The sequence below is a fragment of the Mycobacterium sp. 3519A genome, assembly GCF_900240945.1.
Lineage (GTDB): Bacteria > Actinomycetota > Actinomycetes > Mycobacteriales > Mycobacteriaceae > Mycobacterium.
Map to the genome: position 1 here is coordinate 1,083,908 of NZ_OESG01000012.1, position 57,671 is coordinate 1,141,578.

The 57,671-nt window shown below is 67.4% G+C and carries 53 protein-coding genes and 3 pseudogenes (2 of these 56 running past the window's edge); 28 read left to right on the forward strand and 28 right to left on the reverse strand.

The window, feature by feature from the left end:
* The 4 genes in view from C1A30_RS07395 to C1A30_RS07410 are tightly spaced (at most 2 nt apart) and all read left to right on the forward strand, a layout consistent with a single transcriptional unit that may run on beyond the window.
* Positions 1-1,124: the 3' portion of an amino acid permease gene (locus C1A30_RS07395; protein ID WP_101947719.1), read on the forward strand. The gene continues 379 nt to the left of window position 1, outside the view; the window shows 1,124 of its 1,503 coding nt (coding positions 380-1,503); its start codon lies beyond the left edge, outside the window; the stop codon is at positions 1,122-1,124.
* A gap of 2 nt (positions 1,125-1,126) precedes the next feature.
* Positions 1,127-2,566, forward strand: a complete 1,440-nt coding sequence (locus tag C1A30_RS07400; protein ID WP_101947507.1) for an FGGY family carbohydrate kinase — start codon at positions 1,127-1,129, stop codon at positions 2,564-2,566.
* The gene (locus tag C1A30_RS07405) at positions 2,563-3,951 is read left to right on the forward strand and encodes an NAD(P)/FAD-dependent oxidoreductase (RefSeq protein ID WP_101947508.1); all 1,389 of its coding nucleotides are present in this window, start codon (positions 2,563-2,565) and stop codon (positions 3,949-3,951) included. Before C1A30_RS07400 ends, C1A30_RS07405 begins: the two co-directional genes overlap by 4 nt.
* A complete protein-coding gene (locus tag C1A30_RS07410; protein ID WP_101947509.1) occupies positions 3,948-5,183 on the forward strand; it encodes an NAD(P)/FAD-dependent oxidoreductase in 1,236 nt (411 codons plus the stop codon). Before C1A30_RS07405 ends, C1A30_RS07410 begins: the two co-directional genes overlap by 4 nt.
* A 79-nt stretch (positions 5,184-5,262) precedes the next feature.
* Here C1A30_RS07410 and C1A30_RS07415 read toward each other — a convergent pair whose 3' ends face one another.
* From C1A30_RS07415 to C1A30_RS07425, 3 genes are read right to left on the reverse strand one after another with little or no spacing between them, the layout of a single operon-like run.
* Complete coding sequence (locus C1A30_RS07415; RefSeq protein WP_101947510.1) at positions 5,263-6,705, reverse strand: VWA domain-containing protein; 1,443 nt, start codon at positions 6,703-6,705, stop codon at positions 5,263-5,265.
* Complete coding sequence (locus C1A30_RS07420; protein WP_067806256.1) at positions 6,705-7,604, reverse strand: MoxR family ATPase; 900 nt, start codon at positions 7,602-7,604, stop codon at positions 6,705-6,707. Before C1A30_RS07420 ends, C1A30_RS07415 begins: the two co-directional genes overlap by 1 nt.
* A 9-nt stretch (positions 7,605-7,613) precedes the next feature.
* Complete coding sequence (locus C1A30_RS07425) at positions 7,614-8,861, reverse strand: glutamate-5-semialdehyde dehydrogenase (protein ID WP_101947511.1); 1,248 nt, start codon at positions 8,859-8,861, stop codon at positions 7,614-7,616.
* Positions 8,862-8,936: 75 nt separating this feature from the next.
* Between C1A30_RS07425 and C1A30_RS07430 the strand changes: the two genes are divergently transcribed.
* From C1A30_RS07430 to C1A30_RS35755, 7 genes and pseudogenes are all read left to right on the forward strand, one after another.
* Positions 8,937-9,809 (forward strand): ribokinase, encoded by an 873-nt coding sequence (locus tag C1A30_RS07430; RefSeq protein WP_101947512.1) that lies wholly within the window; start codon positions 8,937-8,939, stop codon positions 9,807-9,809.
* Positions 9,806-10,627, forward strand: a complete 822-nt coding sequence (locus tag C1A30_RS07435; RefSeq protein ID WP_101947513.1) for an enoyl-CoA hydratase/isomerase family protein — start codon at positions 9,806-9,808, stop codon at positions 10,625-10,627. Before C1A30_RS07430 ends, C1A30_RS07435 begins: the two co-directional genes overlap by 4 nt.
* Before the next feature lie 93 nt (positions 10,628-10,720).
* On the forward strand, positions 10,721-11,026 hold the full coding sequence (locus C1A30_RS07440) for a helix-turn-helix transcriptional regulator (protein ID WP_101947514.1): 306 nt from the start codon (positions 10,721-10,723) through the stop codon (positions 11,024-11,026).
* Entirely contained in the window at positions 11,023-11,628 is a 606-nt protein-coding gene (locus C1A30_RS07445; RefSeq protein WP_101947515.1) for a cation transporter, read from the forward strand. The genes C1A30_RS07440 and C1A30_RS07445 overlap by 4 nt, the downstream gene beginning before the upstream one ends.
* Before the next feature lie 102 nt (positions 11,629-11,730).
* A pseudogene (locus C1A30_RS36010) lies at positions 11,731-11,899 on the forward strand (isoprenylcysteine carboxylmethyltransferase family protein); the annotation flags it as partial.
* Between the two features lie 10 nt (positions 11,900-11,909).
* On the forward strand, positions 11,910-12,449 hold the full coding sequence (locus C1A30_RS07455; protein WP_101947516.1) for a YbhB/YbcL family Raf kinase inhibitor-like protein: 540 nt from the start codon (positions 11,910-11,912) through the stop codon (positions 12,447-12,449).
* Positions 12,450-12,475: 26 nt separating this feature from the next.
* Complete coding sequence (locus tag C1A30_RS35755) at positions 12,476-12,652, forward strand: hypothetical protein (RefSeq protein WP_200828181.1); 177 nt, start codon at positions 12,476-12,478, stop codon at positions 12,650-12,652.
* Here the strand turns inward: C1A30_RS35755 and C1A30_RS07460 are convergent.
* A complete protein-coding gene (locus C1A30_RS07460) occupies positions 12,649-14,691 on the reverse strand; it encodes an NAD(+) synthase (RefSeq protein ID WP_101947517.1) in 2,043 nt (680 codons plus the stop codon). The two genes, C1A30_RS35755 and C1A30_RS07460, sit on opposite strands and share 4 nt — an antisense overlap.
* Positions 14,692-14,734: 43 nt before the next feature.
* On the opposite strand from C1A30_RS07460, the gene C1A30_RS07465 reads away from it, so the two are divergent.
* From C1A30_RS07465 to C1A30_RS07490, 6 genes and pseudogenes are all read left to right on the forward strand, one after another.
* Positions 14,735-15,274, forward strand: a complete 540-nt coding sequence (locus tag C1A30_RS07465) for a cysteine hydrolase family protein (protein WP_101947518.1) — start codon at positions 14,735-14,737, stop codon at positions 15,272-15,274.
* Between the two features lie 34 nt (positions 15,275-15,308).
* Positions 15,309-17,729 (forward strand): molybdopterin oxidoreductase family protein, encoded by a 2,421-nt coding sequence (locus C1A30_RS07470; RefSeq protein WP_101947519.1) that lies wholly within the window; start codon positions 15,309-15,311, stop codon positions 17,727-17,729.
* Between the two features lies 1 nt (position 17,730).
* Positions 17,731-18,210 carry a hypothetical protein gene (locus tag C1A30_RS07475; RefSeq protein ID WP_101947520.1) on the forward strand — a complete coding sequence of 160 codons (480 nt, stop codon included), beginning with the start codon at positions 17,731-17,733 and terminating at the stop codon, positions 18,208-18,210.
* Between the two features lie 100 nt (positions 18,211-18,310).
* Positions 18,311-18,718 (forward strand): annotated as a pseudogene (locus tag C1A30_RS07480) (Hsp20/alpha crystallin family protein); the annotation flags it as partial.
* Between the two features lie 102 nt (positions 18,719-18,820).
* Positions 18,821-19,657 carry an NAD-dependent protein deacetylase gene (locus C1A30_RS07485; protein WP_101947522.1) on the forward strand — a complete coding sequence of 279 codons (837 nt, stop codon included), beginning with the start codon at positions 18,821-18,823 and terminating at the stop codon, positions 19,655-19,657.
* Positions 19,658-20,320 (forward strand): hypothetical protein, encoded by a 663-nt coding sequence (locus C1A30_RS07490; protein WP_101947523.1) that lies wholly within the window; start codon positions 19,658-19,660, stop codon positions 20,318-20,320.
* On the opposite strand, the gene proB is transcribed toward C1A30_RS07490, so the two are convergent.
* From proB to C1A30_RS07545, 11 genes are all read right to left on the reverse strand, one after another.
* Positions 20,317-21,417 (reverse strand): glutamate 5-kinase, encoded by a 1,101-nt coding sequence (gene proB, locus C1A30_RS07495; protein WP_101947524.1) that lies wholly within the window; start codon positions 21,415-21,417, stop codon positions 20,317-20,319. The two genes, C1A30_RS07490 and proB, sit on opposite strands and share 4 nt — an antisense overlap.
* A complete protein-coding gene (gene obgE, locus C1A30_RS07500; RefSeq protein WP_101947525.1) occupies positions 21,414-22,859 on the reverse strand; it encodes a GTPase ObgE in 1,446 nt (481 codons plus the stop codon). The genes proB and obgE overlap by 4 nt, the downstream gene beginning before the upstream one ends.
* Before the next feature lie 83 nt (positions 22,860-22,942).
* A complete protein-coding gene (rpmA, locus tag C1A30_RS07505; protein WP_067806211.1) occupies positions 22,943-23,209 on the reverse strand; it encodes a 50S ribosomal protein L27 in 267 nt (88 codons plus the stop codon).
* 48 nt (positions 23,210-23,257) lie between these two features.
* Positions 23,258-23,569, reverse strand: coding sequence for a 50S ribosomal protein L21 (gene rplU / locus C1A30_RS07510; protein ID WP_101947526.1), 312 nt, complete (start codon positions 23,567-23,569; stop codon positions 23,258-23,260).
* Between the two features lie 151 nt (positions 23,570-23,720).
* Entirely contained in the window at positions 23,721-26,417 is a 2,697-nt protein-coding gene (locus tag C1A30_RS07515) for an Rne/Rng family ribonuclease (protein ID WP_101947527.1), read from the reverse strand.
* Positions 26,418-26,711: 294 nt separating this feature from the next.
* Positions 26,712-27,122 carry a nucleoside-diphosphate kinase gene (ndk, locus tag C1A30_RS07520; protein WP_101947528.1) on the reverse strand — a complete coding sequence of 137 codons (411 nt, stop codon included), beginning with the start codon at positions 27,120-27,122 and terminating at the stop codon, positions 26,712-26,714.
* 10 nt (positions 27,123-27,132) lie between these two features.
* Positions 27,133-27,516 carry a DUF4233 domain-containing protein gene (locus tag C1A30_RS07525; protein ID WP_101947529.1) on the reverse strand — a complete coding sequence of 128 codons (384 nt, stop codon included), beginning with the start codon at positions 27,514-27,516 and terminating at the stop codon, positions 27,133-27,135.
* The gene (locus C1A30_RS07530; protein ID WP_101947530.1) at positions 27,513-28,919 is read right to left on the reverse strand and encodes a folylpolyglutamate synthase/dihydrofolate synthase family protein; all 1,407 of its coding nucleotides are present in this window, start codon (positions 28,917-28,919) and stop codon (positions 27,513-27,515) included. Before C1A30_RS07530 ends, C1A30_RS07525 begins: the two co-directional genes overlap by 4 nt.
* A complete protein-coding gene (locus C1A30_RS07535; RefSeq protein WP_101947531.1) occupies positions 28,916-31,567 on the reverse strand; it encodes a valine--tRNA ligase in 2,652 nt (883 codons plus the stop codon). The genes C1A30_RS07530 and C1A30_RS07535 overlap by 4 nt, the downstream gene beginning before the upstream one ends.
* Positions 31,568-31,659: 92 nt before the next feature.
* Positions 31,660-32,271 (reverse strand): DUF937 domain-containing protein, encoded by a 612-nt coding sequence (locus C1A30_RS07540; RefSeq protein WP_101947532.1) that lies wholly within the window; start codon positions 32,269-32,271, stop codon positions 31,660-31,662.
* Positions 32,272-32,355: 84 nt separating this feature from the next.
* Positions 32,356-33,642, reverse strand: coding sequence for a trans-acting enoyl reductase family protein (locus C1A30_RS07545; protein ID WP_101947533.1), 1,287 nt, complete (start codon positions 33,640-33,642; stop codon positions 32,356-32,358).
* A gap of 41 nt (positions 33,643-33,683) precedes the next feature.
* On the opposite strand from C1A30_RS07545, the gene C1A30_RS07550 reads away from it, so the two are divergent.
* Entirely contained in the window at positions 33,684-34,532 is an 849-nt protein-coding gene (locus C1A30_RS07550) for a DUF4396 domain-containing protein (RefSeq protein ID WP_101947534.1), read from the forward strand.
* Here C1A30_RS07550 and C1A30_RS07555 read toward each other — a convergent pair whose 3' ends face one another.
* Positions 34,533-36,500, reverse strand: coding sequence for a prolyl oligopeptidase family serine peptidase (locus C1A30_RS07555; RefSeq protein ID WP_369974101.1), 1,968 nt, complete (start codon positions 36,498-36,500; stop codon positions 34,533-34,535). It lies immediately after the preceding gene.
* A 65-nt stretch (positions 36,501-36,565) separates the two neighbouring features.
* Here C1A30_RS07555 and C1A30_RS07560 point away from each other — a divergent pair, with 65 nt between their 5' ends.
* The 4 genes from C1A30_RS07560 to C1A30_RS07575 are packed head-to-tail and all read left to right on the forward strand — an operon-like array spanning position 36,566 to position 39,014.
* Entirely contained in the window at positions 36,566-36,955 is a 390-nt protein-coding gene (locus C1A30_RS07560) for a helix-turn-helix domain-containing protein (protein WP_101947536.1), read from the forward strand.
* Positions 36,952-37,482 carry a PaaI family thioesterase gene (locus C1A30_RS07565; protein WP_101947537.1) on the forward strand — a complete coding sequence of 177 codons (531 nt, stop codon included), beginning with the start codon at positions 36,952-36,954 and terminating at the stop codon, positions 37,480-37,482. The genes C1A30_RS07560 and C1A30_RS07565 overlap by 4 nt, the downstream gene beginning before the upstream one ends.
* Before the next feature lie 18 nt (positions 37,483-37,500).
* Complete coding sequence (locus tag C1A30_RS07570) at positions 37,501-38,673, forward strand: FAD-dependent oxidoreductase (protein ID WP_101947538.1); 1,173 nt, start codon at positions 37,501-37,503, stop codon at positions 38,671-38,673.
* Complete coding sequence (locus C1A30_RS07575; protein WP_101947539.1) at positions 38,670-39,014, forward strand: hypothetical protein; 345 nt, start codon at positions 38,670-38,672, stop codon at positions 39,012-39,014. The genes C1A30_RS07570 and C1A30_RS07575 overlap by 4 nt, the downstream gene beginning before the upstream one ends.
* Here the strand turns inward: C1A30_RS07575 and C1A30_RS07580 are convergent.
* From C1A30_RS07580 to C1A30_RS07595, 4 genes are read right to left on the reverse strand one after another with little or no spacing between them, the layout of a single operon-like run.
* Complete coding sequence (locus C1A30_RS07580) at positions 39,007-39,441, reverse strand: cupin domain-containing protein (RefSeq protein WP_235009680.1); 435 nt, start codon at positions 39,439-39,441, stop codon at positions 39,007-39,009. The two genes, C1A30_RS07575 and C1A30_RS07580, sit on opposite strands and share 8 nt — an antisense overlap.
* Before the next feature lie 22 nt (positions 39,442-39,463).
* Positions 39,464-40,381, reverse strand: coding sequence for an alpha/beta hydrolase (locus tag C1A30_RS07585; RefSeq protein ID WP_101947540.1), 918 nt, complete (start codon positions 40,379-40,381; stop codon positions 39,464-39,466).
* 18 nt (positions 40,382-40,399) lie between these two features.
* Complete coding sequence (locus C1A30_RS07590) at positions 40,400-41,908, reverse strand: GMC family oxidoreductase (RefSeq protein WP_101947541.1); 1,509 nt, start codon at positions 41,906-41,908, stop codon at positions 40,400-40,402.
* On the reverse strand, positions 41,905-42,513 hold the full coding sequence (locus C1A30_RS07595; RefSeq protein WP_101947721.1) for an isochorismatase family protein: 609 nt from the start codon (positions 42,511-42,513) through the stop codon (positions 41,905-41,907). Before C1A30_RS07595 ends, C1A30_RS07590 begins: the two co-directional genes overlap by 4 nt.
* A gap of 126 nt (positions 42,514-42,639) precedes the next feature.
* Here C1A30_RS07595 and C1A30_RS07600 point away from each other — a divergent pair, with 126 nt between their 5' ends.
* A complete protein-coding gene (locus tag C1A30_RS07600; protein ID WP_101947542.1) occupies positions 42,640-43,779 on the forward strand; it encodes a GAF domain-containing sensor histidine kinase in 1,140 nt (379 codons plus the stop codon).
* A 12-nt stretch (positions 43,780-43,791) separates the two neighbouring features.
* On the opposite strand, the gene C1A30_RS07605 is transcribed toward C1A30_RS07600, so the two are convergent.
* The gene (locus C1A30_RS07605; protein ID WP_200828182.1) at positions 43,792-44,259 is read right to left on the reverse strand and encodes a MarR family winged helix-turn-helix transcriptional regulator; all 468 of its coding nucleotides are present in this window, start codon (positions 44,257-44,259) and stop codon (positions 43,792-43,794) included.
* 139 nt (positions 44,260-44,398) lie between these two features.
* Positions 44,399-45,766, reverse strand: coding sequence for an FAD-binding oxidoreductase (locus C1A30_RS07610; RefSeq protein WP_160112705.1), 1,368 nt, complete (start codon positions 45,764-45,766; stop codon positions 44,399-44,401).
* 290 nt (positions 45,767-46,056) lie between these two features.
* On the opposite strand from C1A30_RS07610, the gene C1A30_RS07615 reads away from it, so the two are divergent.
* Positions 46,057-47,019 (forward strand): alpha/beta hydrolase, encoded by a 963-nt coding sequence (locus C1A30_RS07615; protein ID WP_101947544.1) that lies wholly within the window; start codon positions 46,057-46,059, stop codon positions 47,017-47,019.
* Positions 47,020-47,033: 14 nt separating this feature from the next.
* Here C1A30_RS07615 and C1A30_RS07620 read toward each other — a convergent pair whose 3' ends face one another.
* The 6 genes and pseudogenes from C1A30_RS07620 to C1A30_RS07645 form a co-directional block, all read right to left on the reverse strand.
* On the reverse strand, positions 47,034-47,519 hold the full coding sequence (locus C1A30_RS07620; protein WP_101947545.1) for a transglycosylase family protein: 486 nt from the start codon (positions 47,517-47,519) through the stop codon (positions 47,034-47,036).
* Positions 47,520-47,726: 207 nt separating this feature from the next.
* Positions 47,727-47,951 (reverse strand): annotated as a pseudogene (locus C1A30_RS07625) (transglycosylase family protein); the annotation flags it as partial.
* Between the two features lie 1,088 nt (positions 47,952-49,039).
* Positions 49,040-49,630 carry a molybdenum cofactor guanylyltransferase gene (gene mobA, locus C1A30_RS07630; RefSeq protein WP_101947547.1) on the reverse strand — a complete coding sequence of 197 codons (591 nt, stop codon included), beginning with the start codon at positions 49,628-49,630 and terminating at the stop codon, positions 49,040-49,042.
* 95 nt (positions 49,631-49,725) lie between these two features.
* Complete coding sequence (locus C1A30_RS07635) at positions 49,726-50,802, reverse strand: 2-oxoacid:ferredoxin oxidoreductase subunit beta (protein WP_101947548.1); 1,077 nt, start codon at positions 50,800-50,802, stop codon at positions 49,726-49,728.
* Entirely contained in the window at positions 50,799-52,736 is a 1,938-nt protein-coding gene (locus C1A30_RS07640) for a 2-oxoacid:acceptor oxidoreductase subunit alpha (protein ID WP_101947549.1), read from the reverse strand. The genes C1A30_RS07635 and C1A30_RS07640 overlap by 4 nt, the downstream gene beginning before the upstream one ends.
* A gap of 279 nt (positions 52,737-53,015) precedes the next feature.
* On the reverse strand, positions 53,016-54,020 hold the full coding sequence (locus C1A30_RS07645; RefSeq protein ID WP_101947550.1) for a LacI family DNA-binding transcriptional regulator: 1,005 nt from the start codon (positions 54,018-54,020) through the stop codon (positions 53,016-53,018).
* Between the two features lie 286 nt (positions 54,021-54,306).
* Between C1A30_RS07645 and C1A30_RS36330 the strand changes: the two genes are divergently transcribed.
* From C1A30_RS36330 to C1A30_RS07660, 4 genes are all read left to right on the forward strand, one after another.
* A complete protein-coding gene (locus C1A30_RS36330) occupies positions 54,307-54,429 on the forward strand; it encodes a hypothetical protein (protein WP_255413202.1) in 123 nt (40 codons plus the stop codon).
* A 101-nt stretch (positions 54,430-54,530) separates the two neighbouring features.
* Positions 54,531-56,069, forward strand: a complete 1,539-nt coding sequence (locus C1A30_RS36430; protein ID WP_304442184.1) for a PGRS repeat-containing protein — start codon at positions 54,531-54,533, stop codon at positions 56,067-56,069.
* A 130-nt stretch (positions 56,070-56,199) separates the two neighbouring features.
* Positions 56,200-57,363, forward strand: coding sequence for a phytanoyl-CoA dioxygenase family protein (locus C1A30_RS07655; protein WP_101947552.1), 1,164 nt, complete (start codon positions 56,200-56,202; stop codon positions 57,361-57,363).
* Positions 57,360-57,671 carry the 5' portion of a Gfo/Idh/MocA family oxidoreductase gene (locus C1A30_RS07660; RefSeq protein WP_101947553.1) on the forward strand. The gene runs 696 nt beyond the window's last position, so only the first 312 of its 1,008 coding nucleotides appear in the window; it begins with the start codon at positions 57,360-57,362; its stop codon lies beyond the right edge, outside the window. The genes C1A30_RS07655 and C1A30_RS07660 overlap by 4 nt, the downstream gene beginning before the upstream one ends.

The window sequence follows — 57,671 nt, forward strand, 5'->3', positions numbered from 1 at the left end:
CCATCGCGTCGACGATCCTGCCGGTGCTGCTGAGCTATCAGGGCACCCCGACGATCGCGTGGCTGGTGACCGCACTCGTGCTGTTGATTCAGGCGTCTCTGGTGGCGCTGTCGACGCCCTGGGCGGAGCGCGTGAACAACACGTTCGTCTCCCTCGAACTTATCGGGATGGTGGCGCTGACGGTGCTGCTCCTCGTCGTCGCGGCGGTGCGCGGCGATATGGACTTCTCGAATCTGTCCAGCAAGGGCGCCGTGCCTGCCGAGGGCTACTGGAGCTTCGGCGGTCTGACCACCGCGGGCCCGTGGATGCTCGGCTTCTTGCTCGGCGCCTTCACGATCGTGGGTTTCGAGTCCGCGGCGAATCTGGCCGAGGAGACCAACGATCCGGAACGCGTTGTGCCGCGGGCGATGTGGCAGGCCGTGCTGGCGTCGGGTGTGCTTGGCTTCTTCTTCATCCTGGCCGTCACGCTGGCCGCGGGTGATCCCGTCGAATTGGCGAAGTCGGGCACGCCGATCGCCGACGTCATCGAGAAGACGTTGGGATCGGCCGTCTCGACGCTGTTACTACTGATGGTGGTGTTGGCCATTTTCGCGTGCGGGCTGGTCATCATGATCACCGGCGTGCGGCTCACCTGGGCGATGTCGCGAGACCAACGCTTCCCCGGCTGGCAGCAGTGGAACCAGATCTCGTCGAAGTTCCGCACGCCGCTGAAGGCCACTCTGCTGTATGTCGTTCTGGCCGAATTGATCCTGGCGGTCTTCTCGCAGTCGGAGACGGCGTTGTTCACCTTGTTCGGCGCGGCCACGCTGCTGCCCGCCGTGATGTACGCATCGACGGTGGCGCTGTATTTGATCAAGCGCAAGTCGCTGCCGGTCAGCGATAAGTTCAATCTCGGCGCCTGGGAGATCCCGGTGCTCGTGGTGGCGGTCGTGTGGCTGGTGTTCGAACTCGCGCTGTTCCGGGACGCGAGTTTCAAGCAGGCGTGGGCGTACGTCATCGTGATGGTGGTCATCGGCGCGATCTATCTCGGGTATCTGTTGGTCAGCCGAGGCAGGAAGGGGCTGTCGATGCCGGATATGCATTCGATCGACGCCGAACTCGAGGCGCAGGCCGCAAAGGATTGACCATGCCGCACTTCCTGGCGATCGACCAGGGCACCTCGGGCACGAAGGCCATCGTGGTCGACGACGCCGGGCGGATCGTGTCGATCGCCGAAGTCGCGGTGCGACCGGAATATCTGGCGGGCGGCGGAGTCGAGCAGGATCCGGAAGCGTTGTTCGACTCCGTCGTCACCGCTGGGCGAAAAGCGCTGGGAGAGGCAGGCGTACCGGTTGCCGCGGTGGCGCTCGCGAACCAGGGCGAGACGGTTTTGGCCTGGGATCGCGCCACCGGCCGTCCGCTCACCCCGGCCGTGGTGTGGCAGGACCGGCGCGCCGAGTCGGTCTGCACGCCGTTGGCCGCATCGGCGGATATCGTCGCGCAGCGCACCGGACTGGTGCTCGACCCGTATTTCTCCGCGCCCAAGATGGCGTGGATCCGGGCCAACATGACCACCGACGGCGTGGTCACCACCACCGACACCTGGCTGGTACACCGACTGTGCGGCGCGTTCGTCACCGATGCGTCGACGGCCAGTCGGTCGCTGTTGACGGCGCTGGACACCGCCCGGTGGGATGACGACCTCCTCGGCGTGTTCGGGCTGACCGGCGAGGCGCTGCCCGAAATCGTGGGCTGCGATCAAATCGTCGGCAGCACAGATGTTTTCGGTCCTACGATTCCGGTCGCCGGACTGATCGTGGACCAGCAGGCGGCGCTGCTGGCGGAGAGTTGTTTGGACCCCGGCCAGGCCAAGTGCACGTTCGGGACGGGCGCCTTCTTGCTGGCCCAACTCGGCGGGAAGCCTGCCCGGTCGGCGTCGGGGTTGACCACCTCGGTGGCCTGGCGGCTACGCGACCTCACGTCGTATTGCGTCGACGGTCAGGTGTACACGGCGGCGTCGGCGGTGCGCTGGGCCGTCGACCTCGGCCTGCTTGCCGCTGCCGACGAAATCGATTCCACGGCAGCCGATTCCAGTGACGGAGTGATGTGTGTGCCCGCGCTGGCCGGCCTGGCCGCACCGTGGTGGGACTCGGCGGCCACCGCATCGTTCACCGGGATGACTCTGAGCAGCAAGCGCGGGCAACTGGTCCGCGCGCTGATGGAGGGCATCGCGGCGCAGGTGGCCGCGTTGGTCAACCTGGTTGCCACCGACCTCGGACAGCCACTGACGCGGCTTCGGGTCGACGGTGGGCTGACCCAGTCCGCGGTGCTGATGCAGGCGCAGGCCGACCTGGCGCGGATTCCCGTCGACGTCTACCCGTCGCTGCACGCCACCGCACTGGGCGCCGCCGCGTGCGCGCGGTTGGCCCTCGAGCCGAGCCTGGACGCGGCGGACGCCGTCGGGGCGTGGACGCCACAGCACACCTACGAACCCGAGTGGTCGCCCGACCGCGCCGCCGAATTTCTGGCGCACTGGACGCGGGCAGCCGAATCGGTTCTGACGCAGAAGGAAACAACGACCCTATGAGCACTCCCGACGTCTCCGACGTGGTTGTGGTTGGCGGCGGAATCGTGGGCTGCGCGATTGCCCGCGCCGTGGCAGGCACAAACCTGTCGGTGGCGCTGCTGGAAGCGCGCGCCGATGTCGGCGACGGCACCAGCAAGGCCAATACCGCGTTGCTGCACACCGGCTTCGATGCGACGCCGGGAACACTCGAATCGCGTTTGGTGGCACGCGGATACGACTTGCTGGGCGGCTACGCGGAGCAGACCGGTATCCCGGTCGAGCGCACCGGCGCGGTGCTGGTGGCGTGGACCGACGAGGAACGCGATGCGCTGCCCGCGTTGAAGGACAAGGCCGAACGCAACGGCTACCGCGACTGCGAGATCGTCACCGCCGACGAGGTGTACCGGCGGGTGCCCGACCTCGGCCCCGGTGTGTTGGCAGGGCTGACCGTCCCCGGCGAGTCGATCATCTGCACCTGGACCACGAACCTCGCCCTGGCCACCGACGCCGTGCAACGCGGCGCGCACCTGTTGCGCAACGCACGGGTGACGGGTGTGGTCGCCGCGGAGGGGTTTACGACGCTGCAGACGACCCGCGGTGACGTCCACGGTCGATGGGTGATCAACGCGGCGGGACTCGGCGCCGACCATCTCGACGCAGAGTTCGGGCATCACCGCTTCACTGTGACGCCGCGGCGCGGCGAACTGCTGGTGTTCGACAAACTGACCAGGCCGATGGTGCCCCTGATCGTGTTGGCGGTGCCGTCGTCCCGGGGCAAGGGCGTCCTGGTCAGCCCGACCATCTACGGCAACGTGATGGTGGGGCCGACGTCGGAGAACCTCGACGACCGAACTGCCACAGGCACTTCCGAAGAAGGCTTCGACTTCCTGCTCAGCAAGGGGCGGGCGCTGATGCCGTCGCTGTTCGACGAGGAGACCACGGCGACGTATGCCGGGCTGCGGGCGGCCATCGACCGCGACGACTACCTGATCGACGTCGACGCCGCGGCGCGTTACGTCCTGGTCGGCGGCATTCGCTCCACCGGCCTCACGTCGGGGATGGCGATCGCCGAGCATGTGCTCGGCCTGCTCGGTGACGCCGGGCTAGACGTCGCCGAGCGTGCGGATCTGCCTGCGCCGCCGCGGATGCCGAACATCGGCGAGGTCGGGGCGCGTCCGTATCAGGATTCCGCGCGCATCGCCGACGACCCCGAATACGGCCGCATCGTCTGCTTCTGCGAACGCGTCAGCGCGGGCGAGATCCGCGACGCGTTCCAATCCCCCATTCCGCCAGCCGATCTCGACGGGCTGCGGCGCCGCACCCGGGTGATGAACGGCCGCTGCCAGGGCTTCTATTGCGGCGCGCGGACAACCGAACTGCTGGCCGCGGGCGGTGGCGCCCGATGAGCGACGTGGCGGTCGCGATCGTCGGCGGCGGGCCGTCAGGGCTGACGGCCGCGGCGGCGCTGGCGCCGCAGGTCGACGGCGAGGTCCTTGTCATCGAACGCGAAGCCGAAACCGGTGGAATACCGCGTCACAGCGACCATCCCGGCTATGGGATGCGCGATCTGCGGCGCTTCATCTCAGGCCCGGCCTACGCGCGCAGGCTGACCGGGACGGCCAAGGATGTCGGCGCAGTGCTCGAGACCGAGGCGATGGTCACCGGATGGGCGGGCGAGCGCACGCTGCAGATCACCTCGCCGCGCGGCGTGCGGACCGTCACGGCTGACGCGGTGATCCTTGCCACCGGCGCGCGGGAGCGACCGCGGCCCGCGCGACTGATCCCCGGCGACCGGCCCGACGGGGTGTACACCACCGGTCAGTTGCAGAATCTTGTGCATCTGCACCACGCGAAGGTGGGCACCCGGGCGCTGATCGTCGGTGCGGAACTGGTGAGTTGGTCGGCGGTGCTGACGCTGCGCGACGCCGGCTGCGCCACCGTCGCGATGGTGAGCGCGTATCCGAAGGCCGAGGCCTACACGGCTTTTCGGCTGCCGGGCCGGTTGCTGATGGCCGGGCCGGTGTTCACCTCCAGTCGGCTGGTCGGCATTCACGGTAAGGACCGGGTGCACAGCGCGGTCGTCGAGGACGTCGTCACCGGTGAGCGGACCACGGTCGACTGCGACACCGTCGTCTTCACCGGAGACTGGATCCCCGATCACGAACTGGCCCGCACCGGCGGGCTCGCGATGGATGCTCAGACACGCGGCCCACTCGTGGATGCCGGCCTGCGCACGAGCCACCCGGGGGTGTTCGCGGTCGGCAACCTGCTACACCCGGTCGATACCGCAGACGGCGCGGCCCTGGATGGTCGCCACGTCGCGACAGCGGTGCGGCAGTGGCTGCGGGATCGTGACGAGCCCGCCAAGGCTGTTCGGGTGCGCGTCGAGTCGCCGTTCAGATGGGTTGCGCCACAACTTGTTTCACCTGACGGCGGCGTCGCGGCGCGTGGCGACCTGTTGTTCTGGGTCGACGAGTACCGCAGGCTGCCCAAGCTGGTCGCGGTGCAGGACGGCCGGGTGATCGGGAGCAAACGCACGCCGTGGCCCGCCGCGCCAGGGCGGGTCTACCGGGCGCCGTGGTCGCTGGTGGCCGGTGCCGACCCGGACGGCGGCGACGTCACGGTGTCGCTGGCGTGACGTCCTTCTTGCGCCGAACGTGGGTTACCGTCACGCTCCGGCGGCCTCAAGCGTGCGGGTAACCCACGTTCGGCGGGGCTCAGACCGGCAGTAGCGCGTCGATCACCGAGGCCAACTGCTTGGCCGACCGGCATTCGTGCATGGTGATGACGTCCTGATACCGCGGCACCGCCGAATCGCCGCTGCCCCACAGATGTCTGGGCTCGGGGTTGAGCCAGTGCGCGTGCCTGCTGGCGTTGACCATGTGGGCCAGCAGATCGGTCTCCGGGTTGCGGTAGTTGTTGCGGCCGTCGCCGAGCACCAACAACGAACTGCGCGGCGACAGCACGTTCGGCCACTTCTCCATGAACGATACGAACGCGTGGCCGTAGTCGGAGTGCCCGTCGCGGGTGTACACCCCCGCCTCGCGGGTGATGCGCTGCACCGCAACCGCCAGATCGGCGTCCGGGCCGAACAACTCGGTGACCTCGTCGGTGGTGTCGATGAACGCGAACACCCGCACCCGCGAGAACTGCTGGCGAAGCGCGTGCACCAGCATCAGCGTGAAATGGCTGAAGCCGGCCACCGATCCCGACACATCGCACAACACCACCAGTTCGGGGCGGGCGGGGTGCGGCTTCTTGAGCACGACGTCGATGGGCACACCGCCCGTCGACATCGACTTGCGCAGCGTCTTGCGCATGTCGATCTCCCCCGCGCGGGCCCGACGCCGCCGCGCGGCCAGCCGGGTCGCCAGGGTGCGCGCCAGCGGCTGCACCACCCGACGCATGTTGCGCAGCTGTTCGCCTGAGGCACGCAGGAATTCGACGTTCTCGGCCAGCTGCGGCACGCCGTACATCTGCACATGGTCGCGGCCCAACTGCTCGGCGGTGCGGCGCTTGGTCTCCGCCTCGACCATCTTGCGCAACTGCGCAATACGTTGCGCGGCAAGCGCTTTGGCGATCTGCTCCTGCGACGGCGTGGGCTCGTCGCCGTAGGGCGCCAGTAGACCCGCGAGCAGCCTGCCCTCGAGGTCGTCCAGGCTCATCGCCTTGAGCGCCTGATACGACGAGTACGACGGGCCCCGGCTGGACTGGTAGCGTCCGTAGGCCTCGACGATCTGCGCGATCATCGCCGCCAACCGCTCGTCCATGTTGGCCAGATCGGCGTTCTCGCTGAGCATGTCGACCAGCGCGGCGCGCAGCGCCTCGATGTCCTCCGGCGGCAGGCCCTGGCCGTCGTCGGTGTCCTCGTCGTCCTCGAGCACCGTCTTGGCGCCCAACGCCGCAGGGAAGAACAGGTCGAACAGCGCGTCGTAGGTGTCACGGTGGTCGGAGCGCCGCAGCACCGCGCACGCGAAGCCCTCGCGCAACGCCTCCCGGTCACCGAGGCCCAACACGGACAGCACCCGTCCCGCGTCGACGGTCTCCGACGGCCCGACCGAAATGCCTTGTTTGCGTAGCGCTTCCACGAACTCGACCAGGTGACCGGGAATTCCGTGGGGCGCCAGCGGCTGGGGCGGGCGGACGCGGCGGGCGGCCATCAGTTCAGCCTCAGCTCCCCGGCCGCCTTCACCTGGTCGGACTGGTGCTTGAGCACCACGCCCAGCGTCGCCGCGATCACCTCGTCGTCGATGGTGTCCATGCCAAGGGCCAGCACCGTGCGGCCCCAGTCGATGGTTTCGGCCACCGACGGCAACTTCTTGAGTTGCATGCCGCGCAGTACGCCGATGATCTTGACGAGTTCGGCGGCCAGATGCTCCGGCAACTCGGGCACCCGCGACAGCAGGATGCGGCGCTCGAGGTCGGGATCGGGGAAATCGATGTGCAGGAACAGGCATCGGCGCTTGAGCGCTTCGGACAGTTCCCGGGTGGCGTTGGAGGTCAGCACCACCAGAGGTGCGCGCTCGGCGGTGATGGTGCCGAGTTCCGGCACGGTGACCGCGAAATCGGAGAGCACCTCCAACAGCAGGCCCTCGATCTCGATGTCGGCCTTGTCGGTCTCGTCGATCAGCAGCACGGTGGGCTCGGTGCGCCGGATGGCGGTGAGCAGCGGGCGTGACAGCAGGAATTCCTCGCTGAAGACGTCCATCTTGGTCTGGTCCCAGTCACCGCCGGCCGAGCCGGCAGTCGAACTCTGCCCTGCCTGGATGCGCAGGATCTGCTTGGCGTGGTTCCACTCGTAGAGTGCACGCGCCTCGTCGACACCCTCGTAGCACTGCAGTCGGACCAGCCCGGATCCGGTGGCCTGTGCGACGGCGCGCGCCAACTCGGTCTTACCGACACCCGCGGGCCCTTCCACCAGCAGCGGCTTGCCCAGCCGGTCAGCGAGGAAAACCGCTGTGGCGGTGGCGGTGTCGGGCAGATAGCCGGTTTCGGCCAGCCGCCGCGCGACATCGTCGATGTCGGCGAACAGCGGCGCCGGGCGCGCAGGGACGCTCACATGTGCTCCTTAAGCCGGGCGGGTGTGGCCGTCTCCCCACACAATCCACTTGGTTGACGTCAATTCGGGCAGACCCATCGGTCCGCGGGCATGCAGTTTCTGGGTCGAGATGCCGATCTCGGCGCCGAACCCGAACTGCTCACCGTCGGTGAACGCCGTCGACGCGTTCACCATCACGGCGGCGGCGTCGACCCGCTCGCTGAACCGTTGCGCCGCAGCAAGATTGGTCGCGACGATGGCTTCCGTGTGGCCGGTGCCGTATTCGTTGATGTGGTCGATCGCGGCGTCGACACCGTCGACCACCGCCAGCGCGATGTCCATCGACAGGAACTCGGCGCGCAGTTCCTCCTCCGACGGATCGGTGTGCACGGTGACACCGGCGTCCTGCAGCGCCTTGGTCAGCCGCGGCACCGCGTGGTCGGCGATGGCCTTGTCGATCAGTAGCGACTCGGCGGCGTTGCAGACGCTCACCCGACGGGTCTTGGCGTTCAGCAGAATACGCTCGGCCACGTCGAGGTCTGCCGATTCGTGAACGTACACATGGCAATTGCCGACGCCGGTCTCGATGGTCGGCACCATCGCGTCGCGCACCACCGCGTCGATCAGGCCGGCGCCCCCGCGCGGGATCACCACGTCGACCAGGCCCCGCGCCTGGATCAGATGCGTCACGCTGGCGCGGTCTTCACTCGGCAGCAACTGCACCACATCGGGATTGCGGTTCTCCAACTCCAGCCCATCGCGAAGCGCCTTCACCAGTGCGGCATTCGAGCGGGCCGCCGACGAACTACCGCGCAGCAGCACCGCGTTACCGGACTTCAGCGTCAACCCGAACGCGTCGACGGTCACGTTCGGCCTGCCCTCGTAGACGATGCCGACCACACCCAGCGGCACGCGCTGCTGACGCAACTGCAGACCGTTGGGCAGGGTGCGGCCGCGCAGCACCTCACCGATCGGGTCGGGTAGGCCCGCCACCTGACGCAGGCCCGAGGCGATGCCGTCGATGCGGTTCGGGTTCAACGCGAGCCGATCGAGCATCGCGTCCGGGGTGCCTGCCGACTTTGCCGTCGCCAGATCTTCGGCATTGGCGTCCAGGATGGCGCCCGCGTCGCGCAGCAGATTGTCGGCCGCGGCGTGCAGCGCGGAATTCTTCGTCTCGGTACTCAGCGTGGCCAACTCACGGGCGGCGACGCGGGCCCGACGCGCCGCGGCGTGCACCTGCTCACGCAGGTCGGAGACCGCTGGTGCCTGCACACTCATCGACCCAGCGTATCGGACATGCCCGAACCGCTCGACGGGTGTCAGGTCGACCGGGCTGGGCTAGCGTTGAGGCTTATGGTGACGCGGGTCTGTGTGGTGGGCAGTGTCAACGCCGATCTCACGTTCACCGTGGATACGTTGCCCCGCCCGGGGCAGACCGTGCTTGCGTCGTCGCTGGCGTCGGCGCCAGGCGGTAAGGGCGGTAACCAGGCGGTCGCGGCGGCCCGAGCGGGCGCGTCCGTGCAGCTTGTGGCGGCGCTCGGCGCGGACGCCGCGGCCGAGCAGTTGCGCGCCCACCTCCGCGACAACGAGGTGGGCCTGGACGGCGTGGTCACCGTGCCGGGGCCGAGCGGGTCGGCGGCGATCGTCGTCGACTCGGCGGCCGAGAACATGATCGTGGTGGCGCCCGGCGCCAACGCGCATCTGACGGTGACCTCCCCCGACATTCGCGCGGTCATCGCCGACAGCGACGTGGTGCTGCTGCAACTCGAGATCCCGATCGCGACGGCGATTGCGGCCGCAGGCGTCGCGCGGGCCGCCGACGCGGTGGTGATGCTCAACGCATCGCCGGCGGGTGCCCGGCCCCACCAGCTGCTGGCGCTGTCCGAGCTCGCCGACGTGGTCGTGGTCAACGAGGCCGAGGCGCGGGAATGGCATTGGCCGGTACCGCATTTGGTGATCACTCGCGGTGCGCGCGGGGCCAGCTACCTGGGTGACGACGAGCGTTTCGACGTGCCGGCGCCTGCCGTCGAGGCCGTCGACACCACCGGAGCAGGCGATGTGTTCGCCGGCGTGCTGGCCGCCGGATGGCTGGACGGCCACGAGGATGCGCTGCGCCGAGCCTGCGCGGCAGGCGCATTGTCGACGCTGGTGCCGGGCGCGGGTGATTGCGCGCCCTACGCGGAGGCCATCGACGACGCAGTAGCCGACAGAGAAAGGCAGTTATGACGTCAAGCACGCCGCGTCCACCGGAGGGCGACTGGCTCGGCACGCCGTATCTGCGCTTCACCCGCGAGGGGCCGTTCGGGGTGTGCACGCTGGACCGCCCGCAGGCCCGCAACGCGATGACGCCCGCGATGTACTTCGGCATCCGGTACGCCGTCCGGCATGTCGACGCCGACCCCGACCTGGCGGGGCTGCTGATCACCGGTACCGGCGACGTTTTCGCGCCGGGCGGCGACATGGGCGGCGGCGACGGTTCGGACAACTGGCTGACGTTCGGGTCGGCGCTCGGCATGGACGCCACGCCGTTCGAGACGCTGCGGCAGTCCGTGAAGCCGGTGGTGTCCGCCGTCAACGGACTGTGCCAGGGCGGCGGACTGCAGATCGCGCTGTGCAGCGACATGGCCGTGGTCAGCGACCGCGCGACGTTCCGCATCCCCGAACTGTTCCGCGGTATCGCCGACACCTACTACAGCCAGATGCTGGCCCGACTGATCGGGCCGGTGCGGACCCGCGACCTGATGTTCACCGGTAGGACGCTGACCGCCGCCGAGGCGCAGGAGTGGGGCATGGTCGCGCGGGTGGTGCCGCACGACTCGCTGCTCGACGAGGCCCGCGACGTGCTCGGCCAGTGCTGCCGGACGGCGCCTGCGGCACGCAGCGTGGTGAAGTCCAGCCTGGACAACTACATGGGGTTGTTCGACCGCATCGGCATGCAGGCCAGCTACTCGTCGCCGGAGGCGTTGGAAGGCTTCCGCGCGTTCAAGGAGCGCCGTTCGCCCGACTGGGTGCACCCGGACCTGCGCACCGACGGCCGCCTCTAGCGCGATTTCGGTGTGTCTGGTCGCGCGCGGCGCTACTAATCACACCGAAATCGCAAAAGGGGATAGTACAGATTCTGCTGTACTATCGCGTCCGTGCAGGTTGCCACACGCATCGACGCCCTCGCCCGGTTCGGCTACGCGCTGTCCGACGCGACTCGAACCAAAATCCTGCTGACGCTGCGCGACGGCCCTGGCTATCCGTCGGAGTTGGCCACCCAGATCGGGGTGTCGCGGCAGATCCTGTCCAACCACCTGACCTGCCTGCGTGGCTGTGGGCTGGTGGTGGCCCAGCCGGAGGGCCGCCGCACCCGCTACGAGTTGGCCGATCCGCGGATCGCGCACGCGCTCGACGACCTGGTCGGCCTGGTGCTCGCCGTCGACCCGAACTGCTGCTCATGACGGTCGACGTGCGGCGCGCGACGCTGCGGCGGCGGATCCGGCTGCTGGTCGCCGCCACCATCGCCTACAACGTGCTTGAAGCGGTGATCGCAGTGTCCGAGGGCGCGCGCGTGTCCTCGTCGGCGTTGATCGGCTTCGGCCTGGACTCGGTCGTCGAGGTGTCGTCGGCGGCGGCGGTCGCCTGGCAGTTCTCGGCAAAGGATCCCGAGACCCGGGAGCAGGCCGCGTTGCGGTTCATCGCATACTCGTTTTTCGCGCTCGCTGCCTACGTCGCCGTCGACGCGGTGCTGACGCTGTGCGGTGTCCGCGAGCCTCGGCCGTCGCTGGTCGGCATCGTGCTCGCGGCGGCGAGCCTGGTCGTCATGCCGGTGCTGTCATTGGCGCAACGCCGCGCCGGCCAGGAGTTCGGATCGGTGTCGGCAGTTGCGGATTCGAAGCAGACGCTGCTGTGCACCTACCTGTCCGCGATCCTGCTTGCGGGTCTGCTGTGCAACAGCCTGTTCGGCTGGTCGTGGGCCGATCCTGTCGCTGCACTCGGCATCGCCGCGATCGCGGTGCGCGAAGGCATCAACGCGAAACGCGGTGACCCATGCTGCCGTTGATCTCACTGACACTGTTCCCGGCGTTCGGATTCGGTTGGCGCAGTTGGGAACGGAATGGTTCGCCGGTGTCGGCTTCGTCGTCGCGGTGATCGGACATGGGCGGTGCGCAATCCGATCTTCACCGCGATGATCGTGTTCGGCTTCGGATTCGCTTTGATTACACCGAATCCGGTGGCGATCGCCGGGTTCGGGGTGATGGCGGCGACGATCGAGTTGCCGCGACTATCTGGCAAATGTCGGCCGCTTCGTTCCCGGGGTGGGCCGCGTCTAGACTGCCGGGCATGCCGTTGCTAGGAAAGCTGCTCCGCCGGTTGCGCGCGAGTGAGGCCCGCAGTCCGCTGTCCAGTCCGGAGTATTCCGGTGCCGCCGCGCTCGATGTCACCAGCCCGGCGTTCACCGACGGCGCCGCGATCCCGCAGAAGCACGCGGGAAAAGGCGTCGGCGACAACGTATCCCCCGCGCTGCACTGGACCGGCGTGCCCGCTGACGCCAAGCAGTTGGTGCTGATCATGGACGATCTGGATGTGCCGATGCCCAAACCGCTGATGCACACCATCGCGCTGCTCGAACCGGATCGGGAAGGACTCGGCGAAGGCGAACTGACACCGGGCACCGCCGGGGTGCGGCTGGTCAAGGCGTTCGGGGACACCTATGTCGGCCCGCGTCCGATTCCCGGTCACGGGCCGCACCACTACCGGTTCTCGGTGCTCGCACTCGACCAGCGGATCGGCGACGACGTCGCCGACCACAACGCATTGCTCTCGGCGATGGCGGGTCACGTCGTCGCGCGCGGCGCTCTGACGGGCACCTACGAACGCTGATCGGATAGCGCGCTAGCGTGGGTTAGGTGGCACGCAAGCAGACGAACAGCAAGCAGGAAGCAAGCTGGCTCTGGACGCCGTTGATCATCGGCCTGGTCATCGGAGTCGCCGTGGCAGCATCCACCGGGCAGTGGTGGTGGTCGACAGTCGGAGTGCTCGCGGGTTCGGCTTTGGGCTGGGTCGGCTACGCCAGATCGCGTTAGTCCTCGGGCACCTCGCGCTCGATCTCGTCCAGCCAGACTCGGGCCGACATGTCCGACGGCGCCCGCCAGTCACCGCGAGGCGACAACGATCCGCCGTGCGAGACCTTCGGCCCGTTCGGCAGCGCCGAGCGCTTGAATTGGGAGAACGAGTAGAAGCGCTGTGCGAACACCTGCAGCCAGTGCCGAATCTCCTTCAGCGAGTAGGCCGGTCGCTTCTGGTCGGGGAAACCGACGGGCCAGTCGCCGCGTTCGGCGTCGCTCCACGCATGCCACGCCAGGAACGCGACCTTCGACGGGCGGAACCCGAACCGCAGCACCTGGAACAGTGAAAAGTCCTGCAGCACATACGGGCCGACCTTGGATTCGCTGCTCTGGATCTCCTCGTCCTCGCCTGCCGGGACCAATTCCGGGCTGATCTCAGTGTCGAGGACCGACTCCAGCACGTCGTTGACGGTGTCGTCGAACTGCTTCGACGAGATCACCCAGCGGATCAAGTGCTGGATCAGTGTCTTGGGCACGCCGCCGTTGACGTTGTAATGCGACATCTGGTCGCCCACACCGTAAGTGGACCAGCCAAGGGCGAGTTCCGATAGGTCGCCGGTGCCGAGCACGATGCCGCCACGCTGGTTGGCGAGCCGGAACAGGTAGTCGGTGCGCAGACCCGCCTGCACGTTCTCGAACGTGACGTCGTAGACCTTCTCACCGCGCGCGAACGGATGATCCATCTCCTTGAGCATCAGTTCCGCGGTGGCCTTGATGTCGATGGTCTCGAACGTCACACCGAGCGCCTCGGCGAGTCGCGTCGCGTTGCTCTTGGTGCGTTCCCCCGTGGCGAAGCCCGGCAGCGTGAACGCGAGAATGTCGCTGCGCGGCCTGCCTTCCCGGTCCATCGCACGGGCGGCGACGATTAACGCGTGGGTGGAGTCCAACCCACCGGACAATCCGAGCACCACCTTCGGATAATCCAGCGCCCGCAGCCGTTGCTCGAGACCGGCGACCTGGATGTTGTAGGCCTCGTAGCAATCCTGTTCCAGGCGTTGCGGATCCGCGGGCACGAACGGGAACCGCTCGATCTCGCGGCGCAATCCGATGTCGCCGCTGGGCGGGTCGAGCTGAAATTCGATGCGGCGGAACGATTCCGCGGTGATGCCGTGGTGCAGGCGGTTGTCGTCGAAGGTGCCCATCCGAAGCCGCTCCGCGCGCAGCAACTCCAGATCGACATCGGCGACCGAACGCTGGTCGCCCAGCGCGAACCGCTCCGACTGGACCAGGCACACGCCGTTTTCCCACACCATCGTCTGACCATCCCACGCCAGGTCGGTGGTCGATTCGCCCTCGCCCGCCGCGGCGTAGACGTAGGCGGCCAGGCACCGCGACGACGCCGACCGCGCCAACAGGCAGCGGTCTTCGGCGCGGCCGATGGTGATGGGGCTGCCGGACAGGTTGGCCAACACCGTCGCACCCGCCAGTGCCGCCTGCGCGCTGGGCGGGATCGGCACGAACATGTCCTCGCAGATCTCGACGTGCAGCACGAAGCCGGGTAGGTCTGTTGCGGTGAACAACAGGTCGGGCCCGAACGGCACGTCGGCCTCCCCGATCCTGATCGCGCCGCGCATCGCGTCGCCTGCCGCCATCTGGCGTCGCTCGTAGAACTCCCGGTACGTCGGCAGGTACGACTTCGGCACCACGCCGAGGATCCGGCCGCGGTGGATCACCACGGCGGTGTTGTAGATCCGGTGCTGATATCGCAGCGGCGCACCGATCACCAGCACCGGCATCAGTTCGGCCGATGCGACGACGACGTCGAGCAGCGCGTCCTCGACCGCGTCCAGCAGCGCGTCCTGCAGCAGGATGTCCTCGATCGAGTAGCCGGACAGCGTCAGCTCGGGAAACACCGCCAGCGCGACGCTGTCGTCATGGCAGGCCCTGGCCACCCGCACGACCGACTCGGCGTTGGCCGCGGGATCGGCGATGCTCGTGTGGTGGGTGCACGCCGCCACTCGCACGAACCCGTGGCGATAAGCCGAATAGAAATCCATGCCTCAATGTTGCCCGAAAACGGATCGGGGTATGCAAAAGCCCATGAGTGACGTCGCTGTGCTGGTCATAGACATGTTGAACACGTATGCGCACGAGGACGCCGAGGTGCTGGCAGACAATGTGGCCAAGATCGTCGATCCGCTGGCCGGGCTCATTTCGCAGGCCCGAGACCGCGACGACGTGGATGTGATCTACGTCAACGACAACTTCGGCGACTTCACCGCCGATTTCGACGACATCGCCGAGGCGGCGTGCACCGGAGAGCGCCCCGAGTTGGTGACACCGATCGCGCCCGACGAGGCCAGCAAGCGCCTGCTCAAGGTGCGGCACAGCGCGTTCTACGCCAGCTCACTGGACTATCTGCTCGGCCGGCTGGAGGCCAAGCGGCTGATCCTGACCGGCCAGGTCACCGAACAGTGCATTCTCTACACCGCGCTCGACGCCTACGTGCGCCATTTCGAGGTCATCGTGGCGCCCGACGCCGTCGCGCACATCGATCCCGAACTCAGCGATGCCGCGCTGACGATGATGAACAAGAACATGCACGCCGAGATCGTGCCCGCTGGGAAGTGCCTGAAGTAGGTTTCACGCCACTGCGCGCGGGTAGGCGTTACCCGTGGTCACACGCGACCGGATCGCCGAACCCTGGGGCGGCCGAACGCCGTACGGACGAGGCGAACGGTGGCCGACCCGCGTCGACACCTACCTGACCGACGACGCCGTCGACCATTGGGCGCAGTCGGCCTCCGTATTGCATTCCAACGGTGACGGCATGGACATCGCGGTGAAAGACGGCCGCATCGTCGGTGTACGCGGACGCGCCGACGACCGGGTCAACCACGGCAGGCTCGATCCGAAGGATCTCTACGGCTGGCAGGCCAACGCCGCACCCGACCGCCTCACCGCCCCGATGGTCCGGCGCCACGGCGAACTCGTCGAAACCGATTGGGACACCGCGATGGACGAGATCGTCGAGCGCAGCAAGGCGTTGCTCGACGGGTTCGGACCCGGGTCGTTCGGCTTCTACACCTCCGGTCAGTTGTTCCTCGAGGAGTACTACACGTTGGGCGTCATCGCTCACGGCGCGATCGGCACCAACCACGTCGACGGCAACACCCGCCTGTGCACCGCCACCGCCGCGGAGGCGCTGAAGGAGTCATTCGGCTGCGACGGGCAACCGGGCTCCTACACCGACATCGACCACGCCGACGTGATCGCGCTGTACGGCCACAACGTCGCCGAAACCCAGACCGTGCTGTGGATGCGGATGCTGGACCGGTTGGCGGGGGAGAATCCGCCTGCCCTGGTGTGCGTCGACCCGCGGCAAACGCCGGTCGCCTGGCACGCCACCGTCCACCTGGCGCCGCTGCCGGGAACCAATGTGGCGTTGATGAACTCGCTGCTGCACGAGATCGTCCGCAACGACTGGGTCGACGACGAATATGTCGCCGCGCACGCCGTCGGTTTCGACGAACTACGCAAGCGGGTCGACGAATTTCCACCCCAGCGGGCCGAGGATATCTGCGGCGTGCCTGCGGGTGATATCCGCGAGGCCGCGCGACTCATCGGCACGGCGACCGCGTTGACGTCGACTGTGCTGCAGGGCTTCTACCAATCGAACCAGGCCACCGCGGCGGCGGTGCAGGTCAACAACATTCACATCCTGCGCGGCATGCTTGGCCGGCCAGGATGTGGGGTGCTGCAGATGAACGGTCAGCCCACCGCCGAGAACACGCGAGAATGCGGCGCAGACGGGGACCTCGCTGGTTTTCGCAACTGGTCCAACGACAGCCACATCGCCGAACTCGCCGAACTGTGGAACATCGAGCCCATGCAGATACCGCACTACGCGCCGCCGACCCATGCGATGCAGATGTTCCGTTACGCCGAGCAGGGCACGCTGCGACTGCTGTGGGTCAGTGCCACCAACCCGGCGGTGTCGCTGCCCGAATTGGCCCGCGTGCGAAGCATTCTCGCGCAGGAGCGATTGTTCCTGGTGGTGCAGGACATCTTCCTGACGGAGACCGCCGAACTCGCCGACGTGGTGCTGCCCGCCGCGGCGTGGGGCGAGAAGACCGGCACGTTCACCAACGCCGACCGCACAGTTCACTTGTCGGAGAAGGCGGTCGACCCGCCAGGGCAGGCCAGGCCCGATCTGGACATCTTCCTCGATTTCGCGCATCGGATGGATTTCCGGGACAAGGACGGGGCTCCCCTGCCGAATTGGAAGGATGCCGAGTCGGCGTTCGAGGCGTGGAAGCGATGCAGCGCGGGACGGCCGTGTGACTACACCGGGCTCAGCTACGCCAAGCTGCGGGGTTCGGGTGGAATCCAGTGGCCCTGCAACGACGAGAATCCTGACGGGACCGAACGGTTGTACGCCGACGGCACGTTCCTGGCGCAACCCGACTACTGCGAGGCCTACGGCAAGGACCTGATCACCGGCGCGCCACTGGAACCCACCGAGTACCGGGCGATGAACCCCGACGGCAAGGCCATCATCAAAGCCGCCGAGTACCTGCCACCGCACGAACTTCCGAGGAGCGACCGCCCGTTCGTGTTGATCACCGGGCGCACGGTGTACCAGTTCCACACACGCACCAAGACCGGGCGCGCGCCGCAACTGCGCGACGCCGCGCCGGAAGTGTGGGTCGAGGTGTCGGAGTCTGACGCATCCCGGTTGCAGATCCACGAAGGCGATGTGACCGAGGTGTGCACCGCACGCGGCACGGTGTCAGCCAAGGCGCGAATCAGCGGGATACGCGAAGGCGTGCTATTTCTGCCATTCCACTACGGCTACTGGGACAGCCGCGACGGTATGAACCGTGACCGGGCGGCCAACGAGCTGACCATCACCGACTGGGACCCCTGCTCGAAGCAACCGATCTTCAAAACCGCTGCTGCACAACTACGCCGGGTCGCCGACGGGGCCGGCCCCGCACCCGCGCCGACGACCGCGGCGGCCAAACCGGTGACCGGCGACGTGCCGGACACCGTCGGCGGTCCGGACGCCGAAGTGACCGAGTCGGAGGGTTGACATGAAACTCGCGCTCGCGCTGCGGGAGTTGCACCGGTCGGAGGCAGGCCTGGCCCGGTCGTTGGACGCGATCGCCGCACGGCACCACAACGACCACGGAATCCATCACGTGGCCCGCGACCTGGCCGTGTGGTCCCGCGAGCACGTCGAGTTGATATCCGACATCGGCAGACGGTACGGAGTGCGGTTACGTGCGAACCCGCGGACGACGACCCTCGCGGAGCCGGTCCAGGAGTGGATCAGCGATCGCCTCGGCCGCAGGCCGGAACCGGCCCTGCTGTTGCTGGCCGACCTGCGCAGGCTGCACCGGCTTGCCGCGGGCGTATCTGTGGACTGGGAGCTGTTGGCGCAGGGCGCGCAGGCGGCCAAGGACGACGAACTGCTGGCGCTCACGCAGCGCTGTCATCCGCAGGCGCTGCGCCAGATGCGTTGGGCGAACGCGATGCTGAAGGAGTTGTCGCCGCAGGCCCTCGCGAACTGACGACGTCGGCTGCTGTTGGTCTGTGGTTCGCCTGCGCGCACCGCGCATTTTGATCGGATCGCGCATCGTGAGACCACACCACCCAACTCCGGAGGTCATCATGAACAAGCCTGCTGCTCAACGTCGTTCACGTTCCTTGCTGCCTGAACTGTCCGGTCTGCTCAGCACCCTTCCTTCGTTCGCCGATCTGCGTCCGCTGTTGGACGGCCGTGTGTTGCGGATCGAGGACGAGCACAAGGACGGCCGCTATGAGGTGCGCGCCGAACTTCCCGGCGTCGACCCGGTCGAGGACATCGAGATCACGGTCCACGACGGCCGGCTGACCATCAGGGCCGAGCGCAGACCGGCCGGTGAATCCGCCGGTCGCTCCTTCACCCGGACGGTCGCGCTACCTGCGGGCGCCTCAGAAGACGAGATCACCGCCAGCTACGACCGGGGCATCCTGACCGTGTCCGTCTCGCTCACCCAGGACAGCCCAGCCCAGAAGCCGGTCGAGGTCATGGAGACGATCTCCGCCGACGACGTGCAGCCGGCGCTGGAGGCCGGCGAACACCAGGAGCACACCGAGCAGCACCAACCCGCCTGAGCCGGATCGCCTAGCCTGGGAGACGTGGAGGCACCGGAACTCGTCGCGCTGCTGCGTGGGCGGCGTGTTGCGGTGCTCACCGGCGCGGGAATGTCCACCGACTCCGGCATCCCCGACTACCGGGGCCCGGACTCACCGCCGAGCAATCCGATGACGATCCGCCAGTTCACCTCGGACCGTGCGTTTCGGCAGCGGTACTGGGCGCGCAATCACGTCGGCTGGCGGCACATGGACCAGACGCTGCCCAACGCAGGCCACCGCGCGCTGGCCGCGCTGGAACGTGCGGGAGTCGTCGCGGGCGTCATCACCCAGAACGTCGACCTGCTGCACACCAAGGCAGGCAGTCGCATCGTGATCAATCTGCACGGCACCTACGCGCAGGTGGTCTGCCTCGATTGCGGGCACGGTATGACGCGCGCCGCGCTCGGCGAGATGCTCGATGCCGCCAACCCCGGCTTCATCGAACGCGCCGAGAAGGTCGGCGGCATCGCCGTCGCACCCGACGCCGACGCGGTGGTGGACGACACCGCGTCCTTCGTGATCGTCGACTGCCCGGTGTGCGGCGGCATGCTCAAGCCCGACATCGTCTACTTCGGCGAGAACGTCCCGAAAGACCGTGTGGACGTGGCGTATTCGCTTGTCGACGGCGCCGACGCGCTGCTGGTCGCCGGCTCGTCGCTGACGGTCTACTCCGGATACCGGTTCGTCCGGCACGCCACGGCGCTCGGCATGCCGGTCGCGATCATCAACCGCGGCCCCACCCGCGGCGACGCGCATGCGACGGTGAAGATCGACAGCGGCTGCTCGGAAATGCTGGCGCTGCTGGCCGACGAACTGCCCACGGTTGCGAGTTCGGCGTAGATGACCGACGACGACGCCAACTGGTTGCAGTCGCTGCTGGAGCGCAAGCGACCCGATCCTGGACCGGTCGCCGGGCGGTGGGCGCTTGGCGTCGGCGACATGGTGGCGGATCACCCGCTGACACCGGACAGACTGCACTGGCTGGCCCGCAAGCTGAACCACTTCGGCGGGGTGGCGATCAGCGAGGACGGAGTGGAATTCGATGGCGACCACGTCAAGTGGTCCGATGTCACCGAGATCCGCACCCGCAGCCTGATCGAGTATCTGTTCACCGGCGGCGTGGACAAGCAGGTAGACAAGCTGCCGCTGCCGTGGTTTCCATTCCGCGGCAAGGTGATCCAGGCGATCTCGCGAGCAGCCTTGACGCTGTTGCTCGCCGCGGCCAAGCAGCAACTCGAGGGCGGCGCGCTGGAAATCCGGATCCCCGCCGAGGTTCACCACCGCGGCTTGCTCGGCACCCGTGAGCTGGCGCCGGGGATGCTCGCCGCCGTGGTGCTGGCGGATCCGGTGGTGCGTCAGTGTTTTGAGGCGACGGCCGAAGCCCATGGCGTCACGGTGTGCCCCGCCGAGGACGATGTGATGGCCGACGCCGACCGCCGCGCCGAGCAGATCAAGTCGCTGCTGGCCACGGTGCAGGCCAAGATCGACAGGCTGACGCCCTAGACGGCGACCAGATCGTCGGCGTGCACGGCGGGGCGGCGCATGTCCGCGGGCAGATCCGAGGTCGACCGGCCCAGCATGGTGGCCAACTCGTTGTGGTCGTAGGCCACCACCCCGCGGGCCACCATGGTCGCGTCCTGTGAGCGCAACTCGACGACGTCGCCGCCGTAGAACCGCCCGGACACCGCGGTGATGCCGGCGGGTAACAGCGAACGGCGTTGCCGCACAACCGCTCGCACCGCGCCGTCGTCCAACGTCAGCGCGCCTGCCGATTCGGCCGCGTAGCGCACCCAGAACCTGCGCGCTGACATGCGTTCGGCCCGCGGTGCGAACACCGTGCCCACCGACGCGTCGGCCAGCGCGGTCGCCGCGTCCGCCGCGGCGGCCAACAACACCGGCACGCCTGCGTCGGAGGCCAACAGCGCCGACGACAACTTCGACGCCATCCCGCCGGTGCCCAGATGGCTGCCGCGGCCGGCCACCACACCGTCGAGATCGGCGGGGCCGTCGACCTCAGGGATGAAGCGCGCGTTGCCTTTTCGCGGATCCGAGTCGTAGAGGCCGTCGATGTCGGACAGCAGCACCAGCGCGTCGGCGCCCACCAGGTGCGCGACCAACGCCGACAGCCGGTCGTTGTCGCCGAACCGGATCTCGTTGGTGGCCACCGTGTCGTTCTCGTTGACGATCGCGACCGCATGCAATGCCCGCAACCGGTCCAGCGTGCGCTGCGCGTTGGTGTGCTGCACCCGCATCGAGATGTCGTGGGCGGTCAGCAGCACCTGACCGACGGTGCGTTCATACCGGGCGAACGCCGCGCTCCACGCGTTCACCAGCGCCACCTGCCCGACGCTGGCCGCGGCCTGCTTGGTGGCCAGATCGGTGGGCCGCTTGGACAGCCGCAGCGGTTCGATACCCGCCGCGATCGCGCCGGATGACACGATCACCACGTCGGAGCCCGCCTTCATGCGGCCCTCGATCGCGTCGGCCAGCACGGCCAGCCTGCTCGCGTCGAACACACCTGCCGGGGTGGTCAGCGCGGTGGTGCCGATCTTGATGACGACGCTGCGCGCGGTGCGGATGGCATCCCGATGCTGGCTCACGAGTCACCGCCAGGGCGTCGCCGCTCGCGCCGCGCGGCCTTGCGCTCGGCGGCGCCGACACGGTCCGTCTGCTCCAACCGCGCGTCTGTGCCACGGCCGGACAGCGTGACATCCACCCCCGCCGGGGTCTGCGGCTCCCAGTCGAACGTCACGTCGCCGATCGTCACCGCGCAACCCGGCTTGGCGCCGAGGCGCAGCAGTTCGTCCTCGACACCGAGGCGGGCCAACCGGTCGCCCAGATATCCGACGGCCTCGTCATTGTCGAAATCGGTTTGGTTGACCCAGCGTTCGGGCCGGACGCCGCGCACCACGAAGCCGCCCTGGCCGTCGGGTTCGACGGTGAACCCGCTCTCGTCCACCGGGACCGGCCGGATCACCGGCCGCCGCGGCACCACGGGCGGCTGCGCCGCGCGGTACGCCTCGACCATGTCCCACAGCGCGAAGGTCAACGGCCGCAAGCCCTCTCGGGACACGGTCGACACCTCGTACACCGGCCAGCCGAAGCGCCGGGCGATCTCGTCGCGGACGAAATCAGCCAACTCACGCGCGTCGGGCACGTCGATCTTGTTGAGCACCACCGCGCGTGGGCGTTCGGCGAGATCACCGAGCGTAAGGTCGCCCTGCAGCGTCGGGGTGTAGGCGGCCAATTCCGCTTCCAGCGCCTCGATGTCGGACACCGGGTCGCGGCCGGGTTCCATCGTCGCGCAGTCGACCACGTGCACCAGCACCGCGCAACGCTCGATGTGCCGCAGGAAATCCAGACCGAGGCCGCGGCCTTCGGATGCGCCGGGAATCAGGCCGGGAACGTCGGCGACGGTGAAGGTGTGCTCCCCCGCGGACACCACACCGAGGTTGGGCGTCAGCGTGGTGAACGGATAGTCGGCGATCTTCGGTTTGGCCGCGGAGATCGACGACACCAGCGACGACTTGCCCGCCGACGGGAAGCCGACAAGACCGACGTCGGCGACCGTCTTGAGTTCCAACGTGAGGTCGCGGACCTGGCCCTTCTCGCCGAGCAACGCGAAGCCCGGCGCCTTGCGCGCCCGCGACGCCAGCGCGGCGTTGCCAAGGCCGCCGCGGCCACCCGCGGCCGCTTCGAACCGGGTGCCCGCCCCGACCAGGTCGGCGAGCAGCCTGCCGTTCTCGTCGAGCACGACGGTGCCGTCGGGCACCTTCACCTCGAGGTCGGCGCCTGCGGCGCCGTCGCGGTTGCTGCCCGCGCCCTGCTTACCGGAGGGCGCGACGATGTGCGGGTGGAAATGGAAGTCGAGCAGGGTGTGCACCTGCGGGTCGACGACCAGGATGACGCTGCCGCCGCGGCCGCCGTTACCGCCGTCGGGTCCGCCGAGCGGCTTGAACTTCTCGCGGTGCACTGACGCGCACCCGTTACCCCCGTTACCGGCCCGCGCGTGGATCACGACGCGGTCTACGAACCGGGGCATTGGGCTTCCTTTCCATGTCGAAATCTACGTTTTGCAGAGAAAGTGCGAGAGGCCAGCTGCAAAACGTCGATCCCGACGCGGAACTAGGCCTCCTGAGGCTGCGGTCGCACCACGCTGACGATCTTGCGGCCGCGCTTGCTGCCGAAGGTGACCGCACCGGGGGCGGTCGCGAACAGCGTGTCGTCGCCCCCGCGGCCGACGTTCACGCCGGGGTGGAAGTGCGTGCCGCGCTGACGGACGATGATCTCGCCGGCCTTGACGATCTGGCCGCCGAATCGCTTGACGCCGAGCCGCTGGGCGGCTGAGTCGCGACCGTTGCGTGAGCTGGAAGCGCCCTTCTTGTGTGCCATTGGTGGACCCCTACGCTAGTTCTTGTCGGTTCTTCGCCTGACGGCTCATCACTTGATGCCGGTGACCTTGAGGACCGTCAGCTGCTGGCGGTGACCCTGCCGCTTGTGATAGCCGGTCTTGTTCTTGAACTTGTGGATGCGGATCTTGGGACCCTTGGTGTGCTCGAGCACCTCGCCGGTGACGGCGACCTTCTCCAGGTCCTTGGCGGCACTGGTGACCTTCGCGCCATCCACCACGAGCGCCACGGGCAGCGAGACGGATGCGCCGGCCTCGGCGTCGAGCTTCTCGACCTTGACCACGTCACCGACGGCGACCTTGTACTGCTTGCCGCCTGTCTTCACGATTGCGTATGTCGCCATCGTTCCTCTTCGTCTCTGGGCGCGCGGCACCTGCGGTGCGCTCGCGATGCTTGGGTGCGGAACCACGTCGGGCCCGCTGTCGTCGGCGTCAGCCGTAAGACAACTGGTCCAGGGTACGTGAGGCCCGCCTACAGGGTCAAATCACCGCAGGTCAGCCGTCATGGCTGGGCGGACCGGCCGGGCGCGCGGCGGCGCGACGCCGATGGCGGCCGCCGGTCACCACCGCGGCAGGCTGGGCGCGGACCTCGGCGTCGTCGCCGGAGTCGTCCTCGTCGTCGGAATCCTCGTCGTCGGAGTCGTCATCCGAATCCTGGTCGTCGGAATCCTCGTCTGAGTCCTCGTCGTACTCGTCGGAGTCGCCGTTGATGACCTCGATGTCGTCGTCGATGTCCTCGTCCTCATCGTCGGCGTCCAGGTCGATCTCGTCGGACTCGTCCTCGTCCTCGTCGTCCGCCGAGTCGTCCTCCTCGTCGTCGAAGTCCTCGTCGTCGAGCTCCTCCTCGTCCTCCGACTCGACGAACGCGCCGATGGTGTCGGGTTCGAGTTCGGTGACGTCCTCGGTGGTCGTCGTGTCGTCGGCCTCGACGTCGGTGTCCTCGTCGTGCTCGTGCTTGCCGTTGGCCGCGGCCATCGCCTTGAACATCGGGTGCTCGCCCGCGGGATGCGGCGGCACCTTCGCGACCGCGACGTCGTCGGCCTTGGCGCCCTTCTTGCCGCGCTTACCGCGCCGACCGCCGGTGTCGGACTTGCGACCGGTCGCCGACACGGAGTCGACCGGATCACCGTGCAGCAGGATTCCGCGGCCCGCGCAGTGCGTGCACTGCGTGGAGAACGCTTCAATCAGCCCGGTGCCCAACCGCTTTCGGGTCAGCTGCACCAGCCCCAGCGACGTCACCTCGGACACCTGGTGGCGGGTGCGGTCACGGGCCAGTGCCTCGGTGAGCCTGCGCAGCACCAGATCTCGGTTCGATTCCAGCACCATGTCGATGAAGTCGATGACCACGATGCCGCCGATGTCGCGCAGCCGCAGTTGGCGCACGATCTCCTCGGCCGCTTCGAGGTTGTTGCGGGTGACCGTCTGCTCCAGGTTGCCGCCGGAACCGGTGAACTTGCCGGTGTTGACGTCGACGACCGTCATCGCCTCGGTGCGGTCGATGACCAGCGTGCCGCCCGAGGGCAGCCACACCTTGCGGTCCATCGCCTTGGTCAGTTGCTCGTCGATGCGGTGCACCGCGAACACGTCTGGACCGTCGGGAGCAGGATCGTACTTCGTCAACCGCGGAACCAGCTCGGGCGCAACCGAATTCACATAGTCGTTGATCGTGGTCCAGGCGTCGTCGCCGGACACGATGAGCCCGGAGAAGTCCTCGTTGAACAGGTCGCGGATCACCTTGACCAGCACGTCGGGCTCTTCGTAGAGCGCGATGGCGGCGCCGGCCTTCTTCTCGGTGGTCTCGGCCGCCTTGGCTTCGATCTCGGCCCACCGCTTCTGCAGGCGCTCGACGTCGGTGCGGATGTCCTCTTCTTTGACGCCTTCGGACGCGGTGCGGATGATCACGCCCGCGTCGGCGGGCACCACCTCCCGCAGGATCTCCTTGAGCCGCTGCCGTTCGGTGTCGGGCAGCTTGCGGCTGATGCCGGTCGAGGAGGCGCCGGGTACGTAGACCAGGTAGCGGCCTGCCAGCGACACCTGCGTGGTCAGCCGGGCGCCCTTGTGTCCGACCGGGTCCTTGCTGACCTGCACCACGACGTAGTCGCCGGGCTTGAGCGCCTGTTCGATCTTGCGGTTCTGCCCGCCGAGGCCGGCGGCCTCCCAGTTCACCTCGCCTGCGTAGAGCACGCCGTTGCGGCCGCGGCCGATGTCGACGAAGGCGGCCTCCATCGACGGCAGCACGTTCTGCACGATGCCGAGGTAGATGTTGCCGACCAGGCTGGCCGACGCGGCGGAGGTGACGAAATGCTCGACGACGACGCCGTCTTCGAGCACCGCGATCTGGGTGTAGCGCGCGCCTTCGTGCGGCGGTTCGGTGCGGACCTTGTCGCGCACGACCATCGTCCGCTCGACGGCTTCGCGGCGGGCCAGGAATTCGGCCTCGCTCAGGATCGGCGGACGGCGCCGTCCGGCGTCACGTCCGTCGCGGCGGCGTTGCCGCTTGGCCTCCAGCCGGGTGGACCCGCTGATGCCCTGGATCTCGCCGTTGTCCTTGTCGGATTTGTCCTTGCCGGTCCGCGGCGCACGCTCGTGGACGACGGTGTTGGGCGGATCGTCGGGTGAACCGGCGTCGTCGTTGTCGTCACCGGAGCCCGACTTGCGGCGGCGGCGACGCCTGCGACGGCGGGTCGCACCCTCGGTGCCGGTGTCGTCGTCGCCGGTGTCCTCGTCGGACTCGTCGCCGGACTCGTCGTCCTTGGCGTCGGCCTGGGTGTCGCCGGAATCGCTGTCGTCGTCATCGCCGCCCTGCTCGCCGCGACCACGCCCGCGGCCTCGGCGGCCACGGCGGCGGCGCCTGCCCGCGGGCCGCTCCCCCTGATCGTCGTCGGCGTCGGGGCCGCCGTCGTCGTCCTCGTCGTCGTCCTCGTCGGCGTCCGAGTCGTAGTCCCGTTCGACGGGCTGCGGCGCCATGAACAGCGGCAGATAGTCGGCGCGCTCAGGCTCGGGTGCGTTGTCGAGAATGAGCCGCGACTCGGGCTCTTCTTCGGCGACCTCGGCCGGTGACTCCGCGTCGTCGGCCGTGTCATCGGCAGGTTCGGCGGGCGCGTCGATCAGCGTTACTTGCTGATCCTCGCCGGGCTGAATCTCGTCTGAAAGCTCTTCGGTATGGGCTGAAACATTCTCACTGTCGGCCACGTATTCTCCTCAAGCCCCCGGGCGCGTCGTGTGTGACGCGGCCACGCGAGGGCTCTCGCTCTTGTCCCCGGGCTACTGCTCCCGAGCTTGTTATGGTCTCGCCCCGAGGGGTCCCTGTGGGAACCGTCTCGGTGCCGGTCTGAATGATGGCTGGACGGTCGGCGCCGCACCGCGGTCGCGATGGTCGCGCACGTCGAAGTCTTCATTCGGGCATCCACCCCGCTTAACAGGACGGCTACCCGAGGCCAGTATCCCACATCACGCGGGCCAGACCGACCAGGCTGGACCAGCGGGCTATTTGCCAGGGAACCAGAGTTCGATCTCGCGGGCCGCCGACTCCGCCGAATCGGAGCCGTGCACCAGGTTGTCCTGGGTGATAAGTGCCAGGTCACCGCGGATTGTGCCGGGGGCGGCCTTCTCCACCGGGTCGGTGCCGCCCGCAAGCTGACGGAACGCGGCGATCGCTCGCGGACCCTCCACGATCGCGGCCACCACCGGCCCCGAGGTGATGAACTCCAGCAGCGACCCGAAGAACGGCTTGTCCTCGTGCTCGGCGTAATGCTTGCGGGCGAGGTCGTCCTCGACGTTCTTGAGTTCCAGCGCCGCGATGCCCAGGCCCTTGCCTTCGATCCGGCTGAGGATCTCTCCGATGAGGCCACGCTGCACGCCGTCGGGCTTGATCAAAACGAGGGTCCGCTCAGTCACGGCCGACAGCCTAGTCGGACGGTGGCTGTTGGCCCGGCAGCAGGCCACGCTTCTGGCGGCGCAGCACCTCGGCGCGCAGGTATGCGATGAACAGCCACACCGCGGCGAAGATCAACCCGATGAAGCCGACCGCGCCGTGCAGCAGCCACCCCGCGATCAGCACCACCTGGACACCGACGTTGACCCAGATGGCCCATGGCCTGCGCTGCACCCCGCACAGCAGCACCAGCACCACTGCGAAGCCGATCAGGTAGCCGGCGCTGCGCGGGGTGAGCCCCTGATCCGCGGCGGCCACCACCGGCAGCGCCAGCAGCACCACGATGGCCTCGAGGATCAGGGTGCCCGCCATGACGCCGCGGAAGCTCTTCCACGGGTCCGGTTGTTCGGAACTCATTGCGGGTCCTTCCCGAACAGGGTGCGGGCCGCCCCCGCGGTGACGACCGATCCGGTGATCACCACACCCGCGCCGCTGAACCCCTCGCCCTCGTTGCCGGACTCCTCGACCAGCGCGGTGGCGGTTTCGATCGCGTCGGGCAGCGTGGCTGCCGTGATGACGCGCTCGGGCCCGAACCGTTCCTCGGCCCGCAGCGCCAGCCCTTCGACGTCGAGCGCGCGCGGGGATCCGTTGTGCGTCACCACGATCTGGTCGAAGGCAGGCTCCAGGGCGGCCAGGATGCCGTCGACGTCCTTGTCGGCCATCACCGACACCACGCCGACCAGGTAGCGGAAGTCGAACTCCTCCTGCAGGGCCTGCGCGAGAGCGGCGGCACCGGCGGGGTTGTGTGCCGCGTCGATGAAAACCGTTGGCGCCGTGCGCATCCGCTCCAGTCGGCCGGGGCTGCTGGTGGCCGCGAAACCCGCACGCACTGTGTCGATGTCGAGCTGACGGTCGGCCCCCGCACCGAAGAACGCCTCGACCGCCGCCAGCGCCACCACCGCGTTGTGGGCCTGGTGTTCACCGTGCAGCGGGATGAAGATGTCCGAATAGCGACCGCCGAGACCCTGCAACTCGAGCAGTTGACCGCCGACGGCGACCTGCCTGCCGAGCACGGCGAATTCCGAGTCTTCCCGTGCCACCGCGGCGTCGGCTCGAACCGCCTGCGCCAGAAGCACTTCCATCGCCTCAGGCAGCTGCCTGCCGATGACGGCGACGGTGTCGGTGGGCACCAGGTCGTCGGCCTGCTTGGTGATGATGCCGGCCTTCTCACCCGCGATCTGGGCGATGGTGTCGCCGAGATAGTCGGCGTGGTCGACGCCGATGGGGGTGATCACCGCGACCGGGGCGTTGACGACGTTGGTGGCGTCCCAGCGCCCACCGAGGCCGACCTCGATCACGGCGACGTCGACAGGCGCGTCGGCGAACGCGGCGAACGCCATCGCGGTGACGACCTCGAACTTGCTCATCGCGGGTCCGCCCGCGGCTTCGGACTGCTGGTCGACCAGGTGGACGAACGGCTCGATCTCCTGGTAGGTCGCGACGTAGGAGGCCGGGCTGATCGGCCTGCCGTCGATCGATATCCGCTCGACGGCGGACTGCAGGTGCGGGCTGGTGGTGCGGCCGGTGCGGCGACTGAACGCGGTGAGCAGCGAGTCGACCATCCGCGCCACCGACGTCTTACCGTTGGTGCCCGCGATGTGGATCGAGGGATAGCCGCGCTGCGGCGAGCCGAGCAGTTCCATCAACGCGGAGATCCGGGTGGTGCTCGGTTCGATTTTCGTTTCCGGCCAACGCTGATCGAGCAGATGCTCGACCTGCAGCAGGGAGGCGATTTCGTCCGGCGTCGGGACGTCGGTCATTTGAGGGAAGCCAGCCTCGCCGTGATGCGGTCCACTTCTTCGCGGGCCACCTGCTGGCGGGCGCGGATCTTCTCGACGACGTCGGCAGGCGCCTTGGCAAGGAACGCGTCGTTGCCGAGTTTGCCTGTGGTGCCCTTGAGTTCCTTCTCGGCGGCGGCCAGATCCTTCTCGAGGCGGCGCCGTTCGGCGGCGACGTCGACGGTGCCGGAGGTGTCCACCTCGACGACGACCGTGGCCTGTGACAGTCGCACCTCCACCTGCGCCGACGGGCTGAACGAGTCGTCGCTCTCGGTGAGCCACGCCAGCGACCGCACTGCGGGGACCTGCGCGGTGAGGTCGGCGGATTCGATGCCCGACAGCCGGGCCGGGACCCGCTGCCTGTCGTTGAGACCCTGGTCGCTGCGGAACCGGCGGACCTCGGTTATCAGTTTCTGCATATCGGCAACACGTTGCGCGGCAACGGGATCCAGCGTGAAGCCGGACGGCTGCGGCCAGTCGGCAATCACGATCGATTCCTCGCCGGTCAGCGTCTTCCACAACACCTCGGTGACGAACGGCATCACCGGATGCAGCAACTTGAGCAGCGTGTCGAGCACGGCCGCCAGCACTGCGGTGGTGTGTTGCGCACCGTCGGCCAGTTGGACCTTGGCGAGTTCGACGTACCAGTCGCAGAACTCGTCCCAGGCGAAGTGGTACAGCGCCTCACAGGCCCGGCTGAACTCGTAGGCGTCGAACGCCGAATCCACCTCGGTGCGAACCTGTTCCAGCCTGCCGAGGATCCACCGGTCGGCGTCGGTCAACGCGGCGGTGTCGGGCAGCCCGGCGGGAGCGGCGCCGTTCATCAACGCGAACCGGGTGGCGTTGAACAGTTTGGTGGCGAAGTTGCGTGACGCGCGGGCGTGGTCCTCACCGATGGTCAGGTCGCCGCCGGGACTGGCGCCGCGGGCCAGCGTGAAGCGCAGCGCGTCGGCGCCGAACTGCTCGACCCAGTCCAGCGGGTCGATGCCGTTGCCGCGCGACTTGCTCATCTTGCGGCCGAACTCGTCGCGAATCAGACCGTGCAGGAACACGTTTTGGAACGGCACCTGCGGTCCGCGCGCACCGTCGAGGGTGATGGCGGGGTCGTCGCCGACGAACGTGCCGAACATCATCATGCGTGCGACCCAGAAGAACAGAATGTCGTATCCGGTGACCAGTACCGACGTCGGATAGAACTTCGCCAGGTCGGCGGTGTGATCGGGCCAGCCCATGGTGGAGAACGGCCACAGCGCCGACGAGAACCAGGTGTCGAGGACGTCGGGGTCCTGTTCCCAGCCCTCCGGCGGGGTCTCGTCGGGTCCGACGCAGACGGTTTCGCCGTTGGGGCCGTGCCAGATCGGGATGCGATGGCCCCACCAGAGCTGGCGTGAAATGCACCAATCGTGCATGTTGTCGACCCAGGCGAACCACCGCGGTTCCAGGCTGGGCGGGTGAATCACGGTGTCGCCGTTGCGCACCGCATCGCCCGCGGCCTTCGCCATCGACTCGACCTTGACCCACCACTGCAGCGACAGCCGCGGTTCTATCGGCTCACCGCTGCGCTCGGAATGGCCGACGCTGTGTAGGTAAGGCCGCTTCTCGGCGACGATGCGGCCCTGCTCGGCCAGCGCCTCGCGGACCTTGATGCGCGCCTCGAAGCGGTCGAGGCCGTCGAATTCGGTTCCGGTGTCGGCGATCCGGCCCTTGGTGTCCATGATCGACGGCATCGGCAGCTGATGGCGCAGCCCGATCTCGAAGTCGTTCGGGTCGTGCGCAGGCGTGACTTTCACTGCGCCGGTACCGAATTCGGGGTCGACGTGGGCGTCGGCGACGATCACGATCTGCCGGTCGATGAAGGGGTGGGGCAGCGTCGCGCCGACCAGGTAGCGGTAGCGGTCGTCGTCGGGATGCACGGCGATCGCGGTATCGCCGAGCATCGTCTCGACCCGGGTGGTGGCGACCACGATGTGCGGTTCGCTGTCGTCGAGTGAGCCGTACCGGAACGACACCAGCTCGCCCTCGACGTCCTCGTATTTGACTTCCAGGTCGGAGATCGCGGTCTCCAGGATCGGCGACCAGTTGACCAGGCGTTCGGCCTGATAGATCAGCCCGGCGTCGAACAGCCGCTTGAAGATGGTCCGGACCGCCCGCGACAGGCCGTCGTCCATGGTGAACCGGTCGCGGCTCCAGTCGACGCCGTCGCCGAGCCTGCGCATCTGACCGGCGATGGTGCCGCCGGAATCGCGCTTCCAGTCCCACACCTTTTCGATGAACAGTTCGCGGCCGAAGTCCTCTTTGGTCTTGCCGTCGATGAGCAGTTGCTTTTCCACCACGCTCTGGGTGGCGATGCCCGCGTGGTCCATGCCGGGCAGCCACAACACTTCGTAGCCCTGCATCCGCTTACGGCGGGTCAGCACGTCCATCAGCGTGTGGTCCAGCGCATGCCCCATGTGCAGGCTGCCGGTCACATTCGGCGGCGGCAGCACGATCGAGTACGGGGGTTTACCGCTGGCCGCGTCGGCCTTGAAGTAGCCGGCGCTGACCCAGCCCTCGTATAACTGCGACTCCACCGCGCCCGGATCCCACGACTTGGGCAGGGCTTCGGCAGAAGGATGGGAGCTGGCGGTCACCCCGGCAATTCTAGGGAGACAGCGCGAACAGTCGTAAAAGGCCCCGACACGCCGCGAAAACGGGGCACTTTGCGTCTGCTCGGCGGGAAAAGCTACTTCTTGCCGCCGCCGAGCAGCCCGCCGAGGATCTCCCCGATCGGGTTGCCCTGATTGCCGCCGCCACCGCCGCCGCCGAGCACGCTGCCGAGGATGCTGCCCAGCGGGTTGTTCCCGCCTCCGCCGCCGCCCGCGCCGCCGAGGATGCTGCCAAGCACGTCGCCGAGGCCGCCGCCGCCAGCAGAGGCCTGCGGTGCTGAGCCCTTGGACAGCTGCTTGCCGAGGTAGGCCAGCACGATCGGCGCGAGGATGGGTAGCAGTTTCTTGATCAGATCGCCACCGCCCGCGCCCTGGCCCGCTAGCGCGGAGGCCACCGCGTTGCTGTCGTTGCCGCCGAAGATCTTCGCGACGTACTGGTCGCCCTGTTGTTCGTCGACTGCGTCGACGCTGACCCCGCCGTCGAGCAGGCCGCTGGTGCCCTGCTGTGCGACGGCGGACTCCAGGTCGCTGGAATCAATCTGGTCGGCGTGCACGTTCTCCGCCACACCGCCGACGAGCGCGGGCACCAGCGTGCGAATCGCGTTGTTCACTTCGCCTTCGTCGGCGCCGATCTTGTTCGCAATCTCCGATACCGGGATCTGGGCATACAAATCGTCTAGATCAGCCATCGCATATCCGCCTTCGTCGTTGAAAGTCGCGGTGCCGACACTAGTCGGTCTGATCTTGACGCACAGGAGTTCTGCGCGGGCCGATCAATTCAGCCGGGTGGTCTCCAACGTCACTCCGGCGCCGGGGAATCGCGCCAGCAACGCATCGCCCATCGCGGCGGCCGGGGTCAGCACACCACGCAGGTCCGAGAGCCGGTCGCGGTCCAGCGCAAGCGCCAATCCGCTCTCTCCCAGCAACACCGACGTGGCCTTGTAGCCGGGGTCGCCCTGCTGCGACATGACCGACCGGTAGCGCGCGCCGGTGGTTGTCGTCGTGTAGGTCTCGACGGTGTAGTGGCCCTGTTCGCGGGTGCGTTCGCTGGGGCCGGTGCCCGGTTTCGGGGCGATCCGTTCGATGACCTTGTCCGGCACCTTGTTGAAGTAGCGTCCGCCCAGCGCCATGGTCGCGGTGTTGCCGACGGTGACCATTGCGGCGGCGACGGGCGCGGCGATCGACTTGCCGAGGCTCATCTGCTCGGCGTACTCGAACCGCCTGCCGTACGCATAGTCCAGTAATGCGTTGGAGCGCCGGACAATTCGGGTATTGGCGGCGGCCATCACGAACGCCCCGGTCCAGTAGCCGTCCAGTTCGGGCGCGATCTCCCTGCCACGCCGCCAGCGCGCGTCGGGCTGCGCGCCCAGTTCCGGTTCCGCGCTGCGGTCCGGGGTCAGCGTGTACGGGTCGGTCATCAACCGTCGCGCCTCCGGATCGGAGGACGCCGCGCGCATCAGTTCGATCATCGACGCGACGGTGCCGCCGGACACCCCGCCCGCGAACGAGCGCACCACCATGTTGGTGTCGGTCAACTGACCCTCGCCGTTCTCGGCGGCGCGTCGATACAACGCGAAGACGGTGAGATCCGAAGGGATGGAATCGAATCCGCACGAGTGCACGATCCGGGCGCCGGTGTCGATGGCCTGCTTGTGATACAGATCGATGCTCTCCCGGATGAAGAGGCCCTCCCCGGTCAGGTCGGCGTAGTCGGTGCCTGCGGCGGCGCATGCGGCGACCAACGGCAGCCCGTACTTGAGGTAGGGACCGACGGTGGTCACCACCACCTGGGTCCGCGCGGCCATCGCATTCAGCGTCGACGGTTGCGAGGCGTCCGCCGAGATCAGCTCCCAGGTCTGCGCCTTCTCCCCCAGCGTGTCCCTGACCGCGAGCAATTTGTCGTGCGACCGGCCCGCCAGCGCGATGCGGGCGTCACCTCCCGCCCTGGCCAGGTACTCCGCGGTCAATTTGCCGACGAAGCCGGTGGCGCCGTACAGGACGATGTCGAATTCACGCTGCTTGTCTGAATGTCGCCGGCCGGGCGGCTCCGGTGCGTTCATGACGCCTACGCTAATCCAGCGTCGGGGAAAGGATGCCGCCCATGCTCGACGGCGCCATGATCGTCTGGTTCGCGCTGACCACGGCGAGCGTGGTCTTCGTGGTCGCCGATTCGGTCACCAACGGCGTCACCAGTTGGGTACAGCGCACCGCCTGGATCCTGGTGACGGTCTACACGGGACCGGTCGGCCTGTTGTGCTACCTGCTGGCCTGCCGCAGACCGTTGCCGGGAACCCACGCCGCCTTCACGTCGGCGACGTGGAAGCAGGCGCTGAACAGCGAGATGCACTGCCTGGCGGGCGACGCCACCGGCATCGTCGTGGCGGCGTCCATCCTTCCGGTATTCGGACTGACCAACGGCTGGGACGCCACCGTCGAATATTTGGCGGCGTTCGCCTCGGGCCTGCTCATCTTCCAGGCGCTGATGATGGTCGGCATGTACGACGGCAACTACTGGAAGGCGGTGCGCAAGACCTTCTTCGCCGAGACCGTGTCGATGAACATGGTGATGACCGGCATGCTTCCGGTCATGCTGATCCTCGGTGTGCACTGGCACGGTTCCGAGGAACCGCACCACGCGTCGTTCTGGTTCCGGATGAGCGTCGCGACCATCGTCGGTGGGCTGGTGGCCTACCCGATCAACCATTGGCTGGTGGCGAACCGGCTGAAGCACGGCTGCATGACGTTGCCTGGCGCCGACGCACCAGCGCCGGGTCTCGGCCACGTCTCCCCGGAGCCGTCGTCGATGATCGATCACACCCAGATGGGCCCGTTGGATCACACCATGACTGAACTGCCCGCCGGTCGCGCCGCAGCCGTCGTCGCCGCGACGTTCGCGATTCTGCTGATCGCGGTGTGGGTCACCAACCTCGTTGTGCCCGTGCGGTTTTGATCATCCGAGCAGCTCCGGCGGCTCGACCTGCTGTCCCAGCACATGTTCAGCCAGGAACGCGGTGACCACCTGATACCAGAGCTTGGCGTGCTGCGGGCTGAGCACCCAGTGGTTCTCCGACGGAAAGTAGAGGAACCGGTGCGGGCTGCTGCCGTCGTCGGCGGCGGGTAGGCCGGACTCGGTGAGAAGCTCGAACCACAACCGCAGCGCCTCGCCGATCGGCACCCGGTAGTCCTTGTCGCCGTGGATGACGAGCATCGGGGTGCGAATCTCGCTGACGAAGCGGTGCGGCGAATTGCGTTGCGTCATCTCCGATGTCATCTCGCGTGCCCACCAGTACGCGCCGTCGGTGGTCGGCCCGAACTGGTCGAGCGCCCACAGGCTGGCGTGCGTGACGATGGCGTCGAACCGGTCGGTGTGCCCGGCGATCCAGTTGGCCATGTAGCCGCCGAACGAGCCACCCATCGCCGCGGTGCGGGTGGCGTCGACCCTGGGATGCGCGCACGCCGCATCCGTCGCCGCCATCAGGTCGGTGTACGGCGCGAAACCCCATGCCCCCCAGCCGCGTTGAATGAAACCCTGGCCGTAGCCGGTCGACAGCGCCGGATCCGGTAGCAGCACCGCATAACCGTTGGCCACCAGCAGCCACGGATTCCAGCGCCAGTGCCAGGCATTCCAACTGGCCAGTGGACCGCCGTGCACCCACAGCACCAGCGGCGCCTGCTCGTCGCCGTGCGGCAACGCCAGCCACGACCGGACGGCCTGGCCATCGTCGGCCGTCGCGGTCACCTCCGTCAGGGTGCCCGGCAGATCGGGGACCGCCACGCACGGCAGTTCCGTCACGGTGCCGTCGGCATCGATGCGCACCGGATGCGGCGGCCGCGCATAGGAACTGCGCATCGCGTACACGACGCCGTCCGGTGCGGTGCCCACGTCGGTGTAGGTGTAGTCGTCGTCGGTGAGCCTGCGAACCGCACCGGTGACGGGATCCACCGCGAACACCGGTCCGCGGCCGTTGTCGTCGGCGGTGACGATCAGCGTCGAACCGTCGACGGACCACGTGACCGATGTCGGCCAGCGGTCCCATTCGGTGATCTCGACGACCGGTTCGCCGAACCGCATGTGACACAGCGTGATCCGCGGTGCAGTCTGCGGTGTGGAGTGGGTTTCCCTGGTGAACACCACGGCGCTGCCGTCCGGGGAGATCGCGGGTGACCCCAGGTCGGCGGCGGGATCGTCGACGATGACGGTGCGCTGCGCGGTGGCCACGTCGATACGGACCAGGGTGCCACGGATCGCCGCGCCAGGCGCCGGGACATGCCAGGCCGCGACCACGTAACTGCCGTCCGGACTGAGGGCGAAGTCGACTTCGCGCAACGCATCACCTGGCGCGGGCGTCAGATCGCGCGAGCCGTCGATGTCGAGCAGGTGCGGCTGGTCGGGTCCGAGGTCGTGATCCCAGTACCGCACCGGATAGCCGCTGTGCAACACCGCCGACACCTTGTTGTCCTTGCGCAGCGCCCGCAACCGCTTGTCCTCGTCGACACCTTCAGCAGACGGCAGTAGCTTCGCCGCGACCACCGTGGTGGCGGCGGCACGCGCGGTTCGCACGCCGTCGACACCTCCTGGCAGCGCCAACACCTCGACGGCTTCACCGCCCCTGGCGGGCAATCGCCACAACGATGCGGGCGGCTTGTCGTCGTCCGCGGTCGGGCGCGCGGCGAGAAACAGCAGATCCCCGTCCGCGGTGAAGACCGGTGACGACTCGCCTTTGGCGCCGCGTGTCAACCGCCGGGCGGGTTCGCGGCCGTCGGGATCCAGTTCCCAGACCGCGGTGACGAACTCGGTGCGTTTGTCGTTCAGTTCGGCGATCGAGGTGACGACACGCGACCCGTCCGGCGACACGGCCAGCCCCGATGCACGCGGCAGCGCGAGAAATTCGTCGAGGTCGTCGAACGGTGCGGTCATGTCCATTTAGTAGCACACACCCTAGTGAGTTTGACTTTCAAACTTACGGCCGGCATGCTGGCCGCATGAGCACAGTGGTGCTGAGTGAACTTCCCGGCCGGCCATGTCCGATCGCCGCGGCGCTCGAACTGGTCGGCGAGCGCTGGGCGCTGCTGATCGTGCGGGAAATCGCGTTGGGCGCAACCCACTTCAGCGACATCGTGGCGGGCACCGGGGCGCCCCGCGACCGGATCGCCGCCAGACTCAAGGCGCTCGAGAGCGCGGGCGTCGTCATCCGGTCGCCCTATCAGAGCGCGCCTACCCGCTACGAGTACCGACTCACCGACTCGGGCGAAGCCCTGATTCCGGTGCTCGACGCCCTGCTCACGTGGGGCAAGGCGCACGCCGTCTCGGCCGACGATCCCGATCGTCAGCAGCGCTACCACGCATTCCACAAACTGAAGGAATCTCGATGACCGCAGAACTGGTGGACCCCGACCTGCGCGCAGACTGGGGTCGGAAACGCTCGCGCACCGTGACGTGGCACTCGCCAGGGCCGAGCACGGCCAAAGGCATGTCGATGGCGGGCATCGATTACCTACGCGCCATGGTCGACGGCGAACTCCCCCCGCCGCCGATCGCCGGACTGCTGCAGTTCGAACTCGTCGACGTCGAGTCAGGCCGGGCGGTATTCACCTGCCGCGCAGACGAATCCGCATACAACCCCATCGGCACCGTACACGGCGGTTTGATCTGCACGCTGCTGGATTCGGTGACGGGCTGCGCGGTGCACACCACGCTGCCCCAGGGCAAGGGCTACACCTCGATCGAGATCAAGGTGAATTACCTCAAGGCGGTCCGGGTCGACAGCGGACTGCTGACGGCCACCGGCACGGTGGTCAAGTCCGGTTCGCGGGTCGGCTTCGCGGAGGGCGTGGTGACCGACGCCAGCGGCGCCGTGGTCGCGACCGCGACGAGCACGCTGCTGATCTTCGACCTGTAGCCGCGTTACGTTGATGGGATGGCGCAGCAGCACATCCTGATCATCGGGGCGGGCATCACCGGACTCGCGACGGCGGTGGCGTTGCAGCGACGCGGCCAGCAGGTCAGCGTCATCGAGGAGCGCGCCGACACCTCCTCCGGCGCCGGCATCAGCATCTGGCCCAATGCGCTTGCCGCGCTTGATGAAATCGGCCTCGGCGACGCCGTTCGGGAGGCCGGTGGCAGGGTGACCGCTGGCGCGTTGCGCTGGCATGACGGCACCTGGTTGCGCCATCCCGGGAACGAGCGTCTGGTCAAGGCGCTGGGCGAACCGTTGGTGGTGATCCGCCGTTCCGCCTTGACCGCCGTGCTCGCTGACGCGCTGGCCGAGGGCACCGTGCACACCAGACGGTCCGCGCAGGAACTCGTGGCGACCGCCGACGGTGTGCGGGTCAGGCTGGCCGACGCGTCCGCCGTGGATGCGACGGCGGTGGTCGGGGCGGACGGCACCCGTTCGGTGGTGGCGCGCCATCTCAACGGCGCGCTGGCAGACCGCTATGTCGGTTACACGGCGTGGCGGGGCGTGGCCGAGTGTGTGATCGACCCCGAGGTCGCAGGTGAGGTGCTGGGGCCCGGTGTCGAGTTCGGCCTCGTCCCACTCGGCGCCGATCGCACCTACTGGTTCGCCACCGAGCGGGTGCCGGAGGGCGCCACCTGCCCGCAAGGCGAACTCGACTATCTGAGGGCCCGATTCGGGTCGTGGGCCGATCCCATTCCGCAGGTAATGGCGGCAACGGACCCCGCGGCGGTGCTGCGCAACGACCTCTACGATCGCAACCCGGCGCGGCAGTGGTCGAGGGGCCCGGTCGTGGTGGTCGGCGATGCCGCGCACCCGATGCGCCCGCACCTGGGGCAAGGCGGTTGTCAGGGGTTGGAGGATGCGGCGGTGCTGGCCCGGTTCGTCGACGGCGCCGACGATCTGGCGGCGGGGGTCGCGCGGTTCGTCGCATTTCGCCGCAAGCGGGGGCGCGCCATCGTGCGGGAATCGAAACTGGTCGGGCAGATCGTCAATGTGCGACCCGCGCCGCTCAGCGGACTCGTCGGCCGCGCGACGAAGCTGGTGCCCGAAGCGGTGATGAGCCGACACCTGGCGACGGTGGCGGCGCGGTCGGCGTTCGTACTGCCCGGCGAGCGGGAAACGGCATCGCGGTGAACGCCACGCTGGGGCCTTTGGTCGTCGACGCGGTCGACCCGTGTGCAGTCGAGGGCTTCCGGACCGCCGCCCTTGGCGCGTCGTTTCGCCCACAGACGTGCGCCGAAGTCGTGAAAAACCGTGTGCACCTTGATATTTACGCCTGCTCGATCGAGCCGCTTCTCGAACTCGGTGCGACGGCACCCCGCTGGCCCTACGGTTCGGCAGGCTGGGAGAACCTGATCTGGAAATTCGTCAGGGTCAGCGACGACCGGGTGGTCCCGAATCGCTGGCAGTGGAGCGTCCTGACGGATCCCGGCGTGCGCGTCGACCCGCAGGGCAACGACTTCGTGGTCAGCTGACGTCGCACCCTGGCGGAGTGGGCGCGCTGTCCGATGTAGGTGCCCCCGCCGGATCGACATAGGTGACATCGAGGACCAGCGGTGTGGTGCCCTCGTTACGACCAATGTGGACGTGGTCGGGCCCGGTGGGGTCGGTGATCGCGGCGCCTGCGGGATAGACACCGTCCTGGCGGCAGTCCGCGCCGTAGTGCGTCAACGTGCCCGCCCTGATCACGCCGTACACCTCACCGCGGTGCGTGTGCCAACCAGTGCTGGCGTTCGGCGCAATGGTGATCTCGGTGACGATGTAGTCCTTGTCCTTCACGGTCTGCTTCGACAGCACGACCGCACTCACCCCGGCGGGCGGTGCGGCGTGCGCAGTAGCGGACGAGACGACGACGGCCGACAGCGCAAGCGCCGCCGTTGCTACGCGTCTGGACGATTTCACGAGACTCCCTTCGTTCATGCCCTCAAACTCGGCCGCGTCGAAAAACATTCAAATGCGCGGTGACGAATACGGCGGCCCTGTCGAGGGCTCGCCGCGCACTGACCAGTTGCTCGACATTGAGCTGGAAGACGTGATGCATACCTTCCCACACTTCGAGTTCCACTGTGCCGCCGGAGTTCACGACGGCCTCGGCGAACCGGCGCGAGTCGTCGAGCAGTATCTCGTCGGAGCCCACCTGAAGCAGCAGCGGTGGCAGCGACGAGGTGATTCCGAACAGTGGGGAGGCCCGCGGGTCGTCGGGCGAGGCCGATCCCAGATATGCCGCCGCCGACGCGCGCAGGTACGCCGGATCGAGCAGCGGATCCCCGACCGCGTGTTCCCGCACGCTGGCACCGCTGAGGCTGAGATCTGTCCACGGCGAAAATGCGACCACAGCAGCGACATTGAGCCCTTCCGTGACCGCACGGGCCGCGGTCGCAAGCGACAGGCCGCCGCCGGCGGAGTCGCCGACCACGGCGACCGCGTCATGGCGGTCAGTCAGGCGGCCCAGCGTAGCCACGGCGAGATCGAGCGCCGCAGGCAACTGAGCCTCAGGAGCCAATGGATACTCGAGCGCGAACACCGGGACTCGGGTGCGGGCGGCAACCTGGCTCACCAGGCCGACATACGACGACACGCTGCCCAATCCGTATCCGCCGCCGTGGACGAACATGATGGCCGCGTCCGATGCTGCGTCGTCGGGCCGCACCCAGAGTCCCGGGCCAGGATCACCAGACGTCATGGTCTGCACGGTCGTGCCCGCAGCTATTGGAGTGGCGGCAGTGAACCGGTCGTAGACGGCGCGGGACTCACCTTGCTCGGTCGACCAGAAGCGCGCGAACTCGACCCGCAGTGCGCGTGCCGCGGGTATGTCGGCCTCGTCGATGGGGATGACGGACACTAGCGCTCCTTCCCGTGGCTAGGCGCCCACGAGTCGTCTGCTGCAGGCTTCGGCGATCATGATGGTGGTCAGGTTCGTGCCTACCGAGACGATGTCGGGCATGATCGACGCGTCCGCGACGTGCAGATCGGTCACGCCGCGCACGGCGCCGGATGCGTCGACGACGGCGCTGGCGTCATCGGCGCCGCCCATCGGTACCGTCGAGGTCGAATGGTGATAGCCGTCCACCGTCGCGATGACGGCGTGCTCGACCGCGGCGTCGTCGACGACGTCCTCCCCGGGGGTCATCTCGAACTCGACCACGTCGCGCAAGGGCGCCATCCTGCCTATCCGCCGGGACAACCGCACCGCCTCCATCATCCGCCGAAGGTCGCTTGGATCTTCGAACATGTTGTAACGAATCAACGGTGCGACGCGCGGGTCACGACTGGCAAGCCGAACCGACCCTATCGAGTTGGGCAGCGTCACAGAGCAAGCCAGCACGATCGCTCCCCCGGTCTCGCTCTCGTCCGGGTCGAAGATGTGTGTGCCGGAAATGTGCAGATCCAGTTCACCCGGACCAGCATCGGTAGATCGGGTCCAGATGATCGCCCCTGCAACCGGATCCATCGACTTGAACTCCGGCTTGAGCGCGTACACGTTGTAATAGAACGGGTGCTCTTTGAGACGCTCGCCTACAGGCGCATCGACCAGCACGGGGATGTCCAACTGCCGCAGGTGTGACGACGGCCCGATGCCCGAGCGCATCAGTATTGCCGGACTACCGAAAGCGCCGGCAGACAGGATCACCTGGCCCGCCGTCAGCGTTTCCCCGCTGACCAGCCGCACTCCCGTCGCGCGTCGACCCGCAAAGGTAACGCGGTCAACCTCGGACCGTCCGAGGATCGTCAGATTCGGGCGACTGCGCACATCGTCGGTGAGGTAGGCCATGGCCGTGTTGATGCGCTTGCCGTTCACCACGTTTCGCGGGTAGGGCGACACACCGTGCTGGTCGGCTCCGTTGAAGTCGCTCACCCGTGCCAATCCGGCGGCCTCGGCAGCGCTGACGAATGCCTGCATCGACGGGGTGTTGTCGTCCAGTGTCATCTGGCGAATCGGGAATGGCCCGGATCGGCCATGCCACGCATCGTCACCGGTCGGGGTGTTCTCGAGGTCCTTGAAGATCGGAAGAACCTCGTCGAAGGACCAGCCTTCGATGCCGCGGGCGGTCCAGCTCGCGAAATCAGATGGCCTGGCGCGCATCGCCACCGCGGCGTTGATGGCTGAACTTCCGCCGATGACCTTCCCGCGTTTGGCGTGGATGTCATGCCCGAGGCGGAAGCGGTCTCTGGTGTGATAGCCCCAGTCGTGCGCCGCATCGCCACCGACGCTGTTCGCATTGGCGATTACGTCGGGAAACTCCGCGGTGCGGTAGGCGGGGCCTGCCTCGAGCAACACGACTCGCCTGGTGGGGTCCTCGCTCAATCGGTTCGCGAGCACAGCGCCCGCTGATCCGCCGCCGACGATGATTACGTCGTGTCGCGTCACGAGGTCAGCGCCGCGGCCACCTGGCCCATCAACGTGGCGAAGGGCATATCCAGCGCGGCATAAATGTCAATGGCTTTGGGATCGGCGTTGTCCCCCATGATCTCGACCATCAGGGTGGCGTAGTCGGAGACCTCGATACCCAGGGTGATCAACCGCGCGATCCCAGCCTCGCGCTTGTGACGCGAGAAGGTACCGCACGCATCCAGCGCCACGACAGGATGAAATCCGTTCTCGCGCGCGCAGATTGCGGGCAGCGAGGCGCACACTTCGAAGGACAGACCGGCGAAGATCAAGTGGTCGCGTCCAGTTCGCTTCACCAGGTCGACGAATCGCTCGTCGTCCCAGGCATTCACCGTGGACCGGTCGAGGATGTCGTCGTCACCGAGAACCTGGGCGAGTTCAGGAATCGTCGGCCCCCACATGCTGTCCCTCGCGGTCGTGACGGCGACCATCGGCAGTTCGAGGACCTTCGCCGCCTTCGCCAGCCCCACAACGTTGTGCTTGAGTTCGTTGACGTCGATGTCACGTACGCCGGTGAACAACCCGACCTGGTGGTCGATCAGAAGCACAGCGGTGTTGTCTCGATCGAACCGCACCCGATTCATCTGCTCCTCCATCTCTCCAGCCGCCAACCCAGCCCAGACGGTCAGCTATACTGATAGTCAGTAATAATTACTACTTCTGCTGGCGTGGGTTGTCAAGACACCTGATCAGCGGGTCAGGAACAACCTATGACGGATATCCCCAGCGAACTGGCTGACACCGAGGCTTCATTGAGGCGTATCGCGGTGCTCGTTGCCGATGGTGCCGCACCCGAGAAGCTGTTCGATGCAGTCACCAAGGAGGTGCTTCGACGATTCGGGCCCGGCACGGCCAGGATGATTCGATTCGAGTCTGACGGTACTGCAACGGTTCTCGCGAATGCGGGGACTTCTGGACCACACGTGAAAATCGGCGGCCGATGGGAGAACTATCCGGAGTCGGGCCTCACGGCGACCATCCGGGCCACTCGCGCGCCCGCCCGCGTCGACGACTACGGCGCGATACCCGGAGGTGAACCATATCTGCAGGAAGGGCTGCGCAGCAGCGTCGGCATGCCCATCAACGTCAGCGGTCGATTGTGGGGAATGATCGCCGTCGGGGCAGCGCATGGCCCGTTGCCGCCCGACACCGAGTGCCGGATGATGCAATTCACCGATCTGCTGTCGACCGCGATTGCCACAGCGCAGCATCACGCCGAACTGATTGCGTCACGGACTCGACTTGTCAGCGCCGCCGACGAAGCCCGGCGCCGCATCACTCGCGATTTGCATGACGGCGCGCAGCAGCGCCTCGTCGGGCTTGCGCTGCGATTACGTGCCGCGGCCGACTACTGCACCGATCTCGACGACGCCCGCCACAGCTTGCGCACCGCGGCCGCCGACGCGTTCGAGATCACCGAAGAGCTTCGCGAGATGGCCCACGGCATTCATCCTGCAGTCCTGACCCAAGCCGGTCTTGGGCCGGCCTTGCGGGGACTCGGACGTCGGTCCGCCATTCCCACCGAGGTCCTCGTCTCCCTCACCGACCGGTTGCCTGCTGCCACTGAGATCTGTGCGTACTACATCGTCTCGGAACTGCTCACCAACGCGGCAAAGCACGCCCAAGCGACCGCCGTCCGGATAAGCGCGCACCTCGAGGGGACTCACTTACTCATCTCAGTCCGCGACAACGGAATCGGCGGCGCGGACGCCGAGGGCTCTGGCATCACTGGCGTGCGTGACCGGGTGGCGACCGTCGGCGGCACCTGCCGACTCGAGAGTCCGCCAGGCGGTGGGACCGTCTTCATCTGCCGACTACCGGCAATCGCAGCGCCGCAGCCGTTCTGGTGAACCAGCGAGCCGCTACGGCGCGGCGTCCTGCGCCGCTGCCCGCTGGTGCTCGATGACGGTGTTGAAGTTTGCGAGGAACTGACGGAACTCCGCTGCACCCAGGTTGCGGGCATGCCGCCTCATGATGTCGGCCATGATCGAATCGGCCGCCTCCATCTGTCTGCGTCCCCGTGCGGTCGGCACGACCAGTTTGGCTCGGCGGTCGGCTGGATCGGGCTTACGCCTGACGTAACCCAAGGCCTCGAGGTCGTCGATGATCACCCCGATGACCTGCTTGAGCTGACCCGATAACCGGGCGACCTCTGTTGCTCGAACCCCCTCGGGGCGAAGATATGCCAGTACCGCACCGTGTCGTGGCACGATGTCGTCAAACCCTGCGCCATGCAGGCGACTGAACAATTCATCCTGCACGGCGAACAGCAACCGACCGGCCAGCACGCCGATGTCGTTGCCTCTGAAATTCGCCCGATTCGCCACCACGCCTCCACTGTCCCGCCCACGTGGAGAGCAACCCTATCGGGCGGGTGCTCACGGGCGCACAGTTTCACGGCCGATTCCGAGCTTGACACTCGGCGAACAATCGGCCGCGGAGGCGCGAAAATCCTTCGTGCAGTTGGCGCTAGCCGGTCGTCATGCTGTCGCTGCCCGGCGGAATGTTGTGGTTGGTGCGAAACCGGTTGTGCGGATCGTACTTGGCCTTGGCCGCACGCAGCGCCTGGTACGTATCGTCGGCATAGGCGCGGCGGGTGCCCGACATCGTGGCATCGGCCGGACCAAGGAAGCTCGGGTGAGCGCCGTCACACGCCCACGGCTGCAACGCCTCGACGAGTTCGCGTCCGCAATCGGCGAAATCGGCAACCTGCTGGCCGGGCGGCACCACGGTCAACCCGAAGTAGGCGAACGCAGCGTCGCGCCTGCCCACCGCGTTCGGCACCGGTGAGGGTCGGCCGAAAGCTCCTTGCAGGTGGCGAATGTCGACGATATTCAGCTGGCTGTTTGTATCGGGACCGACCGCCTCGACGATCGCGTCGACGGTGTCTTCGGTCAGTTCGCGTAGCAGTCCGAAGTGCTCGACGGCCGTTGCGGGATCGGTCGGGTCATTGGTGATGGTCGCGAACTGCGTGTAGGGAATCTCGGCGATGGTGTCGAGTTCGACCGGTGCCGCGTGACGCAACGGTTCGATCAAACGCTGCCCCGCATCGGCGTCACCCACGTAGGAGATCCGCACCGACACGGCGAGCCTGCCCTGCATGAAAAGCGGAAGATGAGGAAGCGGCGGGAAGTTCAACAGCCCCAGCCCGGAGGTGAGCTCGTCGGGAGCGGTCGTCGTGAGTTCACGATAGGCACGCAAGACCGGGCCGATATGGTCACCGGAGAAGAACAAGGACCCGGCGTAGAGATGGGTCACCGGGAACAGTGCGAACTCCATCGCCGTGACGATGCCGAAGTTGCTCTTCCCCCCGAGTAGTGCGGCGAACAGATCTGCCCCCGATTGCGGGGTCACCCGATGCAACGACCCGTCCGCCGTCACCACATCGAGCGATGTGACATGGTCAGACGCCCAACCGTATTTCCGCCCGACGGTCGAGCTGGCCCCGCCGCTCAAGGTGTAACCCACCACGCCGACTCCGGGCGATGAGCCGGCCAGCGGCGCAAGCTCATGTGCTGCCGCGGCATCCACGAGCTCGCCGAACCGGACCCCCGCCTCGACACGCGCCGTCCTGTTGACGGGATCGATGTCGATCTTGTTCATTCGCCTCGTCGTGACGAGCAGAGTTCGGGCATCGGTTGGTAACGACGGACCGTGACCGGTGTTGAGTACGGCAATCCCCATGCCCTCACGCGACGCGAACTCCACGGCCCTACTCACATCTGCCGCGCACTCCGCACCAACCACCATCGAAGCGTGGTGCGCCACTGACTGATTGAAGACCGCCACCTCCTCGGCGTAGCCTGCGCCGCCCGCGAGGAAAAGTGGACCGTCCAACGTTTCATCCAGCCGTTCATGCGCCTCACACCATGAAACCATCGATTGACCTTCCACCTCGTCAGTAGGTAACCCGCTCGGGCATCACAACCGGTATAGACGCGCGGCACGGCAGAACTGATCCACTCTCGAAGATACTTGCCGTGGCGTGTTTTCGGTCTCATTAGTCCAAACCACTTACTACATTAGTGTAGTTCCCTGACTATCTTGATTACTTACTAGTTGCGGTCGGATGGTGGACTATTTGCATCCGGCGTGGCGTCTCACCTCGCATGAGCAGAAAAGGTCCTATGCCGGAGCCACTCGGAGTCGATCCGACGCTACAGCTACTCGCCGACGACATCGCGCAGCATTTCACCCTGGCGAAAGGTGTCGAACATGCCCGCCAGCAGTGGCGCGCGCTCACGGCGTCGACGCCAAAAGAACTGCTGCACATGCGAATCGAAGATCGCACCGTGGGGTTCGGCCCGACAACCGGCGTCGGTGTGCGGATTTACTGGCCGCCGATCGAACAGCAGTTCAACTTGCCGATCGTGGTCTTCTACCACGGCGGCGGTTGGGCCGTCGGCGACCTGGACTCCTACGATGCCATCGCGCGGACCCACGCGTACGCTGCCGAGGCCATCGTCGTTTCAGTGGATTACCGGCTCGCTCCCGAACACCCCTTCCCCGCCGGCATCCGCGACGCGTGGGCAGCATTGCAGTGGGTGGGCGAGCACGCGGCGGAACTCGGCGGGGACCCGGCACGCATCGCCGTTGCCGGCGACTCCGCCGGTGGCAACATCGCCGCGGTGATGGCTCAGTGCGCCAGGGAGAATCACGGGCCGAGATTGGCGTTTCAGCTCTTGTGGTACCCGGCGACCACCATTGACTTCACGCTGCCCTCGGTGGCCGACAAAGCCGATGCCCCGATCCTGAACGTCGACATGATGACGACATTCCTGCGCTGGTATCAGCCGCCCGGCGTCGGCTTCTGCGAGCCAGGGGCGTTGCCCACAACGCTGGCTCCGGCCAACGCCGCGGATTTGTCGCGGCTACCGCTGACGTACATCGCCACAGCCGAACACGACCCGCTACGCGATGACGGCGCGCGCTACGCCGACTTGCTCAACGCCGCAGGCGTCTGGGTGCAACTGCACAACGCGCCGACGCTGACGCATGGCTATTTGAACTTCGCCTCTGCCGTCCCGGCGGCCGCCGAGGCAATGAACCGAGGACTGGCCGCGTTGCGATCCGGGCTGCACGCGAGCTGAGGCGGCGCGATGGATCAGGCCCCGAACGCGCCCAACGGGCTGAGCAGCGCCGAGCACATCTGGCGCGGGTTGATGAAGCCGAGCAGGCCGCTGGTGGGCATCGCGGCGCATCCCGTCTTGGTGACCGGGGCCGACGGCGCGCCGGGCGTCGTCCACACGGCGGGGCTGGCCGCCTGCGCGCCGCACTTGGGCCACGCCTTCAGGCCCTGGGTGCGCAGGACGTTCTCCGCGACCCGGATCTGCTCGGCACGCGATGCGGTGGAGGGATTGCCGACCCCGCCGTTCGAGGACCAGGTCGCCGGCTTGAACTGAAGGCCGCCGTAATGACCATTGCCGGTGTTCGACGACCAGTTCCCGCCGGATTCGCACTGGGCGATGGCGTCCCAGTTCACGCTGTCGGCGCTGGCGGTGCTCGTCGCGACGGCCATCGGCACCAGGCCCAGCGCTCCGGCGATGGCGGTGGCCAACAAGCCCTTGGTGAAAGCCTTACGAATGTTCATCACTGCGGTCCTTCCCCGACCGTTTGAAACAAGGCCCGCTCGAGAAGCTGTGCTCTCCGACGCGGCTACCCGGTGTTTCGGGTGATCAACATCACGCGTTACTCAAGTGTCGAAAGTTTTAATCGTTACTTAATTGGTGTAAGAGGCTTCTGAGAAAGACGAGGCGGTGCCGGGATACCCCCGACACCGCCTCGTTCTGCTCTTTTACTAGCCGCGCTTGCCGCACACCGGCCAGGCGCCGATGCCCTGCGAGCGCAACACGTTCTCGGCGACGCGAATCTGCTCCTCGCGGCTGGCGTGCTGCGGCGAGCCCTTGCCGCCGTTGGCATGCCAGGTGCCCATGGTGAACTGCAGGCCGCCGTAGTAGCCATTACCCGTGGCGATGCCCCAGTTGCCGCCGGACTCGCAGGCCGCGACGGCGTCCCAGTTGACGCCACTGTCCGCATTGGCAGTGCCGGCCCCCAGCGCGATCGGTGCCACAGCGAGCGCACCGGCAATAGCAGCCAGTCCAAACGTCTTGCGGATGTTCTTCACTTCGATCCTTTCGCCAAGCGCGCACCATCGACACCCGCGCAGGGACGCGGGCGTGGCTGCCTGATTCACAGGCGAGGGAGTTGGGCCGCACCGTCTCGGTCAGGTGCGGCAGCGGGAGGCATGAAGCGCCTCGCCGGGCAACAGGCCCGGCGGCTGAGGGAAGCGAGAAACGCTTGCCCAAGTTTTGGTGTCAGCCCCGACTCACACGCAGGTTCTTGGTTTTGAAATTATTTGCTCCGTTTGAAGCTCTTGGGAACGTACAAAGCCTGCGGCGCAAAGTCATATCCGGTAGCGGGCGTGTCGCGGTTTGATCACGAGAAGATCACGGTCGCTGTCGCCGTGGTCTTTGCAGGTCAACCGAGGGTTTGATGGAGCTGCGGATTGCGCGGTCATAGTGTTTCGCCGTGACGGGAATCACGGTCATTTTGTGAGCTGGCACACGCGAATTCGGGTTTAACCGCAGTAGAGACGCTGCTCAGCGACCTCACAGGCGCCACCTTCTGCCACATATTCGCTGATTGGTTACCGCCGGCATCCGGCTACGGATTGCCCCAAATCCGCTGTCCGCGTGATCTTTTCGGCGCACCGGCCGGTGTCGGGCACTATTGGCCCGGTACGGCGCACCGCGTCAATGTCGTTGTTGGACAGCGTGTTCGGGCGAAGCTGGCAAACAGCTGACGGTCCCCGGCGCCACGGGATCGGACGACTGCGGCGCCCGGTCCACCTTGACGCCCTGGCATCGCCGGACAACAGGCAGCCCTTGTCCGGCCGAGCCATTCGTAACGTGACGTAATTGCCGTACGAAGCGGTCATCGCACCAGTAAAGCCGTTGCGGCACAACGGATTACAGCACCGTCGACGCTCTCGACGTAGCTCGTCATAGCGGCAGCGGGCGCCGTCTGATTACGGTGAAATTCGGAAGAATTGCGTGCCCCGAAATTCGACCGGCAGAACGCCGAATTCAGAATTCAGAATCTGCGAATTTGCTAGGCAATTCGCGGCGGGATGATGGCGGCCAGGTCGGCGGCGGTGTTGACGTTGGTCAGCGACGGCTGCTCGGGCATCACGATCCGCTGGGTGTCGACCCGGTCCACCAACGCCCGCATGCTGCGCTCCCCCGCTGCGACCAGTTCTTGGATGCGGTCGGCCAGGGAGGTGCGGTAGATCCCGGCAAGGTAGTGGTCGCGCCCGTCCCAGGGCAGGACCACGTCGGCGCCGAGACGCATCGCAGGGCCAGCGAGTTCGTCGATCAGGCCCGCGTTGAGGTGCGGCATGTCGACGGCGCAGACGAAGGCCAGGTCGAGTCCGGCATCGGCAGCCGCCCGCAGGCCTCGCCCGGTCGCCAGCAGGGGCCCGACCCCACGCTTCTCGTCGCGCAGGACTTGCGCCTCAACCGGGGGCAGTGCCTGTCCCGGCGCTGCCATCACGAACACCGGCGAACAGCGCGTGCTCACGACCGACACCGTGCGCTGCAACAGCGTTGTGCCTTGGTACGGGAGGCTGGCCTTGTCGCGGCCCATCCGGCGGGACTCCCCACCGGCCAGAATGATCGATGCAAGCGGCACGGGGGTCGTCACGTGGATGAGATTAGCCGAACGACGATCAAGCGGCGTAGCCGCGTTGTGGGGGATCCGCCCGCGCGGAGCGCAGGGGGAGGGTTCGGCCATTGGGTTTAGTCGACGGTCCAGGTGTCCTTACCGCGAAGCAGCGACTGAAGTGCGGCCGTGTCGTGTGGTTTGGCGGCACGTGCCGACGCGACCTGGTTGCGGGCGGCGTCGTCGTAGGTCGGCTTGCTCACCTGACGGAAGATGCCCATCACCATGTGCTCGAGGTTCTGCTCGGACAGCCGCGACAGCGCGAACGCGTACGCCGGATCCGCGACATTGGCGTTGTGCACAACGATTTCGTCGGCCGACACGTCCGCCGTCTTGGCCACCTCGAGTCCGTAGCCGGACTTCACCACGCAGTACGCGCCGTCGGTGCCGAATGTGATCGGCTCGCCGTGGCTCAGGTTGATGATCCGCTCCTCGGCGCCTTCCTTACGCAACGCGTCGAAGGAGCCGTCGTTGAAGATCGGGCAGTCCTGCAGGATCTCGACCAGCGCTGCGCCGCGGTGGGCGGCCGCCGCTCGCAGCACCTCGGACAAGCCCTTGCGGTCGGAATCCAGTGCGCGGCCAACGAATGTCGCGTCCGCGCCGAGCGCCAGCGACACCGGGTTGAACGGATAGTCCAGTGAGCCCATCGGGGTGGACTTGGTGATCTTGCCGACCTCGGAGGTCGGCGAGTACTGGCCCTTGGTCAGCCCGTAGATCCGGTTGTTGAACAGCAGGATCGTGATGTTGATGTTGCGGCGCAGCGCGTGGATCAGATGGTTGCCGCCGATCGACAGCGCGTCGCCGTCACCGGTGACGACCCACACCGACAAGTCGGGGCGGGCCAGCGCCAGCCCGGTCGCGATGGTCGGCGCGCGGCCGTGAATCGAGTGGAAGCCGTAGGTCTCCAGGTAGTACGGGAACCGGCTGGAGCAGCCGATGCCGCTGACGAACGCGATGTTCTCGCGTCGCAGCCCCAGTTCGGGCAGGAAGTTACGGATCGTGTTGAGGATGACGTAGTCACCGCAGCCGGGGCACCACCGGACCTCCTGGTCGCTGGTGAAGTCCTTGGCCTTCTGCGGTTCGTCGGTGGTGGGCACCCCGCTGAGCTTCGACAGCGGCGTGACGCCGAGGTCCGATCCAATCAGGTCTGTCATGCGTTAGCTCCCACGCCATTCTCCACGGTGGCTGTCGCCAACCGCGCGAATTTGGCCTTCTCGATTTCCTTGTCGCCCAATGTGCCATCGAGCGCGGCGTCGATGATGCCCTCGATCTCGTCGGCCAAAAACGCCATGCCCTCGACCTTGGTCACCGACTGCACGTCGACAAGGAACTTGCCGCGCAGCAGCAGCGCAAGTTGACCGAGGTTCATCTCCGGCAGCACGACCTTCGGGTAACGGCGCAGCACCTCACCGAGATTCGCGGGGAACGGGTTGAGGTTGCGCAACTGCGCGTGCGCGACCTTGATGCCCTTGCGCCTGGCCCGCCGGCACGCCTCGCCGATCGGGCCGTAGCTGCTGCCCCAGCCGACCATCAGCAATTCGGCGTCGCCGGTCGGATCGTCGACCTCGAGATCGGGCACCTTGATGCCGTCGATCTTGGCCTGCCGCAACCGCACCATCAAATCGTGGTTCTTCGGCTCGTAGGAGATGTTGCCCGAGCCGTTGGCGGCCTCGAGACCGCCGATGCGGTGCTCCAGGCCCGGTGTGCCGGGCACCGCGAACTGGCGCGCCAGGGTTTCCGGGTCGCGGGCGTAGGGCTGGAACGGCTCGCCCGACTTCGCGAAGGTGTGTGCAATGGGCGCGTAGGTGCCGACGTCTGGAATGCGCCACGGCTCAGAGCCATTCGCGATCGCACCGTCGGACAGGATCAGCACCGGCGTGTGGTAGGTGACCGCGATGCGCGCGGCCTCGATCGCGACGTCGAAGCAGTCCGACGGCGAGCGCGGCGCGATGATCGCCACCGGCGACTCCCCGTTGCGGCCGAACATCGCCTGCAACAGGTCGGCCTGCTCGGTCTTGGTCGGCAGGCCGGTGGACGGCCCGCCGCGCTGCACGTCGACGACGATCAGGGGAAGCTCCGTCATCACGGCCAGCCCGATGGCCTCCGATTTCAGCGAGATGCCGGGGCCGGAGGTGGTGGTGACGCCGAGCGCGCCGCCGTAGGACGCGCCGATGGCCGAGCCGATGCCTGCGATCTCGTCTTCGGCCTGGAACGTCAGCACATTGAAGTTCTTGTGCCTGGACAGCTCGTGCAGGATGTCCGACGCCGGGGTGATCGGGTAGCTGCCCAACACCAGTTGGATGTCGGCCAGCTGGCCCGCGGTGATCAGCCCGTAGGCCAGCGCCGTGTTACCCGAGATCTGCCGGTACTCGCCGGAGGTCAGTTTGGCGGGCGACACCTCGTAGGTGCTCGCGAACGCCTCGGTGGTCTCGCCGTAGTTCCAGCCCGCCTTCAGCGCCAGCACGTTGGCCTCGGCGATATCGGGCTTGCGGGAGAACTTCTCCCGGATGAACGCCTCGCTGTGCTCGAGTTCGCGGCCGTACATCCACGACAGCAACCCCAGCGCGAACATGTTCTTGGCGCGCTGACCGTCCTTCTTGGACGCGCCGATCGCCTCGACGGCGCCGAGGGTGAGGGTGGTCATCGCGACGGGCTGCACGACGTAATCGGACAGCTCGTCGGTCTCCAGCGGGTTGGCCTCGTAGCCGACCTTCGCCAGGTTGCGCTTGGTGAACTCGTCGGAATTCGCGATGATCAGGCCGCCGCGCGGCAGATCCGACACGTTGGCCTTCAGCGCGGCGGGGTTCATCGCGACCAGCACGTCGGGACGGTCACCTGCGGTCAGGATGTCGTAGTCGGCAATCTGGATCTGGAACGACGAGACACCCGGCAGCGTGCCCTGCGGGGCACGGATCTCAGCGGGGTAATTCGGTTGCGTCGCAAGGTCATTGCCGAACAGCGCCGCTTCGGAGGTGAACCGGTCACCGGTGAGCTGCATGCCGTCGCCGGAGTCCCCGGCAAAACGAATGACGACCTTCTCGAGCTTGGTGCGCGTCGCTGGATTGGCGCCGTTTCCGTTCGCCCCCACTCGCCTGCCTTCCGGTACCGGTCGGCGAAGTCCTGGAAGTCGCGGTCAAGCCGACGCGACGTCGATGGACTACCACCAAATTTTTGCTGTCACTGTCAGTACCGATTATTGCACTTCTCTTAGGCATGCCTTCACCCGACGCGCGGGTGTCGGCGGTGTGATCGGACGGTTAACCCCATGCTCAGCGCATGTGTTCGCGGCTCACACAAGAAGCCTTTGTGTTTTCCGTCACGTTTGGGAGAATGGCATTCTCTTAGAATTGGTTACCGATCAGTAGCGCTAGCTCGGCAGGTTGTACGGCGTGATCACCTGGATCGGCACGGGCCTCGACGGCTCGGCCGGCAAAGCGCCGCGTTCGGCGAGGATCAGCCGAATGGCCAGCCGCGCGTCGGCGCGCAGATCGTTGTGCAGCACCGCGGAGATCCGGCCTTCCCGCAGCAGCCGCCGGTTGTCGGCGTCCAGGTCGTGGGCGACGAAGACACGGCAGGTGCGCCCCAATGCGTCGAAGGCGGCGACCGTGGCGGTGTTACCGCCGCCGACGGAGTAGACGGCCTCGACGTCGGGGTGTTGTTGTAGCGCTTCGAGCACCAGCCGCTCGTTGGTGGCGTCGATCCCGTCGCTGTCGCTGACCTCGACGATGCCGCGACCGGAGGCCCGCAACGCCGAGCGGAACCCGACTTCGCGCTCGCCTTCGCCGCGGAACACCGTGCGGGAGAGGGTGATGAGCACTTCTGAGGATGCCGCACCGAGCCACTGGTTCATCAGATAGGCGGCCGTCACGCCTGCCCCGTGATTGTCGATACCGACGTACGCGCAGCGCGAACTGACGGGAACATCGGTGGTGTAGGTGACCACCGGCACCCCGGCGTCGACGAGGCGGTCGATGGCCTCGGCGACTTCGGGGTCGTCCTGCGCCTTGAGCACCACGCCGTGACTGCCGCGCAGGCGGCCGAGCGCGTCGACCATCTGCGCCGTCGACCCGGACTCCCAGAGGTGGAATCGGGCCCGCACCATGGCCGGCGCGAACGCAGGCAGTTCGGCTTCGACCGCCGCGCGGAACGCGTCGGAGAACCGCTGCGGTGTCTGCATCACGACGTCGATCAGGTAGCGCCGGCCGACCAGCCGCAGTTGCGCACGTTGTTTGTCGAGGTCGGCGATCGCCTGCATGACCTCTGCCCTCGTGTTCTCCCGCACGCCCGGCCGCTCGTTGAGGACGCGGTCGACCGTGGCCTCGCTCAGCCCGGACTGCTGGGCGATCTCGCGGACCTTGTAGCGGTGCGGCATGGGGGTTCCGTTCTTCGGCGAGCAGACGCAAACTCGCACAAATCAGCCCACGAAGAGTGCGACTTTACGTCTGCTCGCCGGAATTGGTGATGGATTTTTGATGGGTTTCTGGCGGTAGTACCAGGTTCCCACAGCACCGACGAGCTGTCCCGCTTTACGATGGCCTCCACCACACGCCACGATCGCGGCGTGGAGGCGACGGCCCGCCGAGCACCTCACAGCAACCTCGATCTGTCAGGTAAACACCCTATTTCTCCCCGCGTGGTTGCTGAATACGCTCCGGGCTATGACCGTTGACCTAGCAAAGACGGCCAACAAAACCGCATTAACAGCAGCCGTGGCCAGCGGCGTCCTGGAAGAACAAGTGTCGAGCGTCGCTGCAGTGATTGCAGCAGCAATATTCGCGTAGTCGTCTACTCGTTCCTTTCCGGCGGCACCGACCAAGACTTTGCAAGGTCAGCAAAAAACGGGTAGGCGTGCGCCGTACCCGAACACTGAAGGGGGTACGACATGTCCAGTCGAAGCAAGCGAGGTCCCGGCGGCCGTCAGTCGCGGGGTCGAGCGTTGGCCGTTACGGTCGGCGGCGCCGGACTTGTCCTGGCCGCACCAGCGGCGGCATTGTTGGCCGCTCCTGCCGGCGTCGCACACGCCGCACCGCCGGCACCGGTCGCCGCCGTATGCGGCCCCACCAGCCTCTTCGGCTGCGACGGGCTGAACGCATCCAGTCTCGTCAATGCGTCCCTCGCGAAAAATCTTTCTGATCCGTTCGGGCTCACGAACTCCTTCCTCGACATCGCCGGCGGGATCCCGGTCCTCAACGTCTTCATCGGCAACGGCGCCGATGGCACGGCGGCTCATCCCAACGGCTTCAATGGCGGAATCTTCGCCGGTAGCGGCGGCGACGGCTACAGCCCTACGACTGCAGGCGCAAATGGCGGTCACGGCGGCAACGCGGGACTGTTCTACGGCGACGGCGGCCGCGGCGGTAACGGCGCCGACGGCAACGCGTTCGTCGGGGGTGGCAATGGCGGCGGTGGCGGCAACGGCTCCATGTTCATCGGAAACGGCGGTGCTGGCGGCAATGGCGGCCAGGGTGGCAACGGCATCGACGGCGTCAACTCAGCGACGTTGAGCACGGCTGCTGACGGCATCAACGGCGTCGATGGCGTGTCAGCGGCAACCAACGGCCACCCCGGCGTCGGCCTGCAGAACGGCGGCACGGGCGGCACCGGCGGCAACGGAGAGAACTTCGGCCTCGGCGGCAACGGCGGCGCCGGCGGCGGCGCCGGCGGCAACGGCGGTGACGGCGGCACCGGTGCGGTAGGCACTGCCGCGCACCTCGCCGGCGGCGGTGGCAACGGCGGCAGTGCCGTCGCCAGCGGTGGCAACGGCGGCGACGGCGGCATGGGCGGCAGCGATCCGACGGGCCTGCCCGACAGTGCAGGCGGGAAAGGTGGCAACGGCGGAAGCGGCGCAGTCGGAGCCAGCGGTACGGCCGGCACTGCCGGCGGCAGTGGCGGCAGCGGCGGCAGCGGCGGCGCGTTCGGTCTTGGCGGCAGCGGCGGCTCGGGCGGCACCGGCGGCCAGGGCGGCGACGCTGCGAACGGCGGCACCGGCGGTGGCGGCGGCACCGGCGGTTCCACCCTGGTGAACGCGGGCGGCACCGGCGGCAACGGCGGCACCGGCGGCACCGGCGGTACCGGCGGGGCAGGCGGCGCAGGCGGCAACGGAGGCGCAGCCGGCACCGGTGGCGCCGGTAGCGGCACGGCAGGCGCGGCCGGCGACGGCGGATCCGGAGGCTCGGGCGGCAGCGGCGGATCCGGCGGCTCAGCCGGGACAGGCGGCTTTGGGCCAACCACCGGAGCGTCCGGCAGCGTCGGCACGGGTGGCGTTGGAGGCCATGGTGGCGCCGGAGGCCAGGGCGGCACCGACGGAAACGGCACCGCAGGCACAGCCGGCGGCACCGGCACCGGCGGGACCGGAAACTCGGGCCAGTCAGGTGGTTCTGGCGGTGGCGGCGGCACCGGCGGCGCCGGCGGCGGCGTGTAACCGCTACGCGGGTTGGACCTCTCGGGGGCGTCGGTACACACCGGGGCCCCCGAGAGCATGCGCCGGTGATGGTTTTTTGATGGAGTTTTGGCGTTGATCGGGGTCGGGGTCACAGCAAGACTATCGAGGCATGACGGCCACCGTGCGCACGACACACAACGCGTGGATCGACGAGGCTGACCTGCGCCTCGACGAGTTTCGCGTGCAGGTGTCGCGCAGTGTCGAGCCGCGCGACTACCCGCTTGCGTCTGACGTCCGAAGCAACGTGCTGTGTTATTCGCCGGCCGCCGTCGCCGCCGCCGACCGCAGGGCGCTGCAGTCGGAACTCATCCACGCGCTGACCGACGGCCCGGGCGTGGTGGTCTTCGAGGGCGCGTTCGACGCCAATGTCGTCGACCGGGCCAGCGACGCGTTCTTCGCGATCATCGACGTTCAACGCGCTGCGGGCACCGCGGCCGGTGACCATTTCGGCAAGCCCGGCGCGAACGACCGGATCTGGAACGCCGCCGAGAAGCTGGCACTGCACGATCCGCAGGTGTTCGCCGAGTACTACGCGAACGACGCGCTTGCTCTCGTGTCGCAGGCCTGGCTGGGCCCGCGGTATCAGGTGACCTCGCAGGTGAATGTGGTCAATCCCGGTGGAGTACAACAGGTTCCACACCGCGACTACCATCTCGGTTTCGTCCCCGCCGAGCACCTTGCCGCCTATCCCGCGCATGTGCACCGCACCTCGCCGGTGCTGACGTTGCAGGGCGCGGTGGCCCATTGCGACATGCCGGTCGAAAGTGGCCCGACGATGCTGCTGCCGTTCTCGCAGCGCTTCGCGGGTGGCTACCTCGCGTTCAACCGACCCGAGTTCATCGAGTTTTTCGCCGAGCACCACGTGCAGGTACCGCTCGCGAAGGGGGACGCGGTGTTCTTCAACCCCGCGCTGTATCACGGTGCAGGCTCGAATGTGTCGAGCAGCATCCGACGCATCGCCAACCTGCTGCAGATCTCGTCGCCGTTCGGTCGCGCGATGGAGGCGCTGGACCGCACCGCGATGGTGCGGGCGATCTATCCGGCGCTGCGCGCGATGCAGGCGGCAGGACGCCCCGACCGTGATCTGCTCAACGCCGTCGTCGCGACCGCCGAGGGCTACGCGTTCCCCACGAACCTCGACAGCGATCAGCCGATCGGCAGCCTGGCACCACCAAGTCAAGTGGACACCGTGCTGGCCGCGTTGGCCGACGACCTCACCCCAGCACAACTCGACGTCGCACTGCGCGACCAAGACGATCGGAGAAAGCCATGACCGCACTCGGCGTAATCGGGTTGGGCCGCATCGGCGCGTTCCACACCGAGACGCTTTCCGGATTGGACGGGGTCGACCGGCTCGTGGTGGCCGACGAGCGGGCCGACGTGGTCGCCGCTGTCGCCGCGAAGCACGGTGCGACACCGGCAGATTCCGTGGAGGAGCTGCTGTCGTCGGGCATCGACGGCGTGGTTGTTTCGGCGGCCACGCCGGCGCACGCCGAGCTGACGCTGGCCGCCATCCACCGCGGGTTGCCCACCTTCTGCGAGAAACCAATCGCCGCGACCGCCGCGGAGAGCGCGCGAGTC

Excerpts from the sequence above, each read along its gene's own strand:
- C1A30_RS07400 (WP_101947507.1), top strand. The coding sequence starts at position 1,127 with ATGCCGCACTTCCTGGCGATCGACCAGGGCACCTCGGGCACGAAGGCC.
- C1A30_RS07405 (WP_101947508.1), top strand. The coding sequence starts at position 2,563 with ATGAGCACTCCCGACGTCTCCGACGTGGTTGTGGTTGGCGGCGGAATC.
- C1A30_RS07410 (WP_101947509.1), top strand. The coding sequence starts at position 3,948 with ATGAGCGACGTGGCGGTCGCGATCGTCGGCGGCGGGCCGTCAGGGCTG.
- C1A30_RS07415 (WP_101947510.1), bottom strand. The coding sequence starts at position 6,705 with ATGGCCGCCCGCCGCGTCCGCCCGCCCCAGCCGCTGGCGCCCCACGGA.
- C1A30_RS07425 (WP_101947511.1), bottom strand. The coding sequence starts at position 8,861 with ATGAGTGTGCAGGCACCAGCGGTCTCCGACCTGCGTGAGCAGGTGCAC.
- C1A30_RS07430 (WP_101947512.1), top strand. The coding sequence starts at position 8,937 with ATGGTGACGCGGGTCTGTGTGGTGGGCAGTGTCAACGCCGATCTCACG.
- C1A30_RS07435 (WP_101947513.1), top strand. The coding sequence starts at position 9,806 with ATGACGTCAAGCACGCCGCGTCCACCGGAGGGCGACTGGCTCGGCACG.
- C1A30_RS07445 (WP_101947515.1), top strand. The coding sequence starts at position 11,023 with ATGACGGTCGACGTGCGGCGCGCGACGCTGCGGCGGCGGATCCGGCTG.
- C1A30_RS07455 (WP_101947516.1), top strand. The coding sequence starts at position 11,910 with ATGCCGTTGCTAGGAAAGCTGCTCCGCCGGTTGCGCGCGAGTGAGGCC.
- C1A30_RS07460 (WP_101947517.1), bottom strand. The coding sequence starts at position 14,691 with ATGGATTTCTATTCGGCTTATCGCCACGGGTTCGTGCGAGTGGCGGCG.
- C1A30_RS07465 (WP_101947518.1), top strand. The coding sequence starts at position 14,735 with ATGAGTGACGTCGCTGTGCTGGTCATAGACATGTTGAACACGTATGCG.
- C1A30_RS07475 (WP_101947520.1), top strand. The coding sequence starts at position 17,731 with ATGAAACTCGCGCTCGCGCTGCGGGAGTTGCACCGGTCGGAGGCAGGC.
- C1A30_RS07490 (WP_101947523.1), top strand. The coding sequence starts at position 19,658 with ATGACCGACGACGACGCCAACTGGTTGCAGTCGCTGCTGGAGCGCAAG.
- obgE (WP_101947525.1), bottom strand. The coding sequence starts at position 22,859 with ATGCCCCGGTTCGTAGACCGCGTCGTGATCCACGCGCGGGCCGGTAAC.
- rpmA (WP_067806211.1), bottom strand. The coding sequence starts at position 23,209 with ATGGCACACAAGAAGGGCGCTTCCAGCTCACGCAACGGTCGCGACTCA.
- rplU (WP_101947526.1), bottom strand. The coding sequence starts at position 23,569 with ATGGCGACATACGCAATCGTGAAGACAGGCGGCAAGCAGTACAAGGTC.
- C1A30_RS07525 (WP_101947529.1), bottom strand. The coding sequence starts at position 27,516 with ATGAGTTCCGAACAACCGGACCCGTGGAAGAGCTTCCGCGGCGTCATG.
- C1A30_RS07530 (WP_101947530.1), bottom strand. The coding sequence starts at position 28,919 with ATGACCGACGTCCCGACGCCGGACGAAATCGCCTCCCTGCTGCAGGTC.
- C1A30_RS07540 (WP_101947532.1), bottom strand. The coding sequence starts at position 32,271 with ATGGCTGATCTAGACGATTTGTATGCCCAGATCCCGGTATCGGAGATT.
- C1A30_RS07545 (WP_101947533.1), bottom strand. The coding sequence starts at position 33,642 with ATGAACGCACCGGAGCCGCCCGGCCGGCGACATTCAGACAAGCAGCGT.
- C1A30_RS07550 (WP_101947534.1), top strand. The coding sequence starts at position 33,684 with ATGCTCGACGGCGCCATGATCGTCTGGTTCGCGCTGACCACGGCGAGC.
- C1A30_RS07555 (WP_369974101.1), bottom strand. The coding sequence starts at position 36,500 with ATGACCGCACCGTTCGACGACCTCGACGAATTTCTCGCGCTGCCGCGT.
- C1A30_RS07560 (WP_101947536.1), top strand. The coding sequence starts at position 36,566 with ATGAGCACAGTGGTGCTGAGTGAACTTCCCGGCCGGCCATGTCCGATC.
- C1A30_RS07565 (WP_101947537.1), top strand. The coding sequence starts at position 36,952 with ATGACCGCAGAACTGGTGGACCCCGACCTGCGCGCAGACTGGGGTCGG.
- C1A30_RS07570 (WP_101947538.1), top strand. The coding sequence starts at position 37,501 with ATGGCGCAGCAGCACATCCTGATCATCGGGGCGGGCATCACCGGACTC.
- C1A30_RS07595 (WP_101947721.1), bottom strand. The coding sequence starts at position 42,513 with ATGAATCGGGTGCGGTTCGATCGAGACAACACCGCTGTGCTTCTGATC.
- C1A30_RS07600 (WP_101947542.1), top strand. The coding sequence starts at position 42,640 with ATGACGGATATCCCCAGCGAACTGGCTGACACCGAGGCTTCATTGAGG.
- C1A30_RS07615 (WP_101947544.1), top strand. The coding sequence starts at position 46,057 with ATGCCGGAGCCACTCGGAGTCGATCCGACGCTACAGCTACTCGCCGAC.
- C1A30_RS07620 (WP_101947545.1), bottom strand. The coding sequence starts at position 47,519 with ATGAACATTCGTAAGGCTTTCACCAAGGGCTTGTTGGCCACCGCCATC.
- C1A30_RS07635 (WP_101947548.1), bottom strand. The coding sequence starts at position 50,802 with ATGACAGACCTGATTGGATCGGACCTCGGCGTCACGCCGCTGTCGAAG.
- C1A30_RS07645 (WP_101947550.1), bottom strand. The coding sequence starts at position 54,020 with ATGCCGCACCGCTACAAGGTCCGCGAGATCGCCCAGCAGTCCGGGCTG.
- C1A30_RS36330 (WP_255413202.1), top strand. The coding sequence starts at position 54,307 with ATGACCGTTGACCTAGCAAAGACGGCCAACAAAACCGCATTAACAGCA.
- C1A30_RS36430 (WP_304442184.1), top strand. The coding sequence starts at position 54,531 with ATGTCCAGTCGAAGCAAGCGAGGTCCCGGCGGCCGTCAGTCGCGGGGT.
- C1A30_RS07655 (WP_101947552.1), top strand. The coding sequence starts at position 56,200 with ATGACGGCCACCGTGCGCACGACACACAACGCGTGGATCGACGAGGCT.